Below are 45,053 nucleotides of genomic sequence, written 5' to 3' on the forward strand. Positions count from 1 at the left end.
GTTCTAACCGGCCGTACCACTCACGACCCCCTACACGCTGTAGGACAGGGTGTACCGGACCACGCCGTCGTCGGTGGTGGTGACCGTGCCGGTGCCGGTCGCGCCGACGAGTTCGCCGGTGCCGGTGTCGGGGACGATGTGCCAGTCGACGTCGATCGGCCCGGCCGGGCCGCGGGTGCCGGAACCTTCGGTCATGAAGGTGCCCTTCTTGCCGCCGAGGCTGCCGACGATGCGCGCCATCACCTTGAAGGGGCCGCTGCCCGCCGGGCCGATGCGCTGGAGGTAGGCGTGGTAGCCGGTGCCGTTCATCTCGCCGGTGTAGTGGTACTCGGTGATCGTGTACAGCAGCCGGATGCCACCGGGGTCTTGCGGACCCAGCTCGTGGTCGTCGTAGGTGAGTATTTCGATGGTTCCCTCGGCGTAGCGGCCTTCCACGTCGATCACTCCTTTCCTGTGCGAGACGGTGAGAAGAATCCGTCGCCCTGACGGCCGAGTGGGGTCAAGTCGAGGTAGTTGAACGTGCCGTTCAGCAGATCCGTGCCACGGGCATAGGTCGAATACGTGTGGTAAACGCGCTTGCCGCGCCGGAGGAACACGCTGAGCCCGTGCCAATCGCCGGGGCCGGTCAGCATCCAGTCCAGGCCTGCCGCTTCGAGTTCTTCCGCCGTGCGGTAGTTGTACTCGATCGGGGCGACGTCGGCGTCCAGGCTCACGTGGAAGTCGTAGTTGAAGTCGCTGCCTTCCGAGGAGTACCACGGGAAAGTCCAGCCCATGTTTTCCTTGACCGGCGTGATCTCGGCCATGGGGGCGCGGGCCACCGCGACGAACGTGGTGTCGCGGTCATGGAGATGGGCGAGGTGGCCGACATTGTCGGACAGCATGGTGCAGCCGGGGCACAGGTGATCCGAGCCCGGTGGCATCATGAAGTGGTAGACGATGAGCTGCTTGCGTCCCTCGAACATGTCGAGGAGCGAGAGCGGGCCGTCCGGGCCGTCGAAGACGTAGTCCTTGTCGATCTCGACCATCGGCAGCGCGCGGCGCTCGGCGTTCACCCGATCCCGCAGGTGGCTCAGTTCTTTTTCGCTCTCGAGGAGTTTCTTTCGGGCGACAGTAAATTCTTCCCGTGATACGACCTTCGGCGAATTCATCTCTCTCCACTCCGCGTTGGCTCCAAAGGAATTATCTTGGCAGGACGCGGTGGGGAAAGCAGGGTGAAAGTCACGACGACACCGAGAAATGCGAACAGGACCACGACGCCGAATCCCGCGCGCAGTCCTTCGGTGATGGCGACCTTGGGCTCCGGCGAGGTCGCGAAGGAGGTGCTGACCGAGGTGACGATCGCGACGCCGATCGCACCGCCGATCTGGAAGGCGGCGGTGTTGATGCCGGAGGCGAGCCCCGACTCGGCAGGCGCCACCGCGCTGAGCGCGGCGATCGACGCGGCCACGAAGCAGGCGCCCAATCCCGGCCCGAAGATCACCAGCGCGAGGAACAGGTCGGTCCAATAGCCGCCGTCCGCCGAGATCGTCGTCAGCAGGAGGCAGCCGCCGCCGATCAGCAGCAGGCCCGCCGCGGCGACCGCCCGGACGCCGAACTTGGCGACCATCGACTGCGCGAGCGCCGAGCCGCCGATGTTGACCACGGTCATCGGGAGGAAGCCGAGGCCGAACACCACGGCCGAATAGCCGAGAACCTGCTGGCCGTACAGGGAAGTGCCCAGTGCCATGCCGAACGCGGACGCGCCGAGCAGCAGCATCACGAGGTTCCCGCCGACCAGGCCGCGGGAGCGGAAGATCCGCAACGGCACGAGCGGGGCCTCGGAGCGCCGCTCGACCAGCACGAAGATCCCGACGAGCGTGGCCGCGCCGAGCAGCATGCCGATCGTCACCGGATCCGCCCAGCCCCGTCGCGGCGCCTCGGCGATCGCGAACACGGCCGCGACGAGCGCCACGGTGATCGTCAGCGCGCCGACCGGGTCGAAGGCCCGCTTGCCCTGGCTCGGCTTGCTTTCCCGCAGTGTCCGCGGGCTCAACGCCAGCAGCGCCGCGGCGACCGGGATGTTGATGAGGAAGATCCACGGCCAGCCAAGGAATTCGGTGATCGGGCCGCCGGCCAGCAGCGCCGCGGTCGCGCCGAAACCCATGGTGCCCGACCAGAACGCGAGTGCCTTGTTGCGCTCGGCGGGCTCGGTGAACGTGGTCATCAGGATCGACAACGCGCTCGGCGCCATCAGTGCCGCGGACATGCCCTGTGCGATACGGGCGCCGAGCAGGATGCCGGCACTCCATGCCAGCCCGCACAGCAGCGAGCTCACCAGGAACAGGAACGTGCCGATCATGAACACCCGGCGCGCGCCGAGCAGGTCAGCCGACCGGCCGCCGAGCAGCAGCAGACCGCCGAAGCTCAGCAGATAGCCGCTCAGCACCCATTGCATGCTGTCGTTGGAGAGCCCGAGGTCTTCCTTCATCGACGGCAGCGCCAGCGTCACGATCTGCGAATCCAGCGTGATGAACAGGCTGGCGACACACAACACCGCGAGTGCTTTCCACCTGCGAGGGTCAGTGCTCACAACGCCACCTCCGGCGAATACATGTCCCACCACAGCGCGAGATCGAGTGCTCGCTCCAGCGCGGCGCGTGAGGCCAAAGTCGCCAGTGGCGCTTGCTCGGACACGCAGTTCTTCAGCCAGCTGTAGCTGAGCAGATCGAAAACCCGATGGCTTGGGTTGGCCAGCAGATCGCGGGCCTCCACCCGCAGCGCCGCGGCATAGCTCGGGTCCTGTGTGGACGGATACGGCGCCTTTTTGCGCTGCAGCACCGATTGCGGGAGCAGGTCGGCGGTAGCGGCACGCAGCAGGCTTTTTTCCTTGCCGTCAAAGGTCTTCAACGACCACGGCGCGTTGTAGACGTACTCGACCAGCCGGTGATCGCAGAACGGGACCCGGACTTCCAGGCCGGTGGCCATGCTGGTGCGGTCCTTGCGATCGAGCAGCACGCGCACCCAGCGCGTCAGGTGCAGGTGGCTGATCTTGCGTTGCCGCCACTCGAACTCGCTCTCGCCGTCGAGTCGCTCGATCCCGGCCACCGCGCCCGCGTAGTTGTCGCGAAGATAGCCGTCGAGATCGAGGGCTTTGCGCGCGGCAGGGGTGAGGACCTGGGTGTCGTCGCCGAAGTACTCGGCCCAGTGCACCAGCCACGGGAACGTGTCCGCCTGCTGGACCACCGGATCCGAGAACCACAGGTAGCCGCCGAACACCTCGTCCGCCGACTCACCCGAGATCGCGACCGTGGAATGCCGCCGGATCTCGCGGAACAGCAGGTAGAGCGAGGTGTCGATGTCGCCGTTGCCTGCAGGCATGTCCCTGGCGCGCAGCACGTGACCCCGGATGGCCGGATCGGCGTGGTGTGCGGCGTCGACCACGATGTCCTGATGGTCTGAGCGGACCCACCTGGCCACCTCGTGCGCGAACGGGGTGTCGGCGTCCGGCCGGATCTTGTCGGCGACGAAGCCGTCGGTCCGGCCCTCGAAGTCGACCGAGAAGCTGCGGACGACCTCGCCCGACTCGCCGAGGTGCCTGGCCGCGATCGCGGTCATCGCGGACGAGTCGAGCCCGCCGGAGAGCAGCGTGCACCGCGGCACGTCGGAGATCAGCTGGCGGCGCACGATGTCGTCCAGCAGCTCACGGACCCGTGCGACCGTGGTGGCCTGGTCGTCGGTGTGCTCCTGGGTGCGCAGGCGCCAGTAGACGTGCTCGCAGATCCCGTTCGGGGTGACCGTGACGACGCTGCCCGCCTTGACCTCCCGCATGCCCTGCCAGAAGGCGTCGCCGGGGGTCTTGACGAACGCGAACAGCTCGCGCAGGCCGTCGGCGCCCACCACGTGTTTGGCGAGCGGGTTCGCGAGGATCGCTTTGGGCTCGGAGCCGAACAGCGCGCCGTCGGCGGTGGGGTAGTAGTAGAGCGGCTTGACGCCCATGCGGTCGCGGATGAGCACCAGCTTGCGCTCGGCCGCGTCCCAGATGGCGAAGGCGTACATGCCGTTGAGCCGGTCCGCGACCGCCTCGCCCCATTCGAGGTAGCCGCGCAGCACGACCTCTGTGTCGGACTTCGTCGTGAAGTGATGGCCGCGCGCGCGTAGCTCCTCGCGGAGTTCCACGAAGTTGTAGGCCTCGCCGGAATACACCATCACGACCTTGCCGCGCGGCGTCTCGGCGGTCATCGGCTGCCTGCCGCCGGGCAGGTCGATGATCGCCAGCCTGCGATGGCCGAGCGCCGCGTGCTCGTCGGCCCACGTCCCCCGTTCGTCCGGGCCCCGTGCGGCCATCGTGTCGGTCATCGCGTCTAGAGTCGCCTGTTCCCGGCGTAGATCGCGCTCGAACGAAACCCAGCCGGCGATACCGCACATGGGGTGGCTCCCTACTTGAGTACACCTACGAACAGGCCACGGCCCTGGGGGCCGCCTTCGACGTATTCGACCGCGAAGCCCGCTTCTTCGAACGCGGCTTCGTGTTCTTCCTGGGTGAACAGCGAAATGAGGATGCTCTCGGTGAAGTGGTGGATTCCTTCGCCGGGGCTCGCGACCGTGAAATGGATCTGGACGCGACTCTTGCCGCCTTCGAGTGACGAATGCGAGACGCGGGAAATGGTCCGGCCGCCGGTTTCGACGATGTCGCCGGTGACGTAGCCGTCGAGGAACGTCGACGGGAACCACCACGGTTCGACGATCACCACGCCGCCGGGCTCCAGGTGCGCGGCGAACCGCTTGAACGAGACGGCCAGTTCCGCAGGCGTGTCGAGGTGCCCGACCGAGCTGAACATGCACGAGATCGCGTCGAACCTCGTGCCGAGGTCGAACGTGCGCATGTCGCCCTGGGTAAGGGAAAGCTCCGGCGACCGGACGCGGCCGACGGCGATCATGTCCTCGGAGAGTTCGACACCCGCGACCCGGTCGAAGTGGTCACGGAAGCTGCGTAGGTGCTCGCCGGTGCCGCACGCGACGTCGAGCAGGCTGATGGCGTCGGGCTTGCGCTCCCGGATCAGTGCAGTGACTTCGGCCGCCTCCGCCACGTAGTCCCGCCCGCGCCCGCGGTAAACGGGGTCCCAGACCTCGGCGACGTCGATGTCATACATATCCACACTCCGTTTCGAGGCGATCGCTCGGGCTCGAGGCTACCGGCGAGCGGGTGAACTTCCTCTTCTTTGTCACCTTTGTCCGCATATTAGGCACATTCGAAGAAATTGTGGCCTGGGGCAGTGGTAATAGGCACCCACGGAGAAGTGGATTTCTTCTCAAATGACTACCGTTATGCGCTGTTGGCAAGCAGGGAGGCCGAGAAGATGCTGCAAATCCGTCTGGTTCAGCAAGGTGCTTGGGACATGCCGGTCGACTCGATGCCGCTGGCCGTAGGCTATCTGAAGGCGGTGATCGACGCCGACCGCAGCCTGGACGGCGAGGTCGTCGCGGAGATCTGCAATTTCCGTGGTGGCCAGAAATTGCAAGAGATGGCCATGGCACTGTTCGGCGGTGACATCCCCGACGTGCTCGCGTTCTCGGTGCTCGGCTGGAACTACCGCAGTTTCGGCGCGCTCGCCGAAACCTTCAAGCAGATCAACCCGCGTGGCCTCGTCGTGTTCGGCGGCAACCACGTGGCGTACCAGTCGGAGCGCGTGTTCCGTGAGATGCCGTGGATCGACATGGTCGTCAATGGCGAAGGCGAGCACACGTTCCACGAGCTCACGCACTACCTGCTCGAGCACCGCGGCGAGCCCTTCGACCCGGTGGACATCAAGGGCCTGTCCTACCGCAGGCCCGACGGCACGCGTTACACCGCGCCCGACCGCGACCGCATCAACGATCTCGACGTGGTCCCGTCGCCGTTCCTCACCGGCGCGATCCCGATGTCCGACGGGGCGGGCAACTTCCGGTACGACGTCGCGCTGATGGAGACCAACCGCGGCTGCCCGTACAAGTGCTCGTTCTGTTACTGGGGCGGCGCCACCGGCCAGAAGATGCGGTCGTTCTCGACCGAGCGTCTCGCCGAGGAAGTCGACCTTTTCGGTTACCACAAGGCGCCGTCGCTCGTGCTGTGCGACTCGAACTTCGGCCTGCTCGAAGCGGACGAGGAATTCGTCGAACTGGTCATCAAGACCAAGGAGAAGTACGGCTACCCCGAGGCGTTGATCACCAGCTGGGCCAAGAACAAGTCGGCGCGGTTCTTCAACATCGTGCGCAAACTGAAAGAGCACGGCATGCAGAGCCTGTTCACGCTCGCGCTGCAGACACTCGACGACGCCGCGCTCACCAACATGCTCCGCAAGAACATGAAGGTCAACCAGTGGGAAAGCCTGGTCGACTGGCTCGCCGAAGAAGGCCTCGAATGCTACGGCGAGCTCATCTGGGGCGCGCCGGGCGAGACGCCGGAATCCTTCCTGGCAGGCTACGACCGGCTGGCGAAGAAGGTCTCGCGCATCGCGGTGTACCCGATGCTCCTGCTGCCCAACACGTCCTATGTGGAGAATCGCGAGGTACACGGCTTCGTCACGATCCGCGGCGAGGACGACGACTTCGAGTACGTGCTGGCGAACCGCACGTCCACCCTCGCGGAAAATCTGGAGATGCAGCGCTTCGTCTTCTGGGCGCGCGTGCTCGGCGAGCAGCAGTTCCTGCGCCACGTCTGGCAGCCGCTGTTCGACATCGCCGGCGTGACCCAGTCACAGGCGATCCGCAGCGTCAAGGAGTACTTCGAAAAGTCCATCGACCCGTCCGCGGTCGCGTTGCTGAGCAAGATCCCGGTACTCGCCGAGTCGCCCGCGATCGCCGAGGCACTGCGGTCACTGCACAGCCAGACCGAACTCAAGGACCTGGTCCGCGAGTGGTGGCACGAGGTCGCGGTCCCGATGTTCCCCGCCGAGTGGCGCAAGTTCGCCGTCGCGCTGTACGAGTTCGAGTCGTGGTCGAGGCAGGTCTACGTCATCCCCGACGGCGACCTCCCCAAGGGCTGGTACATCTCGGAGCGCAACGGCGCCGAGTGGTACCAGAGCGACCTGGTCTCCCTGCCCTACGACATGCCCGCGGCGCTGGAGAACTGGGAGGCCACCCTCGCCGACGGCCCGATCGAGGAGGAGACGAGCTTCATCTTCGACGCCAGGCCGGGCTATTACCACAACCTGGACAACTACGAGATCGCCGCACAGCACCTGGCGACCCCGCGCAAGACGGACGCGATCGGACTCTTCGGCCGCGCCAGCTGACCCCACGAACCGTGAGGGCCGCCAGGGAACCAGGAACCCGGGCGGCCCTCACTCCTTTTCTGGCCGGGTTGTGAAGGGAGCCTTCACGCAGCTGTGGCTCGTGAGGGGAGCCTTCACGCAGCGGGATTGGGTGAAGGCTCCCTCACCAGGTCCGGTTGGGTGAGGGAGGCCCTCACTAAAGCCGATTTGGTGAGGGAGGCCCTGACCAAGGCCGGATACAGGGGCCCGGCAAAGTCGGCTTCACGGACACGCGAAACCCGAGTTCAGGCAGCTCAATGGCCCAAACTCGGGTTTCGCGATTGTCAACCTTCGCCCTGGGAGCCCACAAATGTCCACAAAGGACTCATGCTGGCGATTTCGCCCCACATTGTCGCTTTTGCGTGAGTTTTGGGGCGGGTTGGAAGGAACGAACGGGGCTTATGTGTCGCTGAGCGTTGCATAAGTGGCGTTTGTGCGCTCAGTCGACACGAGATGGGCGACTTCACAAGAAGCGCCCAGCAGCAAGGCTCAGCGCAGGAATCCGCGGGACGTATGCCAGCCATCGGCGATATCGGTCTCCAGCTGGTTCAAACGGGCGGTCAGTGCCTGGTCGAACCCGTCCAGGAAGTACTCGTCACCGTCACGCGGCTCGATCTGCCGGTCGTCGGCCACGAACTTCGCCACCACGTCCGACAGCGTCGTGCCGGGACCGATCCGGCCGGCGATGTAGCGCTCGGCGCCCTTCAGCCCGGGGAAACCGGCCTCGCGGTAGAGGTAGACGTCGCCCAGGAGATCGACCTGCACCCCGGCCTGGATGTGCGCGCCCGGCCGCATGGTCGACGGCTTGATCCGGATCAGCTCGGCCTCGGTGCCGGAGCGGATGCTGTGCAGCGCGTAGCCGTAGTCGACGTCCAGCGAGGGGATACGCGAAGCGACACGCTCGGCGAAGGTGTTCAACGCGTCCTGGAGTTCGGCGCGCTCGCCCGGCGGGAGCTTGCCGTCGGGCCTGCCGCTGTAGTCCTCGCGGATGTTCAGGAAGTCGACCGGCTGGTCCGGCGCCGCGTCCGAGAGTTCGGCGATGAAGTCGGCCAGCTGCGTCAGGCGGGACGCGCGCCCCGGCAGGATGATGTAGCTCAACCCGAGCCGGACAGGGCGTTCACGCGTAGCACGCAGCTTCTGGAAGTTCAGCAGATTCGCCTTCACTCGACCGAAAGCCTTGCGCTTGCCGGTGGTCTCCTCGTACTCCTCGTCGTTGAGGCCGTACATCGACGTGCGCACCGCGTGCAGGTCCCACAGGCCGGGCTGCCGCTCGAGCGTCTGCGAGGTCAGCGCGAAAGCGTTGGTGTACAACACCATTTTGAAGCCACGCCCTGCCGCACGCGCGATGAGCCCGCCTAGACCTGGGTTCGTCAGCGGTTCGAGGCCGCCGGAAACGTACATGGCGTAGGGATTGTCGTTCGGGATCTCGTCGATCACCGACGCGAACATCGCGTTGCCGGCGTCCAAAGAGGAATTCTCGTACCGGGCACCTGTCACGCGGACGCAGAAGTGGCAGCGGAACATGCACGTCGGGCCGGGGTAGAGCGCCACGATGTGGGGAGTCACCGTCCGGCGTTCGAGGATGTTGTCGACGATTCCCTTGCTCTCCAGCGGAAGCACCGTGTTCGACCAGTATTTCCCCGCCGGGCCCGCGACGACCGCGGCGCGCAGTTCCGGGACCCTGTCGAAGGTGTCGAGCAGGCGCTCGAACACCACGCGGTCGACGGCCAGTTCGCGCCGCGCGGTCTCCAGGGTGGTGAACGGGCTGTTGCCGTACTTGTGCGTGAGCGCGAGCAGCAGGTCCGCGTCGGCGACCGCGCGCGGGGCGGCCGTGCTGAGCAGGTCGCGCAGCGCGGCGCGGGGATCGGGTGCGGTCCAGAACGCGGTCATGGGGTGTCCTTCCGCCGGGAGGTCACTGCGGTTCCGTGCGCGACCGCGAACCGGATGAGCGCGCAGACGCGCCTGATCTCTTCATGGGACACCGACGAGCCGCTCGGCAGCGCGATCACCCTGGCCACCATCGCCTCGGTGTGCGGCAGGCTCACCGGCCCGCGCGAGCGATACGGCTCCAGCTGATGGCACGACGGTGAGCCGATCGGGGTGAGCGCGATCGCGTTCTCCGCCTTGAGTACTTCCAGAAGCAGATCACGGGAAATGCCGGTGACTCTTTCGTCGACATTCATGATCACGTACTGGAAATTGTTGCTTTCCGTGGTGTCATGGGTGAAGAAACTCAAACCTTCGATCGGGTCGAGTTCGGCGAGATAAAGATCGTAGTTGGACTTGTTGTGCCGCACGGTGGCGGGAAAGGCGTCGAGCGACGTCAGGCCCATCGCCGCGGCCGCCTCGCTCATTTTCCCGTTGGTGCCGCCCGCGTCGACCACGGTCTTCAGACCCTTGCCGAAGTTGTGCAGCGCGCGCACCCGGTCGGCCAGTTCCGGATCATTGGTGACGACGGCGCCGCCCTCGAACGCGCCCGTCACCTTCGTGGCGTGGAAGCTGAACACCTCCGCCGCGCCGAAACCGCCGATGAGCCTGCCCTCGGTGGTGCAGCCGATCGCGTGCGCGGCGTCGAAGAACACCGGGATCCCGTTGTCCGCGGCCACTTTTTCGAGCTCGTCCACCGCGCAGGGCCTGCCCCAGAGGTGCACGCCGAATATCGCGGACGTGCGCGGGGTGATCGCGGCGGCGACCAGCTTCGGGTCGAGGCAGCCGGTGTCCGGGTCGATGTCGCAGAACACCGGCTCCAGCCCGAGCCAGCGCACCGCGTGCGCGGTGGCGGCGAAGGTCAGCGACGGCATGATCACCTCGCCGGTCAGCCCGGCGGCGTGCACCAGCAACTGCAGCGCGACCGTGGCGTTGCAGGTGGCGACGCAGTGTGAAACGCCGGCGATCTCGGCGACGCGGTCCTCGAACTCCAGCACCAGCGGCCCGCCGTTGGACAGCCACTGGTTGTCCAGCGCCCAGTTCAGCCTGTCGAACAGGCGTGCTCGATCGATCAGATTGGGCCGGTTGGTGTGCAACGGCGTCAGGAATGCCTTCCGCCCGCCGAACAGGGCCAGGTCGTCGAGGTCGTGTTTCACGCTTGCCATGGTCCGCGCGCGGGGAGCATGCCGCATCTCTGAGGTTGCGCGGACTGAGCATGCCGCGAGATGTGATGGCGCGGCGCCGGTGTGACGATCGATATCATGTACGGTGACGAATTCTCCGAAGTCTATGTGTCCTATTACGAAGGCCAGGGCAAGGATTACGCGGCCGAGGCCGAAGACATCACCCGGCTGATCCGTGAGCGGACGCCGGGCGCGGACTCGCTGCTCGACGTCGCCTGCGGCACCGGCGCGCACCTGCGCCGGTTCAATCAGCTGTTCGCGCACACCGAGGGTGTCGAGCTGTCCGAGGGCATGGTCAAGGCCGGCCGGGTGCATTTCCCGGAACTCACGCTGCACCAAGGAGATATGCGCGACTTCCACCTCGGGCGGAAGTTCGACGCCGTCACGTGCATGTTCAGCTCGATCGGCCATGTCGGCGGGCCGGACGGCCTCGACGCGACCGCGCGTTGTTTCGCCGAGCACCTCGTCGCAGGCGGCACGTTCGTGGTGGAACCGTGGTGGTTCCCCGAGAACTTCATCGACGGCTATGTCGCGAGCGGAGTGTCTGAAGTGGACGGACGAAAGATGGTCCGGCTTTCGCATTCCGTCAGGGAGGGCGACGCCACGAAGATCACCGTCCACATGGCCATCGCGGACGCCGAGCGCGGGCTGCGGCATGTGACCGAGGTCGGCCTGCTCTCGCTGTTCGAGCAGGCCCGCTATGAAAAAGCGTTCGCACAGGCCGGAATCGACGCCGAGTACGTCGAAGGCGGCCCGCTCGGACGCGGACTCTTCGTGGGCACCCGCCGCTGACGCCGGTACCGGCAAGTCAGGAGACGCGGCGGCGAAGCCGTCCGCACAAGGATCACAGACCGAGACGGGCACTATTGATTGGGGACGCACATGCGTTTTCTGTCCGGCCGCGAAAAACCATCGGTGGCGGTCATCGGCTTCGGCTATGTCGGCTCGTGCATCGCCGCTACGCTGGCTGATCGCGGCTTCGATGTGCTCGCCGTCGACACCGACCCCCGGCTGCCAGGCGAACTGGCCAAGGGGCACTGCCGGTTCCAAGAGGAGGGTCTGCCCAAGCTGATCTTCGACGGCCTCGGCGCCGGCACGCTGCGGGTGAGCAACGACCCGTCCGGCCTGGCGGACGCGGACGTCGTCCTGATCAGCGTCGGCACCCCGGTGCTCGAAGACGGCTCGCTCGCCGACGAACAGCTGCGCGCCGCGTGCGCGGAGCTCAGCCGTCACCTGCGCAAGGGGCAGCTGATCGTGCTCAAGAGCACCGTGCCGCCCGGCACCACCCGCGACATCGTGCTCCCGCTGCTGGAGGAGAGCGGGCTGATCGGCGAGGTCGACTTCGGGCTCGCGTACACCCCGGAACGGCTCGCCGAAGGCACCGCGCTGCGCGAGCTGCGGACGTTCCCGATCGTCGTCGGCGGCCTCGGCTCGGAAAGCGCGGCCGCCGCCGCCGAGTTCTGGCGCGGCGCGCTGGGCGTTCAGGTCATCCCGCACGACTCGCTGGAGTCGGCGGAGATCGTCAAGCTGGCGAGCAACTGGTGGATCGACCTGAACATCGCGCTCGCCAACGAGCTCGCCAAGTTCTGCTCGCTCTACGACGTCGACGTGCTCGACGTGATCAGCGCGACGAACACCATCCCCAAGGGCGCCGGCAACGTCAACGTCCTGCTGCCCAGCGTCGGCGTCGGCGGCTCGTGCCTGACCAAGGACCCGTGGATGGTCTGGCGCTCGGCCGATCTGCACGGCGTCGACATCCGGACCGCGGTGACCGGCCGCGAGGTCAACGCCGGCATGCCCGAGTACACCGCGCAGGTGATCGTCGACGAGCTGGTGCGGCTCGGCAAGGACCCGGCGACGGCCAAGGTCGCCGTGCTCGGCCTGGCCTTCAAGAACAACACCGGCGACTTGCGCGCGACGCCGACCCAGGGCGTCGCCGAGACGCTGGCGAAGGCGGGCGCCCAGGTGCGGTTGTACGACCCGCTGGTCGACCCCGAGCGGGTCGAGCAGATGTACGGCATCGGGCTCTCGCCGAGCCTGGACGAGGCCGTCGACGGCGTGGATTGCGTCGCCGTGCTCGCGCTGCACCGGGAGTTCGAAGGCATCGACTTCGCGACGCTGCCGGTGGCCGACGGGTGCCTCGTGCTCGACGGGCGTGCCTACTACAGCAAGGAAAAGATCGCCGAGCTGCGTTCGCTCGGCTACGCGTACCGGGGGATCGGCCGATGAGCCGCGCGGTGGTCACCGGCGGCTGCGGCTTCGTCGGCAGCCACCTCGTGGAGCGGCTCGTCGCACGCGGCGACGAGGTGACCGTGTTCGACGGCCTCACGCCGTCGCACCCGGTCGAGGGTGTCCGTTACGTGGCAGGCGACATCCGGAACCTGGCCGACCTCACCGAGGCCATCGGCGCGGGCACCGAGATCGTCTACCACCTGGCCGCGGTGGTCGGGGTCGACAAGTACCTGTCGAGCCCGCTCGACGTGGTCGACGTCAACTTCCTCGGCACCCGCAACGTGCTCGAGCTCGCGCACCGGGCGGGCGCGCGGGTGGTGCTGAGCAGCACCAGCGAGGTCTTCGGCAAGAACCCGGCGGTGCCGTGGCGTGAGGACAGCGACCGGGTGCTGGGCGCCACGTCGGCGGCCCGCTGGTCGTACTCGACCTCGAAGGCGCTGGCCGAGCACCTGACGTTCGCGTTCGCGGCCCACCATGACCTGGACGCGCGGATCATCAGGTACTTCAACGTTTTCGGCCCGCGTCAGCGTCCCGCGTACATCGTGAGCCGCTCGGTGCACCGAGCGCTGAACCGCCGTCCGATGGTCGTCTACGACCGCGGCGTCCAGACACGGTGTTTCACCTACATCGACGACGCGATCGACGGCACGATCCTGGCGGCGACAGCGCCGGACGCGGCGGGCGAGTCGTTCAACATCGGCTCGATGACCGAGACGACGATCGGCGAGGTCGTCCGGCTCATCGCCGAGCTCACCGGCGCCCCGGAGCCACGCACCGAGGTCGACACGGCCGTCCGGATCGGCCCGGCGTACGAGGACCTGACCCGACGCGTCCCCGACGCGACCAAGGCGCGCGAAGTGCTCGGCTGGACCTGCGAGACCACCTTGCGCGACGGCCTGATCAAGACGATCGAGTGGGCCCGCGCCAGCCAGTGGTGGCTGGACCTCCCGGACAGCGGCGTGGCCTAAGGGCTCGTGAGTGGTATTGCCGGTTAGAACCGGCAATACCACTCACGACCTCTAGTACTCGTCGTGCAGCCGCCACCATTCCCCAGGCCCGGAATTGCTGCGTCCGGGAGGCTGCTCCCAGTGCTCCTGCCTGCCCAGCGGCGTCAGGTCGAGGTAATTCGACGTACTGGTCAGCAGATCCGTGCCGCGCGCGTAGGTCGAGTACGTGTGGAAGACGTCCTCGCCGTCGCGCAGGAACACGCTCAGCCCCGATCGGTCCCCGCTGATCTCCGGCGAGCGCCGGTAGTTGTACTCGACCGGCTTCACGGACTCGTCGAGCGTGACGTGGTAGTCGTAGTTGAAGTCGCTGTCCTGCGACGAGAACCATGGCACCGTCCAGCCCATCCGCCGCTTGAACGCCTCGAGCTTCGCGGACGGAGCCCGTGACACCAGCACGAGGTTCGTGTCGCGCGCGTGCAGGTGCGCGAGGTGTCCAATGTGGTCGGTGACCTTCGAGCAGCCCCGGCAGCCTGCGTCCCAGTCGGGGTGGAACATGAAGTGGTACACGATCAGCTGGCGGCGGCCGTCGAACAGGTCCGGCAAGCCCAGATCGCCGTCAGGACCATGGAAAACGTACTCCTTCTCGACGCGGACCATCGGCAGCCTGCGCCGGTTGGCGTTCAGCTCGTCCCTGGCCCGTGTGAAGGCCTTCTCCTCTTCGAGGAACTTCCTCCTGGCGTCGAGCCATTCTTCGCGCGAAACGACTTCGGGCAGATTCATGGAAACCTCCGAAACGACGGAACCCGGGCCGACCGTCCACAGTGAACGGTCAACCCGGGTGTCCGATGCTGGTGCTACGCGGAAGCGGAACGCGGAGCGGTGTCGGTGAAGACCAGGTTCTTGTCGGACGCGATGCCCGCCATCATGCCGCTGGACGTCGCGTTGGCCACGAACGGCATCGCCATGGGCAGCGTCGGCCGGTGCGCCATGTCACCGGCCGCGTAGATGCCGGGGACACTGGTCACCTGGAAGTCGTCGATCTCGACGCAGCCGTCCGGGAGCAGCTTGCAGCCCAGCCGTTCCGGCAGCTTGGAGCGCTGCAGGTACTTGCCGACGGCGAAGATCCCGGTACGGGGAAGCGGTTCGCCCGACTCGAAGACGACCTTCTCCAGCCGTTCGTCGACGGCGTCGAAGCGGGCGATCTTCTCTTCGCGGATCGCGAGGTCGGCGTCCGCCAGCCTGCCGCGGGCCGTCTCGTCGATCTCGTCGCCGCGGCCGTCGGCGAGCAGCACCACGTCGGCGCTGAACCTGCGCAGGTGCAGCGCGAGCTCGATCATGATGGGGTCGTTGAACAGCACCGCGATCGGCTTGTCACGGGCGTCCTCGTAGCCGTGGCAGTACGGGCAGTGGAAGATGCTGCGTCCCCACAGCTCCCCGAAGCCTTCGATCGCGGGCAGCTCGTCCTGCAGGCCCGTGGCGAAGATGAGGCGCCGTGTCTGGACGGTTGAACCGTCTCCCAGCGTCAACTCGAAACCGTCCGCCAGCTGCTTGGCGTCTTCGACGGTCAGCGTGCTGGTCTCCACGGTCGGGTATTGCTTGAGCTCCTCACGAGCGATGGCACGGAACTCCGGGGGAGGCGTGCCGTCGCGCGTGACGAAGTTGTGCATGTTGGAGGCCCGCGCGTTGCGGTACTCGCCTGAGTCGATCAGGAGCGCGCGCCGGAGTGCACGGCCGAGAGTGAGAGCAGCTGAGAGACCGGCCGGCCCCCCGCCGATGACGATCACTTCAAACACTGGGATCTCCTCGAGATGGGGCTGGCTGACTAGTCGTCGGCGCCGGCCTGGCGCTCGGTCTTCAGCACATGGAGGCCTTCTTCTTCCGCGTTGGCCGCTACCGCTTTGCTGGTCTTGTTCAGCTCCTCCTCGGGGCTGAACATGATGACCTCGGTGCCTGCCTGGTGCTTCGACGGCGCGTGGCCGGCGGGGGTGTAGAACGCGTCACCCGCTTCGTAGACCTCTTCGCCGTCGGCGGTGAGGACGGTCATCCGGCCCTTGATGACGTAGCCCCAGTGCGGGCACTGACATTGGTCCTGAGGCAGGCCCTTGAGCAGTGCGGTCGCGTCGATGTCCTCGTCGAAAATGGTGAAGTTGGCCGAGTAACCCTCGAGGACCTCGTACCGGTCCCGCACGGGGCCGAGTTCCTCGACCTGAGTGGCGCTGTTCCACGAAACCTTCGGCATGGCAGTAGCTCCTTCGATCGGTCGATATCACGAACGTTAGGGGCTACGACGTGCGGCGCTCATCTCTGAGCTTGCTGAGTGCCCAGCTTGTGCGCGGTGACATCGGGCATCACCGTGCCGGGGACCGCGCCGACGCCGGAGCCTAGATCCCTGCTCGCGCGGGACGTGTTGGGTGGCGGTTCGAGCACGAAATGCCCGTCACCGCGAAGCGTGCCGACCGTCCGGCGCATCGAGGGACTGTTCCACATCCAGGCGTTCATGCACGGCTGGAAATAGATGCCGGGGCCATGGGCCAATATCAGGGCCGTCACGAGGGTGTCCGCCATGCCGGACACGGCTTTGGCGAAGGTCGTCGCGGTGGTGGGCGCCACGATGAAGGTGTCGGTGTGTTCCAGGAGTTTCACGTGCAGCGGGACGTCCGCCCAGTCGGTGTCGGTGTACACGGTCACCGGAAGCTGCTCGCTCAGGAACAGGTTGCACGCGGTGGGCGTGGCCACCACGGTGACATCGGGGGTGTAGGTCAAGGCTTCCTCGATCAGCAGCGCAGCCGACGTGGCACAGCTGGAGCCACAAACACCGATCAGCAAGGAGCCCAAGACCGAGCCGGACGCGGAGAGGGGCTCGATATCGGTGGTGGATTGCGTCATCGAAGCTTCCTTCGTAGAATGAAGGGGTGTTGCCGCGGGAACGGCAACACCCCAACAGTCGCTTCAGCTTGCGAGAGCTACGATCAGTCGCAGGGCTCACCGGTCATGACCGACGGCGCGACGGCCGAGAGAGCGAACTCGACGGTGGCGGCACCGGCGGTGGCGAGCAGTTCGGCGTCGGAGACCTTCGTGATGTCGAACATGGTTCTCTCCTTGGTGTTGGGGCTTGCGCTTAGTTCAATGATGCAGTGGACGGCTCCGAAAAACCCCTTCTGGATTGCTGCCAGTGGGGAGGAGCCGAAAAAAATCGGCCGAGCTTGGCGACTGAGATCAGTCGCAGGGCTCACCGGTCATGACCGACGGCGCGACGGCCGAAAGGGCGAACTCGACGGTCGCGGCACCGGCGGTGGCGAGCAGTTCGGCGTCGGAAACCTTGGTGATGTCGAACATGAGGTCCTCCTGATGATTGGTGGGGTCTGAGGCGGCAGAAGATCGAGTAAGGCTCACTCCTGGATAGCCGCCAGGAGTGCGTCTTGCGCGAACTGAAGATCAGTCGCAGGGCTCACCGGTCATGACCGACGGCGCGACGGCCGAGAGCGCGAACTCGACGGTCGCGGCACCCGCGGTGGCGAGCAGTTCGGCGTCGGAGACCTTGGTGATGTCGAACATGAATTCCTCCTGGTTGATGTGGTGATTATTGCCCGGGGGGCTAGGTAAATAATGCAGCCGGCGAACCGGGAAAACCACTCCTGGATTGCGGGTGGCCGGTACTCGTCCCGGTCGCGGCGACAAGGACCCCTTTCACGCACGGCGCGGGGAAGGGGTCCTTGCCGTTCATGGGGTTTTTCCAATGGTGGCCGCGTAGAGCGCGTCGATTTCGGCCGCATACTTCGCGGAGATGTCCGCACGCTTGAGTTTCAGGTTGGCGGTCAGCTCGTCGCCGCCTGCCACCCAGAACTTCGGCAGCACGGTGAACCGCTTGATCTGTTCGATTCGTGAAAGTTTCAGGTTCCCGGCATGAACGCTGGCACGGATCGCTTCCAGCACGTGCTCGTCTTTGGCCAGTACCGCCGGATCCACCGCGATGGCGGCTTCGGCGGCGAACGCGGCCGCCGCCTCCGGGTCCAGTGTTATCAACGCGACGTTGTACGGCCTGTTGTCCCCGACCGCCATCATCGGCCCGATCAGCGGCGAGCCCGCCGAGATCGCGTGCTCGATGTTGCTCGGCGACATGTTCTTGCCGCCGGAATTGACGATCAGTTCCTTTTTGCGGCCGATGATCCGGTAGTTGCCCTCGTCGTCGACCGTGGCGAGATCCCCGGTGCGCAGCCAGCCGTCCGGATCCAAAGCCTCCGCGGTCTTCTCGGGATCCTTGCGGTAGCCCCGCATCATCCACGGCATGCGCACCAGTAGCTCGCCGTCCTCGGCGAGCTTCGCCTCGGCGCCGGGCGCGAGCTGCCCGATCGTGCCGATCTTCGACTCCGACGGCGACGATCCCGAGCCGAAACCGCACTCCGACATGCCCCAGCCGACGCTGACCGCCGCACCGAGTTTCTCCCAGAAACCATAGACATGCTCCGGGATCGCGGCCGTGCCGGTCAGCGCCCACTTCAGCCGGTCGAAGCCGGTCTTGACGCGGATCGACTCCAGGAACGCGGGGTCACCCGCCTCGAACGCGGCCGCGGATTCGGGATCTGCCAGCAGTTCCCGCTCGACGCCGGCCTTGAGTTTCTCCCAAGTCCTCGGCACGGCCGCGAAAGTCGTCGGATGCAGCTCGGCGATCGTCTCGGCGAGCTTGCTCAACTCGGCCAGACACGTGACTTGGCCGCCGCACGCGAGTGGGTAGTAGTGCCGGAAGAACCGGTCGCCCGAGTGGCTGGACGGGAGATAGGAGATCGTCGTGTCGCCCGCCTCCATCGGCCAGATGGTCTCCATCGCGTCGATCATCCGCAGCCAGCCCCGGTGGGTGTGCTCGACACCCTTGGGCGGCCCTGTCGTCCCGGAGGTGTAGATGAGGCACAGCAGATCGTCCGGGCGCACTGCCCGCCAGGTGGCCTCGAAATCGAAGTCCGGTGACTGTCCCAGCCGGTCCAGGTCGCCGTCCTCGACGACCAGCAGGTGCTCCAGTTCGGCTCCGGACGCTCTGATCTGGTCGGCGAATTGATTTTCGCAGACCATGATCTTCGTATCCGAATGGGTGAGCAGATACCGGATCTGCTCCGGTGAGCTCGTGTTGTAGATGGAAAAGGTGGTGGCGCCGAGATGGGAGGCGGCGACCTCGGTCAGGTTGAACTCCGGGCGGTTGGTGAGCATCGCGGCGAAGGTGTCTCCTCGCCGCAAACCCAGTGCCGCCAAGCCTGCCGCGATCCGGCGGACCTCGTCGCCGTACTGCCGCCAGGTCAGCTGAACGGTGTCCCCCGGTGTGCGCAGCGCGACCGCGTCGGGATGCGCCGCCACGGTCAGTTGGAATGCCTCAGGAAAAGTGCTGGGTCGCGACATTTCTCGTGGTCTCCTCAGCTCTGTGGCTTTCCCATTATAGGACCGGGGCACACCGGTGCATCTTCGAAAATGCTTTGGGTGGCTCAGCATTAGCGAAGAAAATAATCCAGGAGAAGTTGGATACCGTGGTTTCCAATCGCTTCAGCAGAGCTGTCACTTTCCGGTAACACAGTTATATTCAGGGAGATACGATGACGTCACCACCCGCACCCACCCGGCAGTGGCTCGCACTGGTGCTGTTGGCCATGACCCAGTTCGTTCTCGTCGTGGATACCGCGATCGTGATCATCGCCGCCCCTTCGATGGAGACGGTCGGATTCTCCCCCGAAAGCCTTCCGTGGGTCACGAACGCCTACGCGCTCGCATTCGGTGGCCTGCTGCTGCTCGGCGGCCGTGCCAGTGACATTTTGGGCCGCCGCAGGATGTTCATCGCGGGCCTGGCGCTGTTCGCGGTCGGATCGCTGGCAGGCGCGCTCTCCACCGCGCCGCTGTGGCTGATCATCGCCCGCGTGGTGCAAGGCGTTGGCGCCGCGCTCGTCTCACCTGCCGCGCTCGCCTTGGTCATGACCCTGTTCACCGATGAAAAAGAGCGCAACAAGGCTCTGGGTGTCTGGGGTTCCGTGGCCGCCGCCGGTGCCGCGACCGGGTACGTTTTCGGTGGCCTGCTCACCGAATGGTTCGGCTGGCAGTCGGTGTTCTGGGTCAATCTCCCGATCGTGGCCGTCGTCGTGCTGCTGGCCCCGCGCCTGCTGCCCGAGGCCAAGGACCCGAGCCACACCTCGTTCGACCTCGCGGGCGCCGTCACCGTCACCGGTGGTGTTTCGCTGACGGTGTACGCGTTGTTCAACGCCGGCACCACCGGCTGGGGCAGCGCGCAGACGCTCGGCCTGTTCGCCGGAGCCATCGTGTTGCTCGCCGCGTTCGTCGTGATCGAGTCGCGCAGCAGCAACCCGCTCATCGCGCTGGGTATCTTCCGTATCGCGTCACTGCGCAACGGCAACGGCCTCACCTTGCTCACCCAGGGCGCGGTCATGCCGATGTTCTTCCTTCTCACCCTGTACGTGCAGCACGTTCTCGGCTTCACGCCGTTGCAGGCCGGGCTCGCCCAGATGCCGGCGGCGCTGTGCTTCACGCTGCTGGGAACCCACGTCGGCAACCTGGTCAGCAAGATCGGGTTCCGCATCCCGGCGACCGTCGGCAGCGTGATCGCCGCGGCCGGCCTGTACTGGCTGGCACAGGCGGAAGTGGGCGGCAACTACTTCGCCGACGTGTTCGGGCCGCTGACCGTCACCGCGATCGGCGCCGTGCTCAGCGTCGTCGCACTGATGATCGCCGCGACGGCCGAGGCGCCGGCGAGCAGCGCGGGCCTGGCTTCCGGCCTGGTGAACGTCACCCAGCAACTCGGTGGCGCCATCGGTCTCGCGGTGCTCAGCTCGATCGCCGCCATCTCCACCGCGAACTCGGCCGAGCGTGGCAATGACGCGCTCACGTCGCTCACCGACGGCATGGACACGGCACTCACCATCGGCGCCGGGATCGCCGTGGTGACCGGTCTGCTCGCGGCGGTGTTGTTCCGGAAGAAGGCCAAGCCCGCCGAGACGGCAGACTCGGGAAGCGCGGTCGCGGAGAACGAAGGCGCGGTCGCCTGACGCACGGATTCCCCCGTCGCTCACAGGAATGGACAATGATGGTTACTCAGGTCGCGCCGAGCGGTGGCCCGGTCAAACTTCCTGGCACGTTGCGGGACCGTTCTCCTGAGGACACCTGGGAGCTCGTGCGGCCCCGGCTGGGTGCCTATGGCATCACCAGGGTCGCCGAGCTGACCGGGCTCGACATCATCGGCATGCCGGTGTTCATGGCCGTCCGGCCGCTCGCCACCACGGTGGGGGTGAGTCAGGGCAAGGGCGCCACCCCGCTGCTGGCGCGCCTGTCGGCGGTCATGGAGTCCATCGAGATGTCGGTCTGTGAGCGGTATTTCACCACCCCCGACGCCTTCGTCGCGCAGGCGGCGGATCTCGATCTCCCTTACGCCACAACGGAGATCACGCCCACGGATCGGTCGGTCATCTCCGATCGCTTCCCGCTGAAGTGGGTGCCCGCGGTCGCGCTGGGCGACGGGGCGCCGACCTTCGTCCCGCTCCGCGCCGTCGCGATGGACGGTATCGCCGACGGGACCTGGCGCCCGCCCACCCAGTTCTGCTCGGCCAACGGATTGGCCAGCGGCAACAATCTCGCGGAAGCGACGATCCACGCGCTGCTCGAGGTCATCGAAAGGTTCTCGACGGCGGGCATGGCGAAAACGTCGATCCGGCAACGGAAAGTGCTGGATCTGGCCACCATGCCCGCCTGCTGGAGCCGGGACCTCATCGAGCACCTGCACGATCTCGGCTTCTGGGTGGAGGTCGTCGACTGTTCCACGGTGCCGGGGGTGTCGACGTTCGCGACCTTCGTCTGGAGCCCCGACATGCCGGGTCTTTACGCCGGATCCGGGAGCCATTTCCTCCCGGAGATCGCCGTCCAGCGCGCACTGACCGAGTCGGTCCAGAGCCGCATGTCGGTGATCAGCGGCGCCCGCGAGGACATCGGCATCAGCGCCTACCGAGGCGTGCGCTACCCGGTCGCGCCGGTGACCGTCGAGCCGAACCAGACCTGGGACGCGATTTCCCCGCCCGCGCTGGGCCCGGAGGTTCCGAGCGCGGAAGTGCTCGCCTGGCTCGCGGCCCAGGTGAGCGTCATGTCAGGCCGCCCGGTGCTGCGCGTCGACATGACCCCGCCTGGCGAGCCCTTCGCCGTCTGCAAGGTCGTCGTGCCAGGCCTGCCAGAGAAGTTGCACGAGGCGAGCGAGGACCTGCCCCGCTACCCCGATCCGGAAGACAGGAAGCCGGCGCATGCCTGACACCCAGACGATCCACGTCTTCGCCGGACCCTCCCTGTCCGGCTCGTCCGTGCTGGAGCTCGACGGCGTCTGCGCACATCCCCCGATCGCGCACGGCGACCTCTACCGGCTCAACCTGAGTGAGGGCGACTCCGTCCTCATCGTCGACGGGATTTATCAGCACACCGCACCGGTGCGCCACAAGGAGATCCTCGCACTGCACGCGGCAGGCGTCCCCATCTACGGCACGGCCAGCCTCGGCGCACTGCGCGCGTCCGAGCACCAGGACCACGGCATGACCGGCATCGGAACGGTCTTCGGCTGGTACCGCGACGGAAGGCTCATTTCCGACGCCGACGTCGCACTCACCCACGGCGACGCCGACATCGACTACCGCGCCTTCACCCAGGCGCTCGTGAGCATCATCAGCGTCACCGACCGCCTGGTCGCCGCGGGCCGCCTCGACCAGTCCGACGCCACGAAGGTCGTCGATCTCGCCCGCTCACTGCATTTCAGCACCCGTACCAACGGCGCACTCCGAGCGGCCGCGGCCGGCCACGACCTGTCCGGCCAGATGCGCCTCACCCTCGACGAGCTGCACACCGACCGCCTCGGCGACATCAAGCGCATCGACGCCGAGGCCGCGGTCCACACTCTCCTCGCCGGGAACGCGGTGACGCCGAAGCCCGTCGACGTCCCGCTCACCACGTGGCGCAAGGAGTGGAGCCTCCAGCACGCCCCGGCCACATCCGACCCCGAAGGCCCGACCCTGCGCCAGGTACTCGCCTTCGCGCAGCTGTTCCTCCCGGATTTCCCGGACCGCCACACCGAATACGTGCTCGGTACGTTGAAGCCCGAGTATCCCGAGGTCGGCGAATCCTCGTGGCTGGACGCGCTTTCCCCGGCCGAGTACGTGCGCCGCGGCATCCTGTCCGAGGACGAGCTGACCACCCTCACGGCCGACGAACGCGCGACCAGGGTGCTCGTCCGCACCTTCCGCCGCCGTTCCGGCCGCTTGGTCTACGACGAGTTCCCGGCCGAGCTGGCGGAATTCGCCGAGCAGAGCGCCCGGCTGCTCAATCTCACCAGCCAGGCGGCCGAGCTCAACCCGAACTTCCACCCCGGCGACATTCCTTCGGCCGAGCTGGATAAGACGTTCAGCGAACTGTGGGGAACCACGGAGTTGGTGACCCATGTGCTCGACCGCGGTTTCCGCTCACCCGAGGAGTTCCGCGAACAAGCCAGGCCGTACTTCATCGCGGCCCGCGCCTTCGTCGGAATGCGTTCGGCTCCGTCAAAGGTTGCCTAGCTTTACCGCTGTCGCAGTGTCTCCCACATGAAATGCGCACTTGCCGGATCGGTGACCGTTCGCCATGCGGAGTGTTCCCGATCATCCAAGGGCGATGCCGCTTTCAGAAGATCATCCAGCTGACCGGAGGTCCGGACTTCGAATTCTTCGGGGTCTTCGAGAAGGCTGGTCAGAAACGCGATGTCCTGAAGATGACGTGACGTGAAGGACCGGGCGGGGCGTTGCCGCTTCTCGTCCTGGAACGCGCAGCACTTGATGCCGATAGCGTGGTGAAGGTCGGGTATGGGAACCAGCGCACCGCGATCTTCGTAGTGGACTTCGACCAGCACCCTGTTTCGCAGCGCGCGTTGGCCACCGAAAACCTCGATCGTCCGGCCCGGCGGTGTAGTGGTGAGGTCTGGCTTCGGTTTCAGCCCTGCTGGAGCCAGAATGTCCACGGTCTCACCCGCGGGGCCGTGATATCGATGGGTGGCGCCTTCCGGACTGGCCGGATCGACTTTGTAGGCAAGTCCTTTGAGTGCATCGACAGCATCGCGCAGACACTCCGGAGCTATGGCCAAGTCGAACAGCACGTCGACATCGCTGGTGACGCGCGGCGGAGTGCTGCCTGCCACCGCGCCATGCAAATGGACCATTACGCCACCGATAACGACATGTGCCGGTGGAAGATGTGCTGCCAATGTCATCAATCCCGGCCATAAGAACGTATCCACTCCACCGGCCAGCCGCGGCAACTCGACCGTGCCGAGCACAGGCAGATCCGGCCAGCGAGAAACGATCATCGACGAAGGATAGCCGCCCGCTTCAGAAGTTCTTCGGCGGCTTGTATCGAGCGTTCGTCGCCGGTTTCCAGCAGGTCTGCCGCCGCCACGGCGGGAGGGGCGATGTCCGGCAGCGTGACCTGGTCGACGATCGGACCGAGCTGGTCGGGCACTACTCGGAAAGTGACATTGGGCGCTTCGGAATTCCACCGGATGCCGCGAGCCTCACGCAGTTCGGCGAAGATCTTTGGTGAGACGTACAGCTCACGTCGATGATTTTCCTCGGAGACCAGCTGAGCGCCATGAGCTACTCCGGCTTCCAAGCCTCCGACGCAGACACCTTTGCGGTTAAGAAGCTTCTTAAGCGCCGCAGGGAGCATTAGTGCCTCGTGTTTTTGCGCGCGTGCTGACAGCAGTCGCGGCCATTGCTCGAGCGGGCGCCGAACGTACCTTCTCGCGCGTACCTGTTCGGACGAGGAGAGCCAAGTCGGCCGCAGGTCTGACATGTGCCACATGACCGCCCATGCCATCCGTGGCGACCATGGGCGTCCGGCTTGCGGCTGGATGACATGAATCCGATGCCACACCGAGTCGGAACGCACCAGCAACTCGCGTCCTGGTCGGGCCGCCTCCAGCCGCCCTGCCGCGATGAGTTCGTAGACGTGTTCAGGTGCGACCTCCAGCCGGGATGCGGCTTCCCGCACTGACAACCAGCCCGGCAGTCCCTCCATCATCACCTCTCTCAACAGCGTTGACTTACACAATACCTCATAAGTCAAGGGGTATTGTGTAAGTAAACGCCGATCAGGACGTCCCAGCGAGCAGATCTCGGGCGAGCCTGTCAGCGGCCGTTGCCATGGCGGAACACGCTGAGCTCGCCGTAGGCCGACAGAGCGCCGGTCAAGTCGCCGGATCCGTTGCGCAGCAAGGAATCCAGGAACGCGAGGGTGGTGGCGGCGACCACCCGCGGGCTCTCGGCGCGACCCAGTGAGCCGACTATCGAGGGCACCGGCGGCAGGTACAGGGGGCCGTCCATGAAGGTGAGATGCGCGGCGCCGGGGATGGTAAGCCGGTAGTTCGTCGCCGTGCCGCGCGTGAGCACCTCGGTGAGCTGTGGCAGGTAGCGCGGATCGGTTTCCGGGGTGATGGCCTGGGTGAGCGCGAGCGTCGGCTGATCGAGGGCGGGCGACAGGGGACCGCGAGGGTAGCCGTCCAGATCGATGACGGCGTCGAACCGGTGATCCCGCCTGGCGGCCTGCAGTGCGGCCGCGCCACCCATGGAGTGACCGGTCGCGGCGACCCGGCCGGTGTCCAGGCGCCCGCTCAGCGGATCGGCGCCGTCACCTCGGTCGAGCTCCTCCAGCCTGGTCAGCACGAAGCCGAGGTCGGCGGCCCGGATCGCCGTCCAGTCGTCGCCCAGCCTGTCGTCGGTGTCCCGGTCGCCGCTGGAGACGGTCGCGGTGGTGATCGTCCGTCCGTCGGCGAGCACGACGGCGGCCGAGTCGTACGGGTGGTCGAGCGCGGCGACCACATACCCGTGGCTGGCGATTTCCTCAGCCCACGCGGTGTTCTGGGTGCGTACTCCGCTGGAACCCGGCGAGAACAGCACCACCGGGAAACGTCCGCCTGCCACCGGGGCGTCGGGAATCGCGTGGGTACGGGCACGCGGAACACCGTCGAACAGGAAACCCGGCAGGCCGACTCCGCCGGCGAGTGCTTCGGAGACGGTGCGTGCTTCGTCCTCCGTGCGCCCGAGGTACTGGGCACGCGGTGCGTCCGCCGGGCCGGTCCGCGCGGGGTACCAGAGCTGGGCCACGACCGTGCGCCGGTCCCCAGGATCGGGGGTGAAGGTCTCGGGCCGGTCCGGGTCGGTCCACTGCAGCACGCGGGTGCCGACCGCGAAGCCGCCGGTGAGCTCGGGGAAGACGGGGATGGGAAAGGCCCACGCGGTCACGGGGCCCGTGGTGATCAGGCAGGCACAGGCCACCGATCCCGGCAACGCCAGCCACCAGGGTGCCCGCCGCGCCCGGCTTCGCACCAGCGGGGAGAAGGCGAACGGCGCCGCGACGACGGCGCCCGCCAGCACCGGCAGCATCTGCCAGCGGATCCCGGTCACGCCGAGCGCGATCGCGGACGGCAGGAACACGGCTGCCGCCGCGATGGTGACGGGTGGGCGAGCGGCGGTGGGAAGCCAGCGCGTCACGACCAGCGCGACGGCGCTGAGCAAAGTCAGTACTTCCAACGGGGACAGCTTCAGTCCCGTGATGATCTCGGTCACCTGGCCATATTCGGCGCCGGACCCGCGCGGCCACATCGCTCCCCGGTCGCGATCCCACTGCCGTCTCCAGTGGCAATCGAGCACCCGGGACCAGCGGCCGGATTACGACCACGGTAGGTATCGGGACTCCTCCTGCGGTCGCAATCCGCCTCGCAGCCATCAGACGGCGGACTCATGTGCTCGGCGGGCGCGCGGCTTACGATCGCCAGGTGATGACGGAGCGGCGCTGGACGTCCCGGCTGCCGCCGGAGGTGTGGGACTCGCTGCTGCCCGCGCTTCTCCTGCTCCACGTCCTGATCATGTGGGCGCCCACGGAGTTGCCGGTGGCCGCCGCTCTCACCGCGGCACTCGCGCTGCCACTGGTGTGGCGGCGCCGCGCCCCGCTCACGGTGTTCGGCGCCGTGACGGCCGCGGCTTTAGTCCAGTGGCTGGTGGACGTGCAGCTGCCCGCGGACGTCGCGCTGCTGGTGGCCCTCTACACGGTGGCCGCGAACTCGGACAGGCGCGTCACCCTTGTCGCCGTCGGCGTCGTGGAGATCGGGGCCGTCCTGGCTTGCTTGCGCTGGACCACGGACGGTGCCTTCCTGACCCCGTTCGCCGCGCTCACCGCGATGGTCGTCGCCGCGGCTGTCCTCGGCGTGAACGTCCGGACCACGCGCGCCTACTTCGCGGCCCTGCGGGAACGGGCCGTCGCCGAGGAAAGGGCCCGGATCACCAGGGAGATGCACGACATCGTCACCCACAACCTGTCCGTCATGGTCGCGCTCACCGACGCCGCCGTCTCCGCGCAGCACCGGTCGCCTGACAAAGCCACCACCGCGATGCTCCAGGTCGCCGAAACGGGCAGGCAGGCGCTGACCGACATGCGGCGTTCGCTCGGCGTCCTGCGCACCGGCGAACCGGACGCGGAACGCCACCCGTTGCCCGGCATCGCGCAACTCGAGACCCTCACCGGCCAGATGTGCGCGGCCGGGCTGCCGACCGGCCTCGACGTCGACGGCGGCTACACGCACATACCCGCGACCGCGCAACTGAGCGTCTACCGCCTCGTACAGGAAGCCTTGACCAACACCCTCAAGCACACACCCACCGGCACACACGCGAACGTCCGAATCGAGTGCGCGGCCGAGACCGTCACAGTGGACGTCACCGATACCGGCCCGCCGGCTCCCCGCCTCACCCGCGCGGGCCACGGCATCACCGGCATGCGTGAGCGTTCAGCCGTCCACGGAGGGACATTGCGCGCCGGACCGCTTCCCGGCGGCGGCTGGGGCGTGCACACCCGCCTGGTGTTCGGTGGCCCAGCGGTGTCCGCATGACGATCCGCGTTCTCATCGCCGACGACGAGGCGTTGCTGCGCATGGCGTTCAGCATGGTCATGGAGGCCCAGCCGGACCTGGTAGCGGCAGGCGAGGCCGAGAACGGCGCCGACGCCATCCGCCTCGCCACCGACCTGCGCCCCGATGTCGTCCTCATGGACGTCCGCATGCCAGGAACCGACGGAATCGAGGCGACCCGGCAGATCATCCGGACCTGCCCGCAGACCAAGGTGCTCATCCTCACCACTTTCGACCTGGACGAGTACGCCTTCGCCGGGCTGAAAGCCGGAGCCTCGGGCTTTCTGCTGAAGAACACCAGGCCCGACGAACTGTTCACCGCGATCCGGACCGTCGCCGCGGGCGACGCGGTGGTCTCTCCGCGTGTCACCCGCCGCCTGCTGGAGAAATTCCGCCCGCACCTGCCCGACGCCGTCACCACCGCCCGCGATGAGCGGCTGAGCAGGCTCAGCGCCCGCGAACGCGAGGTGCTCGTCCAGGTGGGCTCCGGCCTGTCCAACGCCGAGATCGCCGCCGCACTGCATCTCGCGGAGGCGACGGTGAAGTCCCACCTGGGCAGAATCCTGCACAAGCTCGAACTCCGCGACCGGATCCAGGCCGTGATCTTCGCTTACGAAAGCCGCCTCATCCACCCGGCATGACACCGAACCGGCCGGGAGAAATAAAAATAGGCCGACACTCGCACCTTGAAAGGTGTTTTCGAGTATCGGCCGTTTATGTGCCCTCGGCAGGATTCGAACCTGCGACACCTGCCTCCGGAGGGCAGTGCTCTATCCCCTGAGCTACGAGGGCGGGGTCGCCGTGCGACATATCGCCGTGCGACTTGCGAGAAGCCTAGCCTATGGCCCATTCGGGGCGCACGGCGGTTTCCCTAAGCGGTCACGCCACCCAGCCGCCGGTGAGCTTCTGGACCGCGGAGCCATCCTGATCTGCGAGTTTGAGGCCGGTGAAGCCCTCGGCCCACTGCGAGGTCTGGATGCGGAACGCGGGCGACTCGTCGGTCATCGTCTTGAGGATCACGGCGGCGACCTCGTCGGGGGTCTGGGCCGAGGAGAAGGATTGCATGGTCCGCGTGACGTAGGTGCGGAACTGGTCGCCGTACGGGCCCGCCGCTTCGATGGCCGACTCCATGTCGATGCCGACGTTGTTGACGAACTCGGTGGCGACCGCGCCGGGCTCGATCACGCTGACCTTGACGCCGTGGCCCGCGGCGAGCGGGGCGAGGCTTTCCATCATGCCTTCGACCGCGAACTTCGCGGCGCAGTAGGCCTCGTTGAAGGGCTGGCCGACGATGCCGCCGACGCTGGTGACCGTGATCAGCCTGCCGCCGGTGGCGCGCAGCGCGGGCATGACGAGCTTGGTCAGCTGGACGACGCCGAAGAAGTTGACCTCCATCGTCTTGCGGAAGTTCTCGACGCTGTCCTGCTCGACCGTGCCGACGTGGCCCGCTCCCGCGTTGTTGACCAGCACGTCGATGCGGCCGTAGTCGGCGAGGACGGAGGCGACCACCGTGGACGGGTCTTCGGTGACGTCGAGTGCGCGGATGTCGAGCTCGACGCCCGCTTCGGCCGCCGCGGCGCGGAGTTTCCCGGCGCGGGAGACGTCGCGGAGGGTGGCGACCGTGCGGTAGCCGGCCTTCGCGGACTGGACGGCCGCGGCGAGGCCGATGCCCGAGGAGGTGCCGGTGATCAGTGCGACGCGGGTCATGAGAAGTCCTTCATGTCGATGATGGTTAATGCAGTGAACAAAATGACTATAACCATGGATGGTTCATGTAGTCAACTAATGGCCTACACTCCAGCCATGACTGACGACAAGGTGACCGCCGAGGTGATCGCACTGCTGGCGCGCATCGTCGCGCGGTTCACCAAGGACTACGAGGACGCCGCGAGCGCGCAGGACCTCACGACCGTGCAGGCCAAGGTGCTCGCCGCGCTCGCCGAGCCGATGCCCATGCACCGCATCGCCGAGAAACTCGGTTCCGAACGGTCCAATGTGACCGGCATCATTGACCGGCTGGAGGCGAGGGGCCTGGTCGAACGGCACGCGGACACGCGTGACCGCCGTATCAAGAACATCGTCGCCACCGAGGCGGGCCGCGGGCTCGCCGGGAACTTCCAGCGGTCGCTGAGCTTCGCCGCGGAGCCATTGGCCGCGCTGGGCCCCGCCGACCGCGTGCACCTGCGGGACCTGCTGGAGCGCATGGTCGGCGAGGGGGATTGATGCATGTTTTCCTGGAGACGGAGCGGCTCGTGCTGCGCCGGTTCACGTCCGGCGACGTCGACAACTTGGTCGAGCTCGACGGCGACCCCGAGGTGATGCGGTATCTCACCGGGGGCAAGCCGACGCCTGCCGAGGAGATCCGAGATGACTATCTGCCCGCTTTTCTGAGCTACTACGACCGCTTCGACGGTTACGGCTTCTGGGCCGCGATCGAGAAGACGACGGGCGAGTTCCTTGGCTGGTTCCACTTTCGGCCGCAGCCCTCCGACGTGCCGGGCGACGTCGAACTCGGCTATCGGCTGCGCAAGGCCGCGTGGGGCAAGGGCTATGGCAGCGAGGGCTCGCGTGCCCTGATCGACAAGGGATTCACCGAGTTCGGCGTGCGCCGTGTCTACGCGCAGACGATGGCCGTCAACACCGGTTCGCGGCGCGTGATGGAGAAGAGCGGGCTCCGGTTCGTCAAGAAGTTCGACCTCGGCCTGCATGACCCGATTCCGGGCACGGAACACGGCGAGGTCGAATACGCGATCACCCGTGAGGAGTGGGCCGCCCGCTGATTACTTCCCGCAGTCCGAGAAGGCTCGGTTGGGGGATAACGGGGTCCGCGTCTTCCACGTTACCTTTCCAGTGAGGGGGGAGAACTTAGGCTCACCTGCATTGCACATATGCGCATGCGACTATATATTCGGTCGGGCAAGGTGAGCAGAGGAAGGCGCGCAATGGGACACGGGCACGGTCATGGCCAGGCGATCGCGGCGGGGGAGAGCGCGTCCGGCCGCCACCTGCGCGCGTTGACGATCTCGTTGTTCGTGGGCGCCGCGTTCATGATCCTGGAGTTCGTGGTCGGCTTCGCGACCTCGTCGCTGGCGTTGATCTCGGACGCCGCGCACATGTTCACCGACGTGCTCGGCGTCGGCATGGCGCTCGCCGCGATCATGGTGGCGCGCCGCTCCAAGGCGACGTTCAGCCGCACGTTCGGCCTCTACCGCGCCGAAGTGCTGGCCGCGCTCGGCAACGCGATCCTGCTCTTCGGCGTCGCGGGTTACGTGCTGTTCGAGGCCATCGGCCGGATCAGCGACCCGCCAGAGGTACCCGGCCTGCCGGTGCTGCTCGCGGCCACCGCCGGTCTCATCGCGAACCTCGTCTCGTTCGCGCTGCTGCGTTCGGGTGCCGAGGAGAGCATCAACGTCCGCGGCGCCTATCTCGAAGTGCTCGCCGACCTGATCGGCTCGGTCGGCGTGCTGATCAGCGGCGCGCTCACGCTGTTCACCGGCTGGCGCTACGCGGACCCGATCATCGGTGTCGCGATCGGCCTGTTCGTACTGCCCCGCACCTACGCGCTCGCCAAGCGCGCGCTGCGGATCCTGTTCCAGCACGCGCCGCAGGGCGTCGACGTCGGCGAGATCAGCGCCGAACTGGCCGCACTGCCCGGCGTCGACGACGTCCACGACCTGCACGTCTGGACGCTCACCTCCGGCATGGAGGTCGCGTCGGCCCACCTGACGGTGAACACCGAGGCCGAGCAGTCGACGGTCCTCACGGCCGCCCAGAACCTGCTGTCCTCGCGGTACTCGATCGAGCACGCGACCCTGCAGGTCGAGGCCCCCCAATGCGCCAAGCGCTGCGAGCAACTGCCCTGGTAGAGCCGGGGAAAAAAATCCCAATGCGGCTTTGGTCAGGTTTCAGCACGCCAATGTGGCTTTCGTCAGCTCAGAGCTGACGAAAGCCACATTGGGATTTTTTTCCCCGGATCCCTAGGAAACGGGGAGCGGCTGGGCGCCCTTGGCCGCGAGCATCTGGGTCATGAGGACCATCTCGGAGCCCTGGGCCTTGAGGATGCTCGAGGTCAGCAGCTGGACCGCGTTGTTCTTCGAGTGGTCCTTCGCGTACTGCGTCATGGACGAGCCGCCCTGGTGATGCCGGAGCATCAGCTGCAGGAAGTAGACGTCCATCTCCTGGCCCTTCAAGGACCGAAGCTTCGCCAGTTCGGCTGAGGTCGCCATGCCCGGCATCACCGCGTCACCGGCCGTGACCGGGGCGCCGTGCTGGTGCCCGGCCATCGGCTCGGCCATCCAGGTCATGTACGCGCCGGTCGCCTGCTCCGGCTTGTCCCAGAGCATCAGCCAGCCCTTCATGCGGCCGACCTGTTCCGTCTGCGAGGTCTCGATGTCGAACGCGAGCTGCTTGACCGCGCCGTCCGTCGAGTTGTCTCGGGCCCAGTTCGCCATGGTGACCGCCTGCAGGTGGTGCACCGACATGTCCTGGGCGAAGCCGACTTCGATCGAACTGGCGTCCGGCGTCGAGTCGGACGGGCCGCCGAGCAGGTTGGACAGGAACACCCCGACGCTGATGCCGACCAGCAGCACCGCGAGCAGCGCGCCGCCGATGATCACCACCCGGGACCAGGCAGGCCGCTCGGGTGATGACTCCTCGGTGTGTTCCTCCAGCGACGTCACTGACCAGCCGGCGCGGACGAAGGCGGGGCCGCCGGGGACGACGGGGGCTGGCCGTTCTCACCCTGCGCGCCCTGCGAGCCCGCGTAGTCCATCGGCTTGGCGTCGGGGCCGGGCTTCGACGGGTCGAACGGCGGCGGGTTGTCGATGTCGAACTGCGGGTTGTCGCAGGTCGCGCCGACCTCGGGATAGGTGTTCGGGTTGCTGCGCAGCGCGGCGACGAACTGGTCGATGCGCGGGTCGTCGGTCTTGTCGAGCTTCAGCTGGTGACCCCAGGCCTGCAGCGAGATCGGCTTGTCGAGGCCGGGGTACGGCGAAAGCATGGTGAACGGCTTGCCCTGGACGCGGACCTCGAGCGCCTTGAGAGCGTCGCCGGAGACCTGGTCGGGGTTGTAGGCGATCCAGACCGCGCCGTGCTCCAGCCCGTGGACCATGTTCTCGGTGCGCACGGCCTTCGGGTAGACGACGCCGGTGCAGGCGGCCCAGGACTGGTCGTGCGGGCCACCGAAGGCGGGCGTCTGGTCGTACGCGACGCGCTCGGTCGGCAGCACGTGGACGGTGCCCTTGTAGTCCTTCTTGATGACGCCCTCGATCTTGCCGGAGGGGTCGGGGTTCTCCTTGGACGGCGCGAACGCCGCGGCGGCCTCCTCGCGTGCCTTCTGGTCACGCTTGGGCGCGGACTGCACGAGGTAGTAGCCCAGCACCGCGCCTGCCAGCGCGATCACGCCGATCACCGCGATGATGGTGCCCCACGGCGCGCCCTTCTTGGACACGACGGAACTGCGGGTCGCCTTCACAACACCCTTTTTGGGCGTGTTCTTCTTAGTTGCCCCGTTAGCCATGGCTCCCGCGTTCTCTTCAGGTCAGTGTCTGCCGCAGGCCAGTTTAGGCACGGCCTGCGAGGTGCCTGTGAAGAAGCCCCATATCACTTCGGCGGTACGGCATCCGTTCCCGGTGGCGAAGGGTCGAACGGCGGCGGGTTGTCGACGTCGAACTGCGGGCTGTCGCAGGGGGCGCCGACCTCGAAGTACGTGTTCGGGTTGGTCCGCAGCGCGACGATGAACTGGCCGATGCGGGGGTCGTCCGCGGTGTCGACCTTCAGCTGGTGCTCCCACGACTGCAGCGAGATCGGCTTGTCCAGGCCGGGGTACGGCGAGAGCAGCATGTACGGCTTGCCGTCGACGCGGACTTTCAGCTGGTCGAGCGCGTCGCCGGAGACCTGGTCGGGGTTGTAGGCGATCCAGACCGCGCCGTGCTCCAGCGAGTGGACCATGTGCTCCGTGCGCACCGCCTTGGTGTAGACGGCGCCGTTGCACGCAGCCCAGACCGGGTCGTGCTTGCCGCCGAACGGCGGGAGGTGGTCGTAGGCGACGCGCTGCCCCGGGAGGATGTGCAGGCCCTCGGCCTTCTCCATCACCACGCCGGGTATCCGCTTCGACGGATCCCGGTCGGCCGCGCTCGGCACGAAGTCCGCCGCCGGGTCGGGCAGCGCCTTCCCCGCGATCGCGGTCGAACACCCGGTCACCAGCAACGTCGCCCCGATGATGATCGGAATCACCCGCACCCGGTCCGCCTCCACCCTTGTCTTGGCCGGTCAACCCACACCCATAGAATTCCGCAGGTGACTCCCGCAGCTCTCGCCGACCTGGTCCGCAGTTCCGCCGTGCAGGTTCTCGCCGCACGTGGCATCGATGACGCCATCCTGCCGGAGCAGGTGACGATCGAGCGCCCGCGCAACCCGGAGCACGGAGACTACGCGACCAACCTGGCGATGCAGGTGGGCAAGAAGGCCGGGATGAAGCCGTTCGACTTCGCCACCGAGCTGGCCGCGGTGCTGGCCGCGGCCGACGGCATCGACGCGGCCGACGTCGCGGGCCCCGGCTTCCTGAACCTCCGCCTCGCCGCGGACGCGCAGGGCGAGGTCATCAGCCAGGTCATCTCCGCCGGTGACGGCTACGGCCTCGGCGACGCGCTGGCGGGCGTCAAGATCAACCTCGAGTTCGTCTCGGCGAACCCGACCGGCCCGATCCACCTCGGCGGCACCCGCTGGGCCGCCGTCGGCGACGCGCTCGGCCGCATGCTGACCGCGCAGGGCGCCGCGGTGACCCGCGAGTACTACTTCAACGACCACGGCGCGCAGATCGACCGGTTCGCCAACTCGCTCATCGCCGCGGCCAAGGGCGAGCCCGCCCCCGAGGACGGCTACGCGGGCGGCTACATCTCCGACATCGCCGCCGAGGTCATCCGCCAGGAGCCCAGCGCGCTCTCGCTGCCCGAGGACGAGACGGGCGAGACGTTCCGCCGGATCGGCATCGACCTGATGTTCGCCGAGATCAAGCAGAGCCTGCACGACTTCGGCACCGACTTCGACGTCTACTTCCACGAGAACTCGCTGCACGAGTCCGGTGAGGTCGGCAGGCTCGTCGCGGAGCTCAAGGACAGCGGCAAGCTCTACGAGGAGGACGGCGCCTGGTGGCTGCGCTCGTCCGAGTACGGCGACGACAAGGACCGCGTCGTCATCAAGGGCGACGGCAACCCGGCCTACATCGCCGGTGACATCGCTTACTTCCACGACAAGCGCAAGCGCGGCTTCGACCTGTGCATCTACATGCTCGGCGCGGACCACCACGGCTACATCGCGCGCCTCAAGGCCGCCGCGGCCGCGTTCGGCGACGACCCGAGTGTCGTCGAGGTGCTCATCGGCCAGATGGTGAACCTGGTCAGCGAGGGCAAGCCGGTCCGGATGAGCAAGCGCGCCGGCACGGTCATCACGATGGAGGACCTGGTCGGCGCGGTCGGTGTAGACGCGGCCCGCTACGAGCTGATCCGCTACTCGGTCGATTCCGCCTTGGACGTCGACCTGGACCTGCTTCGCAAGCACACCAACGACAATCCGGTCTACTACGTGCAGTACGCGCACGCCCGGCTGTCGTCGCTGCAGCGCAACGCCGCCGACCTCGGCCTCAAGTTCGACGCCGCCGCGGACTTCGGCCTGCTCACCCACCAGCGTGAGGGCGAGCTGATCCGCACGATCGGCGAGTACCCCACGATCGTGCGCAAGTCCGCCGAGCTGCGTGAACCGCACCGCGTCGCGCGGTACCTCGAGAGTCTCGCCGCCGCCTACCACAAGTTCTATGCCGAAGCGCGCGTTCTGCCGATGGGCGATGAAGAGGCGACCCCTCTCACCTTCGCCAGGCTCGCGCTCTGCGAAGCCACCCGACAGGTGCTCGCGAACGGTCTTTCCCTGCTCGGTGTCTCCGCCCCGGAACGGATGTAAGAAGAAATGGCCCACCCCGCAGGCCCGCGCCACGCGGACGTCTACCCGCACGCCGACGCGTCAGGGTTCCCGCCGACCAGCGCCGCCGAACTCGACCACCTGTACCCGAAAGTCTGGCCCCGCAACACTTATCGCGCGCCGGACGGCGTCGTGCGCATCGCGGGCGTCGACGTGCGCGAGCTCGCCGAGACCTACGGCACGCCGCTGTTCGTGGTCGACGAGAACGACTTCAAGTCGCGCTGCGCCGACTACGCCGAGGCCTTCGACGACCCGTCGCTCGTGCACTACGCCTCCAAGGCGTTCCTCTCCGTGGAGATCGCGCGCTGGGTCGCCGCCGCCGGGCTGAGCCTCGACGTCTGCAGCGGCGGCGAGCTGTCCGTCGCGCAGCGCGCGGACTTCCCGCCGGAGCGGATCACCTTGCACGGCAACAACAAGTCGATCGAAGAGCTGGAGATGGCCGTCGACGCCGGCGTCGGCACCATCGTGCTCGACTCCTACTTCGAGATCGCCAGGCTGGCCGAGGTCGCCGCCAGGCGCGAGATCGTCCAGGCGGTGCTGATCCGCGTGACTGTCGGCGTCGAGGCGCACACGCACGAGTTCATCGCGACCGCGCACGAGGACCAGAAGTTCGGGTTCTCGCTGGCTTCCGGTGACGCCGCCGAGGCGGTGCGCCGCACGCTCAACACGTCCTCGCTCAAGCTCATCGGCCTGCACAGCCACATCGGCTCGCAGATCTTCGACGCCGACGGCTTCGAGGTGGCCGCGCGCCGCGTGGTCGGCCTGCTCGCCGAGCTCGCCAAGGAGCACGGCGACGCGCTGCTCGAGCAGATGTCCATTGTGGACCTCGGTGGTGGTTTCGGTATCGCCTACACCGAAAAGGACAACCCGCCGCCGCCCGCGCAGATGATCACCCAGATCAGGGAGATCGTCCGCAAGGAGTGCTCGTACGCCGGGCTTCCGGTGCCGAAGATCGCGGGCGAACCTGGCCGCGCCATCGCCGGTCCCGGCACGATCACGCTCTACGAGGTCGGGACCACCAAGGACGTGACGCTCGGCGACAACAAGGTGCGCCGGTACGTCAGCGTCGACGGCGGCATGAGCGACAACATCCGCACGTCGCTCTACGACGCGGTGTACGACTGCCGCCTCGTCTCGCGGTCGAGCGACGACGGTGGCACGACGCCAGTGGCCTCGGCGCTGTCCCGGGTCGTGGGAAAACACTGTGAGTCCGGCGACATCGTCGTACGAGACTGCTGGCTGCCCGACACGCTGTCACCCGGCGACCTGCTGGCGGTCGCGGCCACCGGCGCGTACTGCTACTCGATGGCGAGCAACTACAACCGGCAGCCGCGCCCAGCCGTGGTCGCCGTCCGCAACGGCAGCGCGCGGCTGCTGCTGCGGCGTGAGACCACGGACGACATGCTGCGCCTGGAGGTGTGAGACTTTTGTCCACAAAGGACATCGTCAGAGTTGCCCTGCTCGGTTGCGGGACCGTCGGCGGTGAAGTCGCCAGGTTGCTCACCGAGCAGGCGGGCGAGCTCGCCGCGCGCGCGGGTGCGCGGCTGGAGATCGCCGGCATCGCCGTGCGGCGCCCCGACAAGCACCCCGAGCTGCCGCAGGAGCTGCTCACGGCGGACGTCACCGGGCTCGTCACGCGCGAGGACGTCGACGTGGTCGTCGAGCTGGTCGGCGGCATCGAGCCGGTGCGCGGCTGGCTGCTCGACGCGCTCAAAGCCGGGAAATCCGTTGTCACGGCGAACAAAGCACTGCTCGCCGACCACTCGGCCGAGCTGTTCGAGGCCGCCGACGCGTCCGGAGTGGACCTCTACTTCGAGGCAGCCGTCGCCGGTGCGATCCCGTTGCTGCGCCCGCTGCGCGAGTCGCTCGCCGGTGACCGCATCACCAGGGTGATGGGCATCGTCAACGGCACCACGAACTTCATCCTCTCGGCGATGGACGCGACGGGCGCCGGGTACGCCGAGACGCTCGACGAGGCCAGCAGGCTCGGGTACGCCGAAGCCGACCCGACCGCGGACGTCGACGGCTACGACGCCGCGTCGAAGGCCGCGATCCTCGCGTCCCTCGCCTTCCACACCCGCGTCACGGCGGCGGACGTGCACCGCGAGGGCATCGCGGACGTCACCGCGTCCGACATCGCGGCGGCGCGGACGCTCGGCCGGACGGTCAAGCTGCTCTGCATCTGCGAGCGCGTCATCGACGAAGACGGCGTCGAGTCGGTCGCGGTGCGCGTGCACCCGGTGATGATCCCGTTGTCGCATCAGCTTTCCGGCGTCAACGGCGCGTTCAACGCGGTGTACGTCGAAGCCGACGCGGCCGGTGAGCTGATGTTCTACGGCCAGGGCGCCGGTGGCGCGCCGACCGCGAGCGCGGTGCTCGGCGATCTCGTCGCGGTGGCAAGGAATCTGGTGCTCGGCGGGCGCGGCCCGCGCGAGTCGGCGCACGCCGCGCTGCCGGTGCGGCCGATGGGCCAGACGCCGACGCGGTACCACCTGAGCCTCTACGTCGCCGACGTCGCGGGTGTGCTCGCGCAGGTGGCGCAGGTGTTCGCCGACCACGGCGTGAGCATCGCCGCGGTCAGGCAGAGTGACTCCAAGGACTCGGCCAGCCTGGTCGTGATCACCCACCTGGCAACGGACGCGGCGCTCAAGTCCACTGTGGACCAGATCGCCAAACTCGATGTCGTGCACGAGGTTGTCAGCGTGATGCGTGTGGAAGGCGAAGACCAGTGACGACACAAGCTTGGCCAGGAATCATCGAGGCCTACTCCTCGCGGATCCCGATCCCCGACGGCGCCAAGGTCGTCACGCTGGGGGAGGGCAACACGCCGCTGCTGCCCGCGCCGCACCTGTCCGAGCTGACCGGCTGCTCGGTGTACCTGAAGGTCGAGGGCGCGAACCCGACCGGGTCGTTCAAGGACCGCGGGATGACCGTGGCGATCACGCACGCGCTCGCCAGCGGCCTGCAGGCGGTCATCTGCGCGTCGACGGGCAACACGTCGGCGTCGGCCGCCGCGTACGCCGCGCGTGCCGGGCTGACCTGCGCGGTTCTGGTGCCCCAGGGCAAGATCGCGATGGGCAAGCTAGCCCAGGCGGTCTTGCACGGCGCCAGGATCCTCCAGGTCGACGGCAACTTCGACGACTGCCTGGAGCTCGCGCGCAAGACCGCCGCCGACTACCCGGTCACGCTCGTCAACTCGGTCAACCCGGTGCGCATCGCGGGCCAGAAGACCGCCGCGTTCGAGATCTGCGACGTGCTCGGCGAAGCGCCGGAGTTCCACTGCCTGCCCGTCGGCAACGCGGGCAATATCACGGCTTACTGGGCCGGCTACCGCGAATACGCGAATGACGGTGTGGTGAAGAACACCCCGCGCATGTTCGGTTTCCAGGCCGCGGGCGCGGCGCCGCTCGTACTTGGTGAACCGGTGACCGAACCCGACACGATCGCGACCGCGATCCGCATCGGCAGCCCGGCCTCCTGGACCGCCGCGGTCAAGGCCCGCGACGAGTCCGACGGGCTCTTCGACGCCGTCACCGACGAGAAGATCCTTGAGGCGTACCGGTTGCTGGCCCGCAAGGAGGGCGTCTTCGTCGAGCCCGCCTCGGCCACCAGCGTCGCCGGACTGCTACGCACCGTCGCCGACGGCCGCATCCCGGCCGGTTCCACCGTGGTCTGCACGGTCACCGGCCACGGCCTCAAGGACCCCGCCACCGCCTTGGAGGGCAACGTCGAGGTCGAACCCCTCGCCGTCGACCCCGGAGCCGTAGCCGCCGCACTGGACCTCCGATGACCCCCCTGTTTTCGCCCCAATGTGTCCTTCGGTCCCTCTCACGGACCGAAGGACACATTGGGGACCTGGCAGGGACCGAACGACGCATTGGGGACCTGGCATGAGCTTCCGGGTGACCGTGCCTGCCTCGAGTGCCAACCTGGGCCCCGGATTCGACGCGTTCGGCCTGGCACTGGGCTTGTACGACGTGGTCGACGTCGAGGTCACCGGCCAAGGCCTTGATATCGAGGTCGTCGACGCGGGAGCGGGCGGCGTCGACGACGTGCCGCGCGACGAGTCGCACCTGGTCGTGCGCGCGATCAGGCGAACCTGTGAGCACCTCGGGGTGAAAGCCCCGGGCCTGGGCCTGGTGTGCCGCAACGCGATCCCGCACGCGCGCGGCCTCGGGTCGTCGGCCGCGGCGGTGGTCACCGGGATCGCCGCCGGGTATGCGATCGCCGAACTTCCACTAAATGATGACGCTCTTCAACTGGCGGCCGAATTCGAAGGCCACGCTGACAATGTCGCGGCCAGCCTGTACGGCGGCCTGGTGCTCGCGTGGACGGAAGGTAAACGTTTCCACGCCGAGAGGTTGACGGCCCACCCGTCGATCAGGCCGCTGCTGGCGGTGCCTGCCATTCGCTCGTCCACGGAGACCACGCGTGGCCTCCTACCAGGGCATGTGCCGCACGTGGACGCCGCTTTCAACCTCGGGCGCGCCGCGCTGGCCGTGCTCGCGCTCACCGAGCGGACGGACCTGCTGCTCGCCGGCTCGGAAGACCGGCTGCACCAGGATTACCGGTCGTCGGCGTACCCGGAGAGTGCGCGCCTGGTCCGTGAGCTGCGGGCTTCCGGTGTCGCCGCCGCGATCTCCGGTGCCGGCCCGACCGTGCTGGCGCTCACACTCGACGGAATACTGCCCCGCACTGTCGGCGTTGAAGGTTTCGACGTCACCGAGCTCCCGGTGGACACGCGCGGTGTGCAGGTTGCGGCTCAGTAACCGCGCACGCCACGCGGGGGGTGGTTGTTGCACCCCGGCCGGGGGCGGTCTACCCTCGGGGGCGTTCGATCACCGTGCGTTTCCGCACCCGGGTTCGATCCAGGGGGATCGGTGACGAATCTCGCGTGCTCCATTTGGAGCACGTAAACCCCCGTGCTGGTGGCGCTTTCGCCGCGACGCGCACGTCTAGGCTGCGATCGCCTGCATCGGGTCCCTGTTCGTTGGGGAAATATGAATGTCGTTTCGCAATCACAGAGCGAACGGCAGTCCGCTGATCCACTGGAGGCGTGGATCGGTCAGGAAGGACATGTGTGAGCAACACCGATCTTTTGAGCGGCGACGTGGAAACAGCGGCGGCTGCCAATGGCAGCGCGGCCCCGAAACGCCGCACCGGGGGACTTTCCGGCATGGTCATCGCCGAGCTGCGTCAGCTCGCCGGTGAGCTGGGCCTGAGCGAAACCACGGGCATGCGCAAGGGAGACCTGATCGCGGCCATCCGTGAGCGCCAGGGCAAGTCCAAGCGCCGCGCGGCCAACGAGGCCGAAACGCTGCCCCTGGAGGGGATCGACGCGGGCAAGCCCGCCGCGAAGGCCCCGAAGGCGGCCGCGGTGGCGAAGGCGGAGAAGCCGGTCGAGAAGGCCGAAAAGCCCGCGAAGCAGCCGATCGCCGAGGCTCCGGCCCCGGCGCAGGAGCCCGCTCCCCAGCAGGAGAGCGCGCCGCAGGCCGATGGCCAGCAGCAGGCTCCCGAGGAAGGCGGCCGCAGCCGTCGGCGCCGCGGCTCCAACCGCGCGCAGGGCAGCCCTGACGGCGGCCAGCAGCGTGGTGACCAGCAGCAGCCGCGTGAGCAGCGTGACCAGCAGCAGGGTCAGGGTGCCGGTTCCGGCGAGCAGCAGCCGCGTCGCAACGACCGCAACGACCGCAACGAGCGGAACGACCGTGGCGACCGCGGTGACCGCAACGACCGCCAGGGCAACCGCGAAGGCCGCAACCGCGACCAGCAGGACAACCGGGGCGGCAACCGCAACCAGAACCAGCAGGAGCGCGGCCAGCAGGGCGGCAACCGGCCTGGTGACGACGACGAGGACGGCGACCGCAGGGGCCGCCGCTTCCGCGACCGCCGTCGCCGCGGCGCCGGTGGCGGCCGGGTCGAGGGCGGCTCGCCCGACACCGAGATCCGCGAGGACGACGTCCTGCTGCCCGTCGCGGGCATCCTGGACGTGCTGGACAACTACGCGTTCGTCCGCACCTCGGGCTACCTGGCCGGGCCGAACGACGTCTACGTCTCGCTGTCGCTGGTCCGCAAGTACGGCCTGCGCCGCGGTGACGCCATCACCGGCGTCGTCCGCCAGCCGCGTGACGGTGAGCAGCAGCGGCAGAAGTTCAACCCGCTGGTGCGCGTCGACTCGATCAACGGCCTGGAGTCGTCCGAGGCGAAGAACCGCCCCGACTTCACCAAGCTGACCCCGCTGTACCCGAACGAGCGACTGCGCCTCGAGACCGAGTCGCACAAGCTCACGACCCGTGTCATCGACCTGGTGATGCCGGTCGGCAAGGGACAGCGTGCGCTGATCGTGTCGCCGCCGAAGGCCGGTAAGACCACGATCATGCAGGACATCGCGAACGCCATCGCGACGAACAACCCCGAGTGCCACCTGATGGTCGTCCTGGTCGACGAGCGTCCGGAAGAGGTCACCGACATGCAGCGGTCGGTGAAGGGCGAGGTCATCGCCTCCACCTTCGACCGCCCGCCGTCAGACCACACCTCGGTCGCCGAGCTGTCCATCGAGCGGGCCAAGCGCCTGGTCGAGATGGGCCTCGACGTGGTCGTCCTGCTCGACTCGATCACCCGATTGGGTCGTGCGTACAACCTGGCGGCCCCGGCTTCCGGCCGGATCCTGTCCGGTGGTGTCGACTCGACCGCGCTCTTCCCGCCGAAGCGTTTCCTCGGCGCGGCGCGCAACATCGAGAACGGCGGCTCGCTCACGATCTTCGCCACGGCGATGGTCGAGACCGGGTCCACCGGTGACACGGTCATCTTCGAGGAGTTCAAGGGCACCGGTAACGCGGAGCTCAAGCTCGACCGCAAGATCGCCGAGCGGCGCGTGTTCCCCGCGGTGGACGTCAACCCGTCCGGTACCCGCAAGGAAGACCTGCTGCTTTCGCCGGACGAGCTGGCCGTCACCCACAAGCTGCACCGGGTGCTGCACGCGCTGGACTCGCAGCAGGCCATCGACCTGCTGATCTCGCGGCTGCGCAAGACCAAGACGAACATCGAGTTCCTCATGCAGGTCTCGAAGACCGCTCTCGGTTCGAACGACGAAGACTGACCAAAATTCAGTACTCGCTCACGAGCGAGGCATGTCCGCCGAAAGCGCGGACCTGCCTCGCTCGTGGTGTTTTGCGGGGGCGCAGCCCCCGCACCCTGCCCGGGGGGCAAGCCCCCGGACCCCCGGCTTCGGCCGCCCCGATATGTTCGGAAAAATTTCAGTACTTCTGGAAAATGCCCCGCCCGGAATTCCGGGCGGGGCATTTCTTGTGAAGACGTCTCACTGGTGGGGGCGAGCCGCGGGGGTCCAGCCGCGGTAGTTGTTGAAGTAGTTCACGCTCGAGGCGTGGCCGATCTTGCCGCCGATGCTGGTGGCGTAGATGCCGCCGTTGCCGTCGGCGATGCCGACGTGGCCCCACTGGCTGATGTTCCAGTAGACGAAGGCGCCCGCCGGCGGCCTGCTGCCATCGGTGTGCTTCGGGCTGGCGCCGTTCCAGTGCGCGTTCGCCGAGCCCCAGACGGCCGTGGTGCCGTACGCGTTCTCGACGGCCTTTTCGCAGTAGTGCTGCCACGCGGTGCTGCCCATGTGGTTCTTGAACCACTGGATCGCGCCGGCGGGAGTGCCGTCGCCTGCACCTTGGACGGAGAACTCGCCTTCGGTGGTGAAAGTGGCCGCTGCCGGGTTGATGTCGGCGGCGGTGATCCCGGAGGCCTGGGGGGTGGCGCCGGCGACCGGGGCGATGGCGAGAGCCGAGACGGCGAGCGCGGCCACCGCGGCGGGTTTGACGATGCGGGAAAGCAGGTTCTCAGTGGTGAGGGCCACGGCGAACGCCTTCTTCCTGTGCGTTGTCGGTGATTTTCGAACAACGCCAGGCTCTCGGTGGGAAGTACAAAATGCGTACAAGCGGCCACCGGAGGTTGTGCGGAATACCAGCGGGGTGGCCCGCGTTCCAGTCGTGGCCAGCGCGTCTGGCAGAATGACCCGCTGAAGTCCGGCTCCGGTTCACCCCGAGGAACGTGGGGACCCGGCGGCCAACGAGAGAGGACACCATGAAGAGCGGTATTCACCCCGAGTACGTGGTCACCAATGTGACCTGTGGCTGCGGCTACACCTTCTCCACGCGTAGCACCAAGGCGTCGGGCGACATCCACGTCGAGGTCTGCTCGAACTGCCACCCGTTCTACACCGGCAAGCAGAAGATTCTGGACACCGGTGGCCGGGTCGCGCGCTTCGAGGCTCGCTACGGCAAGCGGGCGAAGAAGGCCGACGAAGCCAAGTAGCTTGCTCGACGGCGCCTACCCACCTTTGGGTAGGCGCCGTTTTGCTTGTTTCCAGTGAGAAAGGGTGACAGGGGTGGATTCGACTTCGCTCAAGGGTCTGCTCGAAGAGCACGCTGACCTGGAGAAACAACTCGCCGACCCCGGCGTGCACGCCGACCAGGGCCGCGCGCGCAAGCTGGGTCGCCGCTACGCCGAGCTGAGCCCGATCGTCAAGGCGGTCGGCGAGCTCGAAACGGCCCGTGAGGACCTCGCCGCGGCCAAGGAGTTCGCGTCCGAGGACGCCTCGTTCGCCGCCGAGGCCGAGGAGATCGCCGCGCGCATCCCGGCGCTGGAGACCAAGCTCACCGAGCTGCTGCTGCCCCGTGACCCGTACGACGGCTCCGACGTCGTCATGGAGATCAAGTCCGGTGAAGGCGGCGAGGAGTCGGCGCTGTTCGCCGGTGACCTGCTGCGCATGTACCTGCGCTACGCCGAGCGGCACGGCTGGAAGGCCGAGGTGCTCGACTCGACCGACTCCGACCTGGGCGGCTTCAAGGACGTCACGGTCTCGATCAAGAGCAAGGCCGCCGCCGTCGACGGTGTCTGGTCGCGCCTGAAGTTCGAGGGCGGCGTGCACCGCGTCCAGCGTGTCCCCGCGACCGAGTCGCAGGGCCGCATCCACACGTCGGCCTCCGGCGTGCTGATCTACCCGGAGCCCGAGGACGTCGAGGTCGAGATCGACCCCAACGACCTGCGCATCGACGTGTTCCGCTCCTCCGGCCCCGGCGGCCAGAGCGTCAACACGACCGACTCCGCCGTCCGGATCACCCACCTCCCGACCGGCATCGTGGTCTCCTGCCAGAACGAGAAGTCGCAGATCCAGAACCGCGCACGCGCGCTGCTGGTGCTGCAGGCGCGGCTGCAGGCCATCGCCGAGGAAGAGGCCGCCGCGAAGGCCTCGGACGCCCGCCGTTCCCAGGTCCGCACGGTCGACCGCTCGGAGCGCATCCGTACCTACAACTTCGCCGAGAATCGCATCGCCGACCACCGCGTCAACTACAAGGCCTACAACCTCGACCAGGTGCTCGACGGCGACCTCGACGGCGTGCTCGACGCATTGGTCACCGCCGACCGCGAAGAGCGTCTCGCCTCGCATTCCGGATAAGGAGTCGTGAGTGTTCCCGACGGGGATGTAACAAAGGACCCACAACAAAACCAAAAAAAAAAAAAAAAATTAATAGGCGAACCCCCACAACAAAAAAAAAAACAACAAAAAAACACCAAC

Annotated in this window: 40 protein-coding genes and 1 tRNA gene; 20 read left to right on the forward strand and 21 right to left on the reverse strand. The window is 67.3% G+C overall.

Annotation, left to right across the window (positions count from 1 at the left end):
* Nucleotides 1–30: 30 nt before the first annotated feature.
* Genes ACFV15_RS08895 through ACFV15_RS08915 form a run of 5 tightly spaced genes read right to left on the reverse strand, consistent with a single transcriptional unit; the run spans nucleotide 31 to nucleotide 5,129 of the window.
* A complete protein-coding gene (locus ACFV15_RS08895) occupies nucleotides 31–444 on the reverse strand; it encodes a DUF3224 domain-containing protein (protein ID WP_378349629.1) in 414 nt (137 codons plus the stop codon).
* Nucleotides 441–1,148, reverse strand: a complete 708-nt coding sequence (locus ACFV15_RS08900) for a DUF899 domain-containing protein (RefSeq protein WP_378349630.1) — start codon at nucleotides 1,146–1,148, stop codon at nucleotides 441–443. Before ACFV15_RS08900 ends, ACFV15_RS08895 begins: the two co-directional genes overlap by 4 nt.
* Nucleotides 1,145–2,569 carry an MFS transporter gene (locus tag ACFV15_RS08905; protein WP_378349631.1) on the reverse strand — a complete coding sequence of 475 codons (1,425 nt, stop codon included), beginning with the start codon at nucleotides 2,567–2,569 and terminating at the stop codon, nucleotides 1,145–1,147. The genes ACFV15_RS08900 and ACFV15_RS08905 overlap by 4 nt, the downstream gene beginning before the upstream one ends.
* A complete protein-coding gene (gene asnB / locus ACFV15_RS08910) occupies nucleotides 2,566–4,404 on the reverse strand; it encodes an asparagine synthase (glutamine-hydrolyzing) (protein WP_378349632.1) in 1,839 nt (612 codons plus the stop codon). The genes ACFV15_RS08905 and asnB overlap by 4 nt, the downstream gene beginning before the upstream one ends.
* Nucleotides 4,405–4,415: 11 nt before the next feature.
* Nucleotides 4,416–5,129: a class I SAM-dependent methyltransferase gene (locus tag ACFV15_RS08915; protein ID WP_378349633.1), complete on the reverse strand. Its 714-nt coding sequence runs from the start codon at nucleotides 5,127–5,129 to the stop codon at nucleotides 4,416–4,418.
* Nucleotides 5,130–5,336: 207 nt separating this feature from the next.
* Between ACFV15_RS08915 and ACFV15_RS08920 the strand changes: the two genes are divergently transcribed.
* Nucleotides 5,337–7,250 (forward strand): KedN5 family methylcobalamin-dependent radical SAM C-methyltransferase, encoded by a 1,914-nt coding sequence (locus ACFV15_RS08920; protein ID WP_378349634.1) that lies wholly within the window; start codon nucleotides 5,337–5,339, stop codon nucleotides 7,248–7,250.
* Between the two features lie 507 nt (nucleotides 7,251–7,757).
* Here ACFV15_RS08920 and desII read toward each other — a convergent pair.
* Nucleotides 7,758–9,158 (reverse strand): dTDP-4-amino-4,6-dideoxy-D-glucose ammonia-lyase, encoded by a 1,401-nt coding sequence (gene desII / locus ACFV15_RS08925; protein ID WP_378349635.1) that lies wholly within the window; start codon nucleotides 9,156–9,158, stop codon nucleotides 7,758–7,760.
* Entirely contained in the window at nucleotides 9,155–10,351 is a 1,197-nt protein-coding gene (locus ACFV15_RS08930) for an aminotransferase class I/II-fold pyridoxal phosphate-dependent enzyme (RefSeq protein WP_378349636.1), read from the reverse strand. Before ACFV15_RS08930 ends, desII begins: the two co-directional genes overlap by 4 nt.
* Nucleotides 10,352–10,456: 105 nt before the next feature.
* Here ACFV15_RS08930 and ACFV15_RS08935 point away from each other — a divergent pair, with 105 nt between their 5' ends.
* The 3 genes from ACFV15_RS08935 to ACFV15_RS08945 all read left to right on the forward strand — a co-directional run bounded on the left by ACFV15_RS08935 (nucleotide 10,457) and on the right by ACFV15_RS08945 (nucleotide 13,578).
* The gene (locus tag ACFV15_RS08935; protein ID WP_378349637.1) at nucleotides 10,457–11,170 is read left to right on the forward strand and encodes a class I SAM-dependent methyltransferase; all 714 of its coding nucleotides are present in this window, start codon (nucleotides 10,457–10,459) and stop codon (nucleotides 11,168–11,170) included.
* Nucleotides 11,171–11,260: 90 nt separating this feature from the next.
* Nucleotides 11,261–12,607, forward strand: a complete 1,347-nt coding sequence (locus ACFV15_RS08940; protein WP_378349638.1) for a nucleotide sugar dehydrogenase — start codon at nucleotides 11,261–11,263, stop codon at nucleotides 12,605–12,607.
* Entirely contained in the window at nucleotides 12,604–13,578 is a 975-nt protein-coding gene (locus ACFV15_RS08945; RefSeq protein WP_378349639.1) for an NAD-dependent epimerase/dehydratase family protein, read from the forward strand. Before ACFV15_RS08940 ends, ACFV15_RS08945 begins: the two co-directional genes overlap by 4 nt.
* A gap of 51 nt (nucleotides 13,579–13,629) precedes the next feature.
* On the opposite strand, the gene ACFV15_RS08950 is transcribed toward ACFV15_RS08945, so the two are convergent.
* The 5 genes from ACFV15_RS08950 to ACFV15_RS08970 form a co-directional block, all read right to left on the reverse strand.
* Nucleotides 13,630–14,337 (reverse strand): DUF899 domain-containing protein, encoded by a 708-nt coding sequence (locus tag ACFV15_RS08950; RefSeq protein ID WP_378349640.1) that lies wholly within the window; start codon nucleotides 14,335–14,337, stop codon nucleotides 13,630–13,632.
* Between the two features lie 74 nt (nucleotides 14,338–14,411).
* The gene (locus ACFV15_RS08955) at nucleotides 14,412–15,350 is read right to left on the reverse strand and encodes an NAD(P)/FAD-dependent oxidoreductase (protein WP_378349641.1); all 939 of its coding nucleotides are present in this window, start codon (nucleotides 15,348–15,350) and stop codon (nucleotides 14,412–14,414) included.
* Nucleotides 15,351–15,379: 29 nt separating this feature from the next.
* Nucleotides 15,380–15,796, reverse strand: coding sequence for a hypothetical protein (locus ACFV15_RS08960; RefSeq protein WP_378349642.1), 417 nt, complete (start codon nucleotides 15,794–15,796; stop codon nucleotides 15,380–15,382).
* A 59-nt stretch (nucleotides 15,797–15,855) separates the two neighbouring features.
* The gene (locus ACFV15_RS08965; protein ID WP_378349643.1) at nucleotides 15,856–16,443 is read right to left on the reverse strand and encodes a flavoprotein; all 588 of its coding nucleotides are present in this window, start codon (nucleotides 16,441–16,443) and stop codon (nucleotides 15,856–15,858) included.
* An 834-nt stretch (nucleotides 16,444–17,277) separates the two neighbouring features.
* Nucleotides 17,278–18,942 (reverse strand): AMP-dependent synthetase/ligase, encoded by a 1,665-nt coding sequence (locus ACFV15_RS08970; RefSeq protein WP_378349644.1) that lies wholly within the window; start codon nucleotides 18,940–18,942, stop codon nucleotides 17,278–17,280.
* A 191-nt stretch (nucleotides 18,943–19,133) separates the two neighbouring features.
* Here ACFV15_RS08970 and ACFV15_RS08975 point away from each other — a divergent pair, with 191 nt between their 5' ends.
* The 3 genes from ACFV15_RS08975 to ACFV15_RS08985 are packed head-to-tail and all read left to right on the forward strand — an operon-like array spanning nucleotide 19,134 to nucleotide 23,126.
* Entirely contained in the window at nucleotides 19,134–20,591 is a 1,458-nt protein-coding gene (locus ACFV15_RS08975) for an MFS transporter (protein ID WP_378349645.1), read from the forward strand.
* A gap of 35 nt (nucleotides 20,592–20,626) precedes the next feature.
* Nucleotides 20,627–21,838, forward strand: a complete 1,212-nt coding sequence (locus tag ACFV15_RS08980; RefSeq protein ID WP_378349646.1) for a YcaO-like family protein — start codon at nucleotides 20,627–20,629, stop codon at nucleotides 21,836–21,838.
* Nucleotides 21,831–23,126, forward strand: coding sequence for a TfuA-like protein (locus tag ACFV15_RS08985; RefSeq protein ID WP_378349647.1), 1,296 nt, complete (start codon nucleotides 21,831–21,833; stop codon nucleotides 23,124–23,126). The genes ACFV15_RS08980 and ACFV15_RS08985 overlap by 8 nt, the downstream gene beginning before the upstream one ends.
* A gap of 2 nt (nucleotides 23,127–23,128) precedes the next feature.
* Here the strand turns inward: ACFV15_RS08985 and ACFV15_RS08990 are convergent, their stop codons facing one another.
* The 3 genes from ACFV15_RS08990 to ACFV15_RS09000 form a co-directional block, all read right to left on the reverse strand.
* Nucleotides 23,129–23,908 (reverse strand): hypothetical protein, encoded by a 780-nt coding sequence (locus tag ACFV15_RS08990; protein ID WP_378349648.1) that lies wholly within the window; start codon nucleotides 23,906–23,908, stop codon nucleotides 23,129–23,131.
* Nucleotides 23,905–24,666, reverse strand: a complete 762-nt coding sequence (locus tag ACFV15_RS08995; RefSeq protein WP_378349649.1) for an excisionase family DNA-binding protein — start codon at nucleotides 24,664–24,666, stop codon at nucleotides 23,905–23,907. The genes ACFV15_RS08990 and ACFV15_RS08995 overlap by 4 nt, the downstream gene beginning before the upstream one ends.
* 62 nt (nucleotides 24,667–24,728) lie before the next feature.
* Nucleotides 24,729–26,165: an alpha/beta hydrolase family protein gene (locus ACFV15_RS09000; RefSeq protein ID WP_378349650.1), complete on the reverse strand. Its 1,437-nt coding sequence runs from the start codon at nucleotides 26,163–26,165 to the stop codon at nucleotides 24,729–24,731.
* A 212-nt stretch (nucleotides 26,166–26,377) separates the two neighbouring features.
* On the opposite strand from ACFV15_RS09000, the gene ACFV15_RS09005 reads away from it, so the two are divergent.
* Complete coding sequence (locus ACFV15_RS09005) at nucleotides 26,378–27,484, forward strand: sensor histidine kinase (RefSeq protein ID WP_378349751.1); 1,107 nt, start codon at nucleotides 26,378–26,380, stop codon at nucleotides 27,482–27,484.
* Entirely contained in the window at nucleotides 27,481–28,143 is a 663-nt protein-coding gene (locus ACFV15_RS09010; protein WP_378349651.1) for a response regulator, read from the forward strand. The genes ACFV15_RS09005 and ACFV15_RS09010 overlap by 4 nt, the downstream gene beginning before the upstream one ends.
* Before the next feature lie 78 nt (nucleotides 28,144–28,221).
* Here the strand turns inward: ACFV15_RS09010 and ACFV15_RS09015 are convergent.
* Nucleotides 28,222–28,294: transfer RNA gene (locus ACFV15_RS09015), tRNA-Arg, on the reverse strand.
* Between the two features lie 87 nt (nucleotides 28,295–28,381).
* A complete protein-coding gene (locus ACFV15_RS09020; protein ID WP_378349652.1) occupies nucleotides 28,382–29,209 on the reverse strand; it encodes an SDR family oxidoreductase in 828 nt (275 codons plus the stop codon).
* A gap of 96 nt (nucleotides 29,210–29,305) precedes the next feature.
* Here ACFV15_RS09020 and ACFV15_RS09025 point away from each other — a divergent pair, with 96 nt between their 5' ends.
* The 3 genes from ACFV15_RS09025 to ACFV15_RS09035 all read left to right on the forward strand — a co-directional run bounded on the left by ACFV15_RS09025 (nucleotide 29,306) and on the right by ACFV15_RS09035 (nucleotide 31,368).
* Nucleotides 29,306–29,725 carry a MarR family winged helix-turn-helix transcriptional regulator gene (locus ACFV15_RS09025; RefSeq protein ID WP_378349653.1) on the forward strand — a complete coding sequence of 140 codons (420 nt, stop codon included), beginning with the start codon at nucleotides 29,306–29,308 and terminating at the stop codon, nucleotides 29,723–29,725.
* Complete coding sequence (locus tag ACFV15_RS09030; protein ID WP_378349654.1) at nucleotides 29,725–30,282, forward strand: GNAT family N-acetyltransferase; 558 nt, start codon at nucleotides 29,725–29,727, stop codon at nucleotides 30,280–30,282. The genes ACFV15_RS09025 and ACFV15_RS09030 overlap by 1 nt, the downstream gene beginning before the upstream one ends.
* 162 nt (nucleotides 30,283–30,444) lie before the next feature.
* Entirely contained in the window at nucleotides 30,445–31,368 is a 924-nt protein-coding gene (locus tag ACFV15_RS09035; protein WP_378349655.1) for a cation diffusion facilitator family transporter, read from the forward strand.
* A gap of 111 nt (nucleotides 31,369–31,479) precedes the next feature.
* Here ACFV15_RS09035 and ACFV15_RS09040 read toward each other — a convergent pair whose 3' ends face one another.
* The 3 genes from ACFV15_RS09040 to ACFV15_RS09050 all read right to left on the reverse strand — a co-directional run bounded on the left by ACFV15_RS09040 (nucleotide 31,480) and on the right by ACFV15_RS09050 (nucleotide 33,709).
* Complete coding sequence (locus tag ACFV15_RS09040; protein WP_378349752.1) at nucleotides 31,480–32,172, reverse strand: DUF305 domain-containing protein; 693 nt, start codon at nucleotides 32,170–32,172, stop codon at nucleotides 31,480–31,482.
* 5 nt (nucleotides 32,173–32,177) lie between these two features.
* Entirely contained in the window at nucleotides 32,178–33,020 is an 843-nt protein-coding gene (locus tag ACFV15_RS09045; protein ID WP_378349656.1) for a DUF3105 domain-containing protein, read from the reverse strand.
* A gap of 83 nt (nucleotides 33,021–33,103) precedes the next feature.
* Nucleotides 33,104–33,709, reverse strand: coding sequence for a DUF3105 domain-containing protein (locus ACFV15_RS09050; protein ID WP_378349753.1), 606 nt, complete (start codon nucleotides 33,707–33,709; stop codon nucleotides 33,104–33,106).
* A 90-nt stretch (nucleotides 33,710–33,799) separates the two neighbouring features.
* Here ACFV15_RS09050 and argS point away from each other — a divergent pair, with 90 nt between their 5' ends.
* The 6 genes from argS (at nucleotide 33,800) to rho (ending at nucleotide 42,569) form a co-directional block, all read left to right on the forward strand.
* Nucleotides 33,800–35,455, forward strand: coding sequence for an arginine--tRNA ligase (gene argS / locus ACFV15_RS09055; protein WP_378349657.1), 1,656 nt, complete (start codon nucleotides 33,800–33,802; stop codon nucleotides 35,453–35,455).
* Nucleotides 35,456–35,461: 6 nt separating this feature from the next.
* Entirely contained in the window at nucleotides 35,462–36,895 is a 1,434-nt protein-coding gene (gene lysA, locus ACFV15_RS09060; RefSeq protein WP_378349658.1) for a diaminopimelate decarboxylase, read from the forward strand.
* Nucleotides 36,896–36,900: 5 nt separating this feature from the next.
* Nucleotides 36,901–38,205, forward strand: coding sequence for a homoserine dehydrogenase (locus tag ACFV15_RS09065; RefSeq protein WP_378349659.1), 1,305 nt, complete (start codon nucleotides 36,901–36,903; stop codon nucleotides 38,203–38,205).
* Nucleotides 38,202–39,263 (forward strand): threonine synthase, encoded by a 1,062-nt coding sequence (gene thrC / locus ACFV15_RS09070; protein ID WP_378349660.1) that lies wholly within the window; start codon nucleotides 38,202–38,204, stop codon nucleotides 39,261–39,263. Before ACFV15_RS09065 ends, thrC begins: the two co-directional genes overlap by 4 nt.
* Nucleotides 39,264–39,363: 100 nt before the next feature.
* Nucleotides 39,364–40,242, forward strand: coding sequence for a homoserine kinase (thrB, locus tag ACFV15_RS09075; protein WP_378349661.1), 879 nt, complete (start codon nucleotides 39,364–39,366; stop codon nucleotides 40,240–40,242).
* A 311-nt stretch (nucleotides 40,243–40,553) separates the two neighbouring features.
* Entirely contained in the window at nucleotides 40,554–42,569 is a 2,016-nt protein-coding gene (rho, locus tag ACFV15_RS09080; RefSeq protein ID WP_378349662.1) for a transcription termination factor Rho, read from the forward strand.
* A 219-nt stretch (nucleotides 42,570–42,788) separates the two neighbouring features.
* On the opposite strand, the gene ACFV15_RS09085 is transcribed toward rho, so the two are convergent.
* Nucleotides 42,789–43,331 carry a CHAP domain-containing protein gene (locus tag ACFV15_RS09085; protein ID WP_378349663.1) on the reverse strand — a complete coding sequence of 181 codons (543 nt, stop codon included), beginning with the start codon at nucleotides 43,329–43,331 and terminating at the stop codon, nucleotides 42,789–42,791.
* Between the two features lie 227 nt (nucleotides 43,332–43,558).
* On the opposite strand from ACFV15_RS09085, the gene rpmE reads away from it, so the two are divergent.
* Both rpmE and prfA read left to right on the forward strand, forming a co-directional pair.
* Nucleotides 43,559–43,789, forward strand: coding sequence for a 50S ribosomal protein L31 (gene rpmE / locus ACFV15_RS09090; RefSeq protein WP_378349664.1), 231 nt, complete (start codon nucleotides 43,559–43,561; stop codon nucleotides 43,787–43,789).
* A 73-nt stretch (nucleotides 43,790–43,862) separates the two neighbouring features.
* A complete protein-coding gene (gene prfA, locus ACFV15_RS09095) occupies nucleotides 43,863–44,933 on the forward strand; it encodes a peptide chain release factor 1 (RefSeq protein ID WP_378349665.1) in 1,071 nt (356 codons plus the stop codon).
* Nucleotides 44,934–45,053: the final 120 nt, after the last annotated feature.

It is taken from the genome of Amycolatopsis sp. NPDC059657 (genome assembly GCF_042734395.1).
In the GTDB taxonomy this organism is placed as follows: Bacteria; Actinomycetota; Actinomycetes; order Mycobacteriales; family Pseudonocardiaceae; genus Amycolatopsis.

Coding starts and splice junctions, on each gene's coding strand:
- ACFV15_RS08950 (WP_378349640.1), bottom strand. CDS start 14,337: ATGAATCTGCCCGAAGTCGTTTCGCGCGAAGAATGGCTCGACGCCAGG.
- ACFV15_RS08935 (WP_378349637.1), top strand. CDS start 10,457: ATGTACGGTGACGAATTCTCCGAAGTCTATGTGTCCTATTACGAAGGC.
- ACFV15_RS09030 (WP_378349654.1), top strand. CDS start 29,725: ATGCATGTTTTCCTGGAGACGGAGCGGCTCGTGCTGCGCCGGTTCACG.
- rpmE (WP_378349664.1), top strand. CDS start 43,559: ATGAAGAGCGGTATTCACCCCGAGTACGTGGTCACCAATGTGACCTGT.
- thrB (WP_378349661.1), top strand. CDS start 39,364: ATGAGCTTCCGGGTGACCGTGCCTGCCTCGAGTGCCAACCTGGGCCCC.
- ACFV15_RS08990 (WP_378349648.1), bottom strand. CDS start 23,908: ATGATCGTTTCTCGCTGGCCGGATCTGCCTGTGCTCGGCACGGTCGAG.
- ACFV15_RS09010 (WP_378349651.1), top strand. CDS start 27,481: ATGACGATCCGCGTTCTCATCGCCGACGACGAGGCGTTGCTGCGCATG.
- ACFV15_RS08920 (WP_378349634.1), top strand. CDS start 5,337: ATGCTGCAAATCCGTCTGGTTCAGCAAGGTGCTTGGGACATGCCGGTC.
- asnB (WP_378349632.1), bottom strand. CDS start 4,404: ATGTGCGGTATCGCCGGCTGGGTTTCGTTCGAGCGCGATCTACGCCGG.
- ACFV15_RS08900 (WP_378349630.1), bottom strand. CDS start 1,148: ATGAATTCGCCGAAGGTCGTATCACGGGAAGAATTTACTGTCGCCCGA.
- ACFV15_RS08980 (WP_378349646.1), top strand. CDS start 20,627: ATGATGGTTACTCAGGTCGCGCCGAGCGGTGGCCCGGTCAAACTTCCT.
- ACFV15_RS08985 (WP_378349647.1), top strand. CDS start 21,831: ATGCCTGACACCCAGACGATCCACGTCTTCGCCGGACCCTCCCTGTCC.
- ACFV15_RS09045 (WP_378349656.1), bottom strand. CDS start 33,020: ATGGCTAACGGGGCAACTAAGAAGAACACGCCCAAAAAGGGTGTTGTG.
- ACFV15_RS09035 (WP_378349655.1), top strand. CDS start 30,445: ATGGGACACGGGCACGGTCATGGCCAGGCGATCGCGGCGGGGGAGAGC.
- desII (WP_378349635.1), bottom strand. CDS start 9,158: ATGACCGCGTTCTGGACCGCACCCGATCCCCGCGCCGCGCTGCGCGAC.
- ACFV15_RS08945 (WP_378349639.1), top strand. CDS start 12,604: ATGAGCCGCGCGGTGGTCACCGGCGGCTGCGGCTTCGTCGGCAGCCAC.
- ACFV15_RS08940 (WP_378349638.1), top strand. CDS start 11,261: ATGCGTTTTCTGTCCGGCCGCGAAAAACCATCGGTGGCGGTCATCGGC.
- ACFV15_RS08965 (WP_378349643.1), bottom strand. CDS start 16,443: ATGACGCAATCCACCACCGATATCGAGCCCCTCTCCGCGTCCGGCTCG.
- ACFV15_RS09005 (WP_378349751.1), top strand. CDS start 26,378: ATGACGGAGCGGCGCTGGACGTCCCGGCTGCCGCCGGAGGTGTGGGAC.
- ACFV15_RS08915 (WP_378349633.1), bottom strand. CDS start 5,129: ATGTATGACATCGACGTCGCCGAGGTCTGGGACCCCGTTTACCGCGGG.
- ACFV15_RS08975 (WP_378349645.1), top strand. CDS start 19,134: ATGACGTCACCACCCGCACCCACCCGGCAGTGGCTCGCACTGGTGCTG.
- ACFV15_RS09020 (WP_378349652.1), bottom strand. CDS start 29,209: ATGACCCGCGTCGCACTGATCACCGGCACCTCCTCGGGCATCGGCCTC.
- ACFV15_RS08970 (WP_378349644.1), bottom strand. CDS start 18,942: ATGTCGCGACCCAGCACTTTTCCTGAGGCATTCCAACTGACCGTGGCG.
- ACFV15_RS09025 (WP_378349653.1), top strand. CDS start 29,306: ATGACTGACGACAAGGTGACCGCCGAGGTGATCGCACTGCTGGCGCGC.
- lysA (WP_378349658.1), top strand. CDS start 35,462: ATGGCCCACCCCGCAGGCCCGCGCCACGCGGACGTCTACCCGCACGCC.
- ACFV15_RS08960 (WP_378349642.1), bottom strand. CDS start 15,796: ATGCCGAAGGTTTCGTGGAACAGCGCCACTCAGGTCGAGGAACTCGGC.